Source organism: Pseudonocardia spirodelae (assembly GCF_037727765.1).
Taxonomy (GTDB): Bacteria; Actinomycetota; Actinomycetes; order Mycobacteriales; family Pseudonocardiaceae; genus Pseudonocardia; species Pseudonocardia spirodelae.
In genome coordinates this window covers 111,131-168,801 of record NZ_JBBJUP010000011.1, presented here as the reverse complement: position 1 = coordinate 168,801, position 57,671 = coordinate 111,131, and the positions used below count along the sequence as shown (strand labels likewise).

Here is a 57,671-nt window from a genome sequence, read left to right as displayed (position 1 = left end):
GAGCCCGGCGGCGCGGGCGCGCCGCAGCTCGGCCCAGATCCCCGCCTGCGCGCCGACGTCGACGCCGCGGGTCGGGTGGGCCGCGATGAGCAGCACCGGGTCGCCGGACAGCTCGCGCCCGACGACCAGCTTCTGCTGGTTGCCGCCGGACAGTGCCGAGGCCATGACGTCGATGCCGGGGGTCCGCACGTCGAAGTCGCGCACGATCCGCTCGGTGTCGGTCCGCGCGGCCGCGGTGTCGAGCAGCCCGTGCCGGGCGATCGGGGCCCGGGACTGGAAGCCCAGGATCCGGTTCGCCCACAGCGACCGGTCCCCGAGCAGCGCGTGCCGGGAGCGGTCCTCGGGGACGTAGCCGACACCGGCCTCGCGGCGGGACATCGTCGAGGCGTGCGAGACGTCGGTGCCGTTCAGCACGACCCGGCCGCGGGCGTGCCGGCGCATCCCCATGATCGTCTCGACGAGCTCGGTCTGGCCGTTGCCCTCGACGCCGGCGATGCCCAGCACCTCGCCGGCGTGCACGACGAGGTCGACGCCGTCGAGCAGGTCGCGCCCGCCGCCGGGGGCGGGCAGGCCCAGCCCCTCGACGCGCAGCACCTCCCGGTCGGTGACGGTGGAGTCGCGGGTCTCCGGCGACGGCAGCTCGGAGCCGACCATCATCTCGGCCAGCTCGCGGTTGGTGACGCTGCGCGGGTCGGCGGTGCCCACCGTGCGCCCGCGCCGGATCACGGTGATCCGGTCGGCGATCGCGCGGACCTCGTCGAGCTTGTGGCTGATGAACAGGAACGTGTAGCCCTCGCCCTGCATCGTGCGCACGGTCGCGAACAGCTCGTCGACCTCCTGCGGGACGAGCACCGCGGTCGGCTCGTCGAGGATCACCGTGCGGGCGCCCCGGTAGAGCACCTTGAGGATCTCGATGCGCTGCCGGTCGGCGACGCCGAGGTGCTCGACCAGGGCGTCGGGCGACGCGGCGAGCCCCACGGTCGCCGACAGCTCGACGATCCGCGCGCGGGCGGCCTTCCCGATGCCGTGCCGGCGCTCGGCACCGAGCAGCACGTTCTCGGTGACGGTCAGGTTGTCGGCCAGCATGAAGTGCTGGTGCACCATCCCGATCCCGGCGGCGATCGCGTCGGCGGGGCTGCGGAAGTGCGTCCGCCGCCCGTCGACCTCGATCGTCCCCTCGTCGGGCGCCTGCATCCCGTAGAGGATCTTCATCAGGGTCGACTTGCCGGCCCCGTTCTCGCCGCAGAGGGCGTGGACCTCACCGGTGCGTACGGCGAGGTCCACGCCGTCGTTCGCGACGACGCCGGGGAACCGCTTGGTGATCCCGCGGAGTGCGACCGCGTCCCGCTCGCCGGTCACTTGGTCGACTTGACCTGGATCTGTCCGGCGATGATCGCGGCCTTGTACGCCTCGAGCTGCGGGACGATGTCGTCGACCTGGCCGCCGGAGGTCGAGTAGCCGACGCCGTTGTTCTTCAGGTCGAACCGGTCCGGCAGCTGCGCGACGGTGTTGCCCGCGACCGCGTTGATGTAGTCGTACACCGCCACGTCGACCCGCTTGATCATCGAGGTCATGATCGTGTCGCGGACCTGGGCCAGCTGCGGCGAGTTGTACTGGTCGGAGTCGACGCCGATGGCCTTCTTCTGCGCGGTCTGCGCGGCGGCGAAGACGCCCTGGTTCGACTGGCCGGCCGCGGCGAAGGCGATGTCGGCGCCGCCGTCGTACTGGCCCGAGGCGATCTCGGTGGCGCGGGTGGCGTCGTTGAAGCCGGTGAAGTCGCCCGCCGGGGAGATGTAGGCGGACTCGACGTCGATGCTCGGCGCGACGGCCTCGGCGCCCTGCTTGTAGCCGGCGTCGAACTTCTGGATCAGCGGGTTGTCGACGCCACCGATGAAGCCGACCTTGCAGGTCGTGGTCTTGAGCGCGGCCGCGGCGCCGACCAGGAACGAGCCCTGCTCCTCGGCGAAGACCAGCGGCTTGACGTTCGGGAGCTGCACGGTGTCGTCGTCGACGATCGCGAACTGGACGTTCGGGAACTCGGTGGCGACGGTCTTCACGCCGGTGGCGTAGTTGAAGCCGACCGCGACGACGGGGTTGAACCCGGCCTGGGCGAGCTGGCGCAGGCGGGAGGTGCCCGCGTCCTCGCTCTCGCCGGCCTGGGCCGTGGCCTCGCGGGTGTTGGCCTTCTGCAGACCCAGCTCGGCGACGGCGCGGTCGAGCCCGGCGGCCGCCGCGTCGTTGAACGACGCGTCGCCGCGCCCGCCGATGTCGTAGGCCAGCCCGACCTTCAGCCGGCTCGCGTCGGCCTTGGGGGCCTCGGGCTCGGGCTGGGCCGACGCGGCCGGGACCGACGGCGGCGCGGTGCGCTCGCACTCGCCGCCCTGCGCGGCGCCGCCGCCCCCACCGGTGTCGCGGGCGCAGCCCGAGAGCGTGAGTGCCGCGGCGGCCACGAGCGCGATCGCGGTCGCGTACCGGCCCCTGCCTCCCATGCGCTGGTTGATCCGCACGAGGTGTCCTCCACCTTCCGGCGCCCCCCGGTCGGCGGCGCACGTCCGGACGGGACGGTAACCGCTGGACAACGGTTTCGGCAGAAGTCGAAACACGGCCGTGACGCGGAATCGTCGAGCGGTTGACGGACGGTACGGTCCGCGCACCCGGACGATCTTGTCCCGGGAGTCGTGACAGACGTCGAGGAGGAGCGATGGATCGCGCGGAACGTACGGTGCAGGCCCCGCCGGAGCGGGTGTGGGCGCTGGTCTCCGACATCACCCGGGCCGGCGAGTGGAGCCCCGAGGCCACCGGCGGGCGCTGGCGCGGCGACGCGACCGGGCCGGCTCTCGGCGCGAAGTTCACCGGCGGCAACCGGCACGGCCGGATCCGCTGGTCGACGCACTGCCGGGTCACCGAGTGCGAGCCGCACCACCGGTTCACCTTCGTCGTCAGCGAGTCGAAGACGGCCTGGGGCTGGGTCCTCGAGCCCGCCGGTGACGGCGCGACGACGGTGACCGCCTGGCGGGAGAAGACCGGGACCGCCGCGCTGCCGGTGCGGCTGCTGCAGCGCAGCGGCGTCCTCGGCAAGGACCGCGAGGGCATGATGCGCGAGGGCCTGGAGCGCAGCCTCGACCGGGTGAAGGCGATCGTCGAGGACTGAGGTCCCGCGGCGCGCGGTGCCGGCGGCGGCGCCGACGGCACCGTCCGGGCGCGCGGTGGGCCATGCTGCACCGGTGACGATCAGTGCCCGGCCGGGTCGCCGGCGTCGCGGTGGCGTGCGGTGGCTCGGGATGGTGCTGGCGGTGTCGGCCCTCGCGGTGTCCGGAACGGCCCACGGCGCCGTCCCCGGTGCGGCCGCCCGCGCGGGCGGCTGCCCCGGCCAGGAGGTCCCGCCCGGGCCCCCGGCGCGCGAGGAGACGGTGCCGGTGGCGCCGCTGCCCGTGCCGTCCCCGCCGGTCGGCGGCCTGACCGGCTGCGGCGACACCCACGCCGGCGAGGTGGCGCCGCCGCCGGTGGGGGTCGCGTCCTACGTCGTCGCCGACCTCGGCACGGGTGCGGTGCTCGCCGCCCGCGCGCCGCACTCCCGCCAGCGCCCGGCGTCGACGGTCAAGCTGCTGCTCGCGCTGGTCGTCGACGAGCGGCTGCCGATGGACCGCGTGGTCGTCGGCACCACCGAGGACGCCGACGTCGACGGCAGCCGCGCCGGTATCGGCCCCGGCGGGCGCTACACCGTCGACCAGCTGCTGCACGGGCTGCTGCTGTCCTCGGGCAACGACGCCGCGAACGCGCTGGCCCGCGAGCTGGGCGGCGTCCCGGCCACGCTCGCCGCGATGCGCGAGGAGGCCGCCCGCCTCGGCGCGCTCGACACCCGCCCCGCGACGCCGTCGGGTCTCGACGGCCCGGGCACGGCGTCCTCGGCCTACGACCTGGCGCTGCTGCTGCGTGCCGCGCTCGACCGGCCGCGGATCGCCGCGGCGCTGACCACCCGCTCGATCCCCTTCCCGGGGTTCGCCGACAAGCCCGGCTTCCTGCTCGGCAACGACGACCGCCTGCTCGGCACCCCCGGCTTCCTCGGCGGGAAGAACGGCTTCACCGACGCCGCCCGGCACACCTTCGTCGGGGCCGTGGAGCGCGACGGGCGACGACTGGTGGTCGCGGTCGTGCGCGGTGAGCAGCGCCCGGTGCGGATGGTCGACCAGTCCCGCGCGCTGCTCGACTGGGGCTTCGGCGCGCCGCGCACGGGGGTCGGGACGCTGGCCGGCCCGGGCACCCCGCCGACGGGGGCCACGGCTGCGGACGGCACGACGGCGGACGGGGCGGCGCAGGAGGGGGCGGCGCAGGACGGCACGCCGGCCGCCGCCGCGCCGGGGCCGGCGTCGGGCCCGGCGGGGGTGCCCGCTGCGGTGCTGGTGGGGGCCGCGGCCGCCGCCGTCGGCGTGCTCGCGGCGCTGGCGGCCCTGGCGGCGCGGCGCCGGCGCCGCTGACGGCACCGGCGCCACCGCCACGCGTCAGGGCAGCAGCGCGAGCAGCCCCAGGAACAGCGCGGCGACGAGGACGGACCCGACGAGCGCGCCCAGCACCGCCCAGAGCAGCGCGAGGCGCTCGACGGCGGGGGCGGGGGGCGTGGCGGGCACGGCCGGAGCGGGCGGGGCCGGTGGCGCCGTCACCGCCGGAGCGGGCGCGGGCGGAACGGGCGGTGTCGGCCCGGTGGCGGGCCGGGCGGACGGCGCCGCACCGCCGGCCGGCTCCGGGGACCGGGGGGCCGGGATCAGCCCGGCCGGCGACGGTGCGGTCGTCTCGCGCATACCCGTCGCGTCGCCCGGGTCCGGCGCCCCGTTACCGCGACGGGCCGGGTTGGACCGTCCGGCCGCGCGGCCCGCGGCGTCCGCGCCGGCGGCGGGACCGCACGGTCCTGCGCGGGCTCAGCGCCTGCGGCGTCCGAGGGCGCGCAGGCCGAGCGCACCGCCGAGCAGACCCGCCGTCAGCAGCCCGGCGGACGCGAGCGCACCCGGCCCCTCCCGGACGACGTACTGCGGCCGGATCACCGCGGGTCCCGGCAGGTCGCGCGGGCCGGCGTCGTTCTCCTCGGCACTCGCGGCCCAGGCCGTCACGAACAGCAGGAAGCGGGAGGTGAAGAAGATGAAGATCAGCAGACCCAGGATCGAGCCGAAGGCCGCACCGGCCGGGGACTGCCCGATCGTGGCCAGGTAGACGACCATGACCCGCTGCAGGATCGCGAACCCGATCGCCCCGATCAGTGCGGCCTTGACCGCGCTGCGCAGGGTGACGGGCTCGCGCGGCAGCCGGGCGATGACCCACAGGAAGACCAGCCAGTTGCCGCCGATGCCGACCAGGAACGACACGACGCTCAGCAGGAACTTCGCCCAGCCGACCTCGCCGAGACCGACCAGGCCGAGCAGGGCGCCGCCGACCGACCCGGTCACCGAGGCGATCGCGAACGACAGCACCAGCGCCAGGCCCAGCCCGAGCAGGGCGAGCAGGTCGAACGCCAGCCGCTTGATCATCGGCGGGGCGTCGTCGCGCTGGCCCCACTGCTCGGTGAGCGCCTCGCGCAGGTTGCTCATCCAGCCGATCCCGGAGTAGAGCGCACCGACCAGGCCGACCGCGCCGATCGCGCCCGCCCGGTTGATCGCGGTGTCGACGACGCCGCCCAGGGTGTCGCCGAGGTCGCCCGGAGCGGCGGAGGTGATGCCGTTGCGCAGCTGCAGCACCAGGTCCGGGTTGCCGCGCAGCACGAACCCGGCGACCGCGAAGCCCACCATCAGCAGCGGCACCAGCGCCAGGATCGAGAAGTAGGTGATCGCCGCGGCGTAGTGGTCACCGTGGTTCTCGGTGTAGCGCTCCCCCGCCCGGACCAGGTGGTCCAGCCAGGGGTGCTTCCCGCGCTGGCGGTCGAGGAAGGTCTCGGTCTCCTCCTCGTCGGCCTCCAGCCGGTGCGCGATCGTGGCGGCGCGATTCTCGGCCATGGTGTCCCCCGGGTCGGTGGTGCTCCCCGCCGGCGGGCACGCGGCTCATGCGGGCGGGAGGAGCCCGATCCTCTCGTGAACCGCGGCCAGTGTCGCGCCGGAGACCTCGCGCGCCCGGGTGGCGCCCCGCGCGAGCACCCGATCGAGCTCCGCGGGGTCGGCGAGGTAGCCGTTCACCTTCTCCGCGAACGGCTCGGCGAACGCGGCGACGATCTCACCCAGGTCCTTCTTCAGGTCGCCGTAGCCGCGGCCGACGTACTCGGCCTCCACCTCGGCGACCTTCCGGCCGGTCATCGCGGCGTTGATCGTCAGCAGGTTCGCGATGCCCGGCTTGGCCTCGGGGTCGAAGCGGATCTCGCGCTCGTTGTCGGTGACGGCCGAGCGGATCTTCTTCGCCGAGGTCCGCGGCGGGTCGAGCAGCTCGACGATCCCGTTCGGCGACGACGCCGACTTGCTCATCTTCGCCGTCGGGTCCTGCAGGTCGTAGATCTTGGCCGTGGCCTGCGGGATGTAGGGCTCGGGCACCCGGAAGGTCTCGCCGAAGCGGTGGTTGAACCGCTGCGCGAGGTTGCGGGTCAGCTCCAGGTGCTGGCGCTGGTCCTCGCCCACCGGCACCCGGTCGGCCTGGTAGAGCAGGATGTCCGCGGCCTGCAGGATCGGGTAGGTGAACAGCCCGACCGTCGCGCGGTCGGTGCCCTGCTTGGCCGACTTGTCCTTGAACTGGGTCATCCGGCCGGCCTCGCCGAAGCCGGTGATGCACTCCAGGACCCAGGACAGGCGGGCGTGCTCGGGCACGTGGGACTGCACGAACAGCGTGCACCGGTCCGGGTCCAGGCCCAGGCCCAGCAGCTGCGCGGCGGCGACCCGGGTGCGCCGGGCCAGCTCGGCCGGGTCGTGCTCGACGGTGATCGCGTGCAGGTCGACGACGCAGTAGAACGCCTCGTGGTCGTCCTGCAGGGCCACCCACTGCCGCAGCGCGCCCAGGTAGTTGCCGAGGTGGAACGAGTCCGCGGTGGGCTGGATCCCGGACAGCACGCGGGGGCGGTGGGCGTCGGTCATGGCGCCATCGTTCCTCACCGGGCGGCGGGCCCGTTCAGCGGAGGCGGACGGGTGCGACCGAGCCGCGGTCGAACGCCTGCCCGCAGTGCTCGCAGCACAGCCGCACCCGCAGCGGCTCCCCGCAGGCCCGGTGCCGCACGGTCAGGTCGACCGGGTGGCCGTCGGCCCAGCGGTGCGACCAGTCGACCAGGCAGGCGTGGATGGGGAAGGAGGCGCGGCCCTTGTCGGTGAGCCGGTACTCGCCGTCGCCGCGCCGGGTCAGCACGCCGAGCGCGACGAAGCGCCGCAGCCGGTCCGAGAGCACCTCCGGGGAGATGGACAGCTCCTGGGCGAAGGCGCTGAACGCCCGGATGCCGGTGAGCGAGGCGCCGAGCACGGCCGCCCCCCAGCGGTCGCCGATGATCTCCATCGCGCCCGGCAGGAACGACAGCGGGTCGGCGGGCAGCGTGCCGCGGGTGCGGCGCGGGTGCTGGCGCGAGAGCGTCTCCAGCCCGGGTGCGCACGGGGAGCGCTCGACCAGGGTGTCGCGCGGGCCGACCGCGTCGCCGCACGCCGCGCAGTGCACGAGCACGCGGGTGGCCCGGCCGCAGTCGCGGTGCACGATGTCGGGCAGCGGGACCTCGCGCGGGACCCAGTTCTTCTCCCAGTCCCAGGTGGTGAGCAGCAGCTTCCACAGGTCGCCCCCGCGTTCGGTGAGGGCGTAGCCGCGGCGCTCACGGCCGTTCTCCTGGTACGGGCGCGGCTCCAGCAGACCGGCCCCGACCAGCCCGCGCAGCCGGCTCGACAGGGTCGCGTCGGAGATGTTGAGCGTCTCCCGCCACCCCGCGTACCTGCTGACGCCGAGGAAGGCGCGCTGCAGGATCAGCAGGGTCCAGGTGTCGGCGAGCAGGCCGAGACCACGCCCCACGGCGCCCAGCTCCTGCGGCCGCACGTGCTCGCCTCCCTTGACCTCGACCCGACCATGATCGTACCGTGGGTCTCACTCTGCCGATCGAAGTCGCGCTCCGGTGCGACGACGTGGCGGGGTGGGCCGGATCGGGGGGTCGGCCCACCGGCCGGGGCGGACGTCCCGGGGTCGCGCGGTGAGGGGGCCGCAGCAGCCGCGGGGCGTCGTCCCGGTCAGTCCCCCGCCTGCGACGGCGGTCGCGGCACCTCGTCGTCCTCCTGCGCGGGAGCGGCCTCGACCGTCACCACGCCCGTGTCGAGGTCGATCGGGCCCAGCCGCCACTGCTGCCCGCCCTGCGCGGCGTCCGAGTCCTCGTGGATCCGCTTCCGCGGGAACATCTCTCCGAGCACACCCATGCCGCCACCGTACGGCGATCCGCACCGGTGCCGGTCGCGCTCGGCGGCGCCGGCACCGGTGCGGCGCTCAGGCGGTGGACAGCGGCAGCAGCCGCGGGCCCACCGCCCGCGACGGTGTCAGCCGGCGCGGCTCCCCGCGGTAGGTCGTCGTCCGCTGCCGTACCGGGCGCCCGGCGGCCTTCGCGATGGCGGTCAGCTCCTCCACCGAGCGCTCCGAGCCGTTCTCCGACCCCGCCATCCGCGAGATGGTCTCCTCCATCAGCGTGCCGCCCATGTCGTCGGCGCCGCCGGCCAGGATGTCCGCGGCCAGGTCGTCGCCGAGCTTCACCCACGAGCACTGGACGTGGTCGATCCGGCCGTGCAGCGCGAGCCGGGCGAACGCGTGCACGGCCCGGTTGTCCCGCTCGGTGGGGCCGGGGCGGGCGATGCCCGCCAGGTAGATGGGCGCGTTGTGGTGCACGAACGGCAGCGGGACGAACTCGGTGAACCCGCCGGTACGGTCCTGGATCGAGGCGAGGGTGCGCAGGTGCCCGAGCCAGTGCCGGGGCTCGTCGACGTGGCCGTACATCATCGTCGAGCTGGACGGGATGCCCAGCTCGTGCGCGGTCGAGACGACCTCGATCCACTGCGACGCCGGCAGCTTGCCCTTGGTCAGCACCCAGCGGACCTCGTCGTCGAGGATCTCCGCGGCGGTGCCGGGGATCGAGCCGAGCCCGGCCGCCTTCAGCTCGGTGAGCCACTCCCGGATCGACACCCCGGCCTTGGCCGCCGCGGAGACGATCTCCATCGGGGAGAAGGCGTGCACGTGCATGCCCGGCACGGCCCCGGTGACGGCGCGCACGAGGTCGGCGTAGAACGACACCGGCAGCTGCGGGTCGATGCCGCCCTGCACGCAGACCTCGGTGGCGCCGTCGTTCGCGGCCTCCGCGGCGCGCGTCGCGATCTCGTCGAGCGAGAGCCGGAAGGCGTCGGCGTCGCGCTCGCGCTGGGCGAACGCGCAGAACCGGCAGCCGACGTAGCAGACGTTCGAGAAGTTGATGTTCCGGTTGACCACGTAGGTGACGTCGTCGCCGTTGACCGACCGGCGGACGTCGTCGGCGAGGCGGACGACCTCGCCCAGCGCGGCGCCGTCGGCGGTCAGCACCGCCATCGCGGCGGCCTCGTGGGCCGGGTCGAGCAGCGCCGCCGGGTCCGACGCGGCCAGGTCCAGCCCGGCGCGCACGTCGCCGTCGAGCCGCTGCGGCGCCGCGGCGCGCTGGGACTCCAGCGACGCGGCGACCTCGGACCAGTCGCCGTAGACGTCGCTGAAGTCGCTGCGCCGGTCCTCGGTGCGCCCGGTGGTGTCGATCGTGGCGTGCAGGTCGGTGCGCCCGGACGAGTCGAACCCGCCGTCGGGCTCCTGCCAGGTCCGTCCCGTCACGGGGGCGTCCGGGTCGGCGAGACCGTCCGGACCGGCGAGCGCGCCGACGTGGCCGAGCAGCCGGGTGTCGATCCACGGCGACCCCGCGCGCACGTACTTCGGGTACGCGGTGAGCCGCTCGCGCAGCTCGAAGCCCTCGGCGGCGGTGACCCGGGCCAGCTCGTCGACGGCCGGCCACGGCATCTCCGGGGACACGTGGTCCACGGTCACCGGGGACACCCCGCCCCAGTCGTCGATCCCGGCGCGCAGCATGAGGGAGAACTCGGACCCGACGAGGTTCGGCGGGGCCTGCAGCCGCACCTTCGGCCCGAGCACCAGCCGCGCGACGGCGATCGTGGCGGCCAGGTCGTGCAGGTCGGCGTCGGGGTCGTTCGCCATCGCGGTGTCCGGCTTGGCCCGGAAGTTCTGGACGATGACCTCCTGCACGTGCCCGTGGGCGCGCGCGGCGGAGCGGATCGCGAACAGCGACTCGGCCCGCTCGGTGCGGTTCTCGCCGATCCCGATCAGGATGCCGGTGGTGAACGGGACGCCGACCCGGCCGGCGTCGGTCAGGGTGCGCAGCCGGACCGCGGGCTCCTTGTCGGGGCTGCCGAAGTGCGGTCCGCCGGCCTCGAACAGCCGCTGCGAGGTCGTCTCCAGCATCATCCCCATGCTGGCCGCGACCGGCTTGAGCCGGGTGATCTCCTCCCAGCTCATGACGCCGGGGTTGAGGTGCGGCAGCAGCCCGGTCTCCTCGAGCACCGCGATCGCGCAGGCGCGGACGTAGTCCAGCGTCGAGTCGTAGCCGCGGGCCTCCAGCCACTCCCGGGCCTGCGGCCAGCGGTCCTCGGGCCGGTCGCCGAGGGTGAACAGGGCCTCCTTGCAGCCCTGCGCGGCGCCCTGGCGGGCGATCTCCACGACCTCGTCGCGCTCGAGGTACATGCTCTCGAGCCGGTGCGGGACGGTCGCGAACGTGCAGTAGTGGCAGCGGTCGCGGCACAGCCGGGTCAGCGGGATGAAGACGTTGCGGGAGTAGGTGACGACGCCCGGACGGCCCTCGTCGACGAGTCCGGCGTCGCGGACCCGGGCGGCGTGGCCCAGCAGCTCGTCGAGCTGTTCGCCGCGCGCGGCGAGCAGGACGGCGGCCTCGGTGACGTCGAGGGTGGAGCCGTCGCGGACCCGGCGCAGCGCGCGCCGGACCGCCGAGTCGGCGGGGACGGCCTCGGCCGGGACGGGGGCGGCAGGAGTGTCGGCCATACCACCCACACTAGGTACCGCCGATCACCGCGGCGAGCGTCGAGTTGCCCGCGATGGATCACCGCCGCCGCGGGAATACGGCTCAGGCGACCTCGGCGGGCGTGCCCCCGGTGACGGCGACGAGCTCGTCGAAGGTCGTCGGGAACACCGAGCGGGCGACCCCGCCGGCGGCCCAGACCCGCTCGTGCTCGCGCAGCGCGACGTCGACCAGCGTCCGGATCGGCGCCGGGTGCCCGACGGGCGCGACCCCGCCGATGACCTGCCCGGTCGTGGCGTTCACGAACTCCTTCGACGCCCGGCCGACCTCGCGGGCGCCGACCAGGGCGGCGACCTTGCCGGTGTCCACCCGGTGGGCGCCGGAGGTCAGCACGAGCAGCGGGGCGCCGTCGGCGTCGAAGACCAGCGAGTTCGCGATCTGCCCGACCTCCACGTCCAGCGCGTCGGCGGCCGCGGCCGCGGTGGTGACGGCGTCGGGCAGCAGCACCAGGCCCGCGATGGAGGCGGGGTCGGCGCCGGCGCGGCGCAGCGCCTCCTTCACGGCGGCGACGCGCGGGTGGTCGGCGGGGTGTTCGACGGTCTCGCTCACGCCCCCATCCTGGCCCCGCCCGCGCCGGTGCGCAGCCGGGTTCCCGGGCGGGTGCTCACAGCACGGTCAGCACCAGCAGCACGACGACGGCCACGGCCAGCACCCCGGCCACCAGCAGCAGGATCCACCGGTTGCGCCCGAGGTCCCCGCCGGGGGTGCGGGGCCGCGCGGCCCGCTCCAGCAGGGCCGCGGCCGGCTCCGGCGCGGTCCGCTGCGCGGGGTCGTCGGCGGTCAGCCCGTCGACGACCGTCGCGAGCGCGCCGCCCGGGGGCAGGCCGTCGCCCGCGGCGGCGCGCAGCACGGCGCCCAGGCACCAGAGGTCCGCGGCCGGGGTGTCGGCCCCCTCCGGCGGCGCGACGGGTGCGGTGCCGGGCCGCGGGCCGACCGCGCGGGCCAGGCCGACGTCGGTGAGCAGGGCGCGGCCGTCGCCGGTGACCAGGACGGCGTGGGCGTCGAGCGCGCCGTGGGTCGTGCCGTCCTCGTGCACCGCGCGCAGCGCGGCCAGGACGTCGCGCCCCAGCCGGGCGACCTGCCGCGACGACGGCGCCGCCCCGTCCACGACGGCGGGCAGCGGCCGCGCGTCGGGGTGCTCGGTGACCAGGTACTCGCGCATCTCCCCGGCCGAGGACCGGTCGGTGACCAGGTCCAGCACGCCGACCACGGACGGGTGCCGCAGCCGCCCGGCCGCGCGGACCTCGGTCAGCAGCCGCTCCCGCACCCCGGCGACCGGCGGCAGCGCGATCTCGGTGACGGCGACGGTGCGGCCGGTGATCCGGTCCTCGGCCCGGTGCGTGGGCCCGAACGCGCGCCGTTCCAGCTCGTCGAGCAGCAGGTAGCGCCCGCCGACGATCCGCCCGGCGATCACGCGGCCGCCAGCCGGACGATGACGGGGGCGTGGTCGGAGAAGCGCCGGTCGTGCGCCGGCGCCCGGTCCACGACGGCCTCGCGCGCCGCGTCCGCGACGCCGGGGGTGGCGAGCAGGTGGTCGATCCGCCAGCCGGTGTCGTTGTCGAAGGCCCGCCCGCGGTAGCTCCACCACGAGTACGGCCCGTCGACGCCCGGGTGCCGCTCGCGCACCAGGTCGCGCCAGCCGTGCTCGAGCAGTTTGGCGAACCACTCGCGCTCGTGCGGCAGGAACCCGGAGTTGCGCCGGTTCCCGCGCCAGTTGCGCAGGTCGGCCTCGGTGGGGGCGATGTTCCAGTCCCCGCCGACCACCATCTCCCGCCCGCTCGCGGCGGCGCGGTCGAACGCGGTGCGCAGGTGGTCGCCGAGCGCGGCGCAGAAGGCGTCCTTGGCGTCCTGGCGGTCCGTGCCGGCCTGCCCCTTGGGCAGGTAGAGCGAGGCGAGGGTGAGCCCGCCGGGCAGGTCGACCTCGATCCAGCGGCCGTCGAGGTCGGTCTCGACGTGCCCGAACCCGACGCGGACCGCCTCGGGCTCGTCGCGGCTGAGCACGGCGACGCCGTTGCGGCCCTTCGCGGTCTCGCTGGGGGCGAGCCGCAGGTGCCAGCCGCCCGCGCGCAGCGCGTCGGTGAACGCCGCGGGCAGCTCCTCGGGCCGCGCCCGGACCTCCTGCAGGCACACCGCCCGCGCGTCGGTCGCGGCGAGCCAGCCCAGCAGCCCCTTGGTGCACGCGGCACGCACACCGTTGACGTTCACGGTCGCCAGCGCAGGAGGAACCACGGCCCTACTGTGCCGCACCCGCGATCACACTGCGCGAGCGGTTCAGCACCGGCTGCCCGAGGTGGCGGCGACGGAGTCGACCGGCACCCACCGGTCGCCCTCGGCGAGCCTGCGCCAGCCGGAGTCCACGATCGTCTCGGCCTCGACCTCGGTGCCGCCCGGGATGGTGGCCACCGGCGACGCCGACGAGCTGGGCGCGGAGCGGACCGTCACCTGGTCGCCCTGCACGACGACCCGGCAGCCGGTCGTCTCGATGTTGCCGGTGGCGCCGCCGTAGCCGAGGGCGACCACGGTCAGGCCGACGCCGATGAGCCCGACCAGCGGCCAGCCCTTCAGGATCGACTTCCGGGTGAGCCCGAAGACCTTCGCCACGGCCGTTCCCCTCCCACCGACGTCCCGGACGCACGTACGGTAGCCGCTCGGCCACGCCCGGCCGATCCACCGCCCGGGGGTGTCGGACCGGTTACTCCTGCGGGCGGCCGGGGGCCGCCAGGGGATAGCGTGTGCCGCAGTCAGCGGGTCGCCACGCCGCCGGCGTCGCCGCGACCCGCTCGCTCGCCCCACGAGCAGCAGACACGACGACGAGCCGAGGCAGGCCAGAGGACGCGATGAAGCTCATCTACACGTACACCGACGAGGCGCCCGCGCTGGCGACCCACTCCTTCCTGCCGGTCATCGAGGCCTTCGCCGGCCAGGCCGGCGTCGACGTGGAGACCCGCGACATCTCCCTCGCGGCGCGCATCCTGGCCAAGTTCCCGGACCGGCTGACCGACGCCCAGCGCGTCCCGGACTCGCTGACCGAGCTGGGCGAGCTGGCGAAGACCCCGGACGCCAACATCATCAAGCTGCCGAACATCTCGGCGTCGATCCCGCAGCTGAAGGCCGCGATCGCGGAGCTGCAGGGCGCCGGCTACGACGTGCCGGACTACCCGGAGAACCCGCAGAGCGAGCAGGAGAAGGCCGCCCGCGCCGCCTACGACTCGGTCAAGGGCTCCGCGGTCAACCCGGTGCTGCGCGAGGGCAACTCCGACCGCCGCGCGCCGCTGTCGGTGAAGAACTTCGCCCGCAAGCACCCGCACTCGATGGGCGCCTGGAGCCCGGACTCCACCAGCCACGTGTCCACGATGGAGGACGGCGACTTCCGCCACTCCGAGACCTCGTTCACCGCCGCCGGTGACGGCGCGGTCCGCATCGAGCACGTCGCCGCCGACGGCACCGTCACGGTGCTCAAGGAGAAGGTCGCGCTGCTGGACGGCGAGGTGTTCGACGGCGCCGTCATGCGCCGCGAGGCCCTGCAGGCCTTCCTCGCCGAGCAGGTCGCCGACGCGAAGGCGAACGGCGTGCTGTTCTCCGTGCACCTCAAGGCCACGATGATGAAGGTCTCGGACCCGATCATCTTCGGGCACGCCGTGCGCGCCTACTTCGCCGACGTCTTCGCCTCCTACGGCGACGACCTGGCCTCCGTCGGCGCCGACCCGGACGACGGTCTCGCCTCGGTGCTGACCGCCCTGGAGAAGCTGCCCGCCGACAAGCGCGAGGCCATCGAGAAGGCCATCACCGACGCCTACACCAGCGGCCCGGCCCTGGCCCAGGTCGACTCCTCGCGCGGGATCACCAACCTGCACGTGCCGAGCGACGTCATCATCGACGCCTCGATGCCGGCCGCCATCCGGTCCTCGGGCCAGATGTGGAACGCCGACGACGCCCTGCAGGACACCAAGTTCGTCATCCCGGACTCGTCCTACGCCCCGCTCTACGACGAGACCGTCAAGCACTGCCAGGCCAACGGCGCCTTCGACCCGACGACGATGGGCACCGTCCCGAACGTCGGCCTCATGGCGCAGAAGGCCGAGGAGTACGGCAGCCACGACAAGACCTTCGAGATCCCCGCCGCCGGCACCGTCCGCGTCGTCGACGCCGCCTCGGGCGAGGAGAAGCTGTCGCACGAGGTCGCCGAGGGCGACATCTGGCGCGGCTGCCAGACCAAGGACGCCCCGATCCGCAACTGGGTCGGCCTGGCCGTCGAGCGGGCCCGCGCCACCGGCTCCCCCGCCGTCTTCTGGCTGGACTCCTCCCGCGCCCACGACTCCGAGCTGATCGCGAAGGTCGAGCGCTACCTGGGCGAGCAGGACACCGACGGGCTCACCATCGAGATCCTCCCGGTCGCCGAGGCCACCCGCTACACCCTGGAGCGGGCCCGCAAGGGCGAGGACACCATCTCGGTCACCGGCAACGTGCTGCGCGACTACCTCACCGACCTGTTCCCGATCATGGAGCTGGGCACGTCGGCGAAGATGCTGTCCATCGTCCCGCTGATGAACGGCGGCGGCCTGTTCGAGACCGGCGCCGGCGGGTCGGCGCCCAAGCACGTCCAGCAGCTGCAGAAGGAGAACCACCTGCGGTGGGACTCCCTGGGCGAGTTCCTCGCGCTGGCCGTCTCGCTGGAGATGCTGGCGTCGAAGACCGAGGAGCCGCTGCGGGCCGAGCTGCTGGGCCGGACCCTCGACGCCGCCACCGGCTCGCTGCTGGAGAACGGGAAGTCCCCCTCGCGCAAGGTCGGCGAGCTCGACAACCGCGGCAGCCACTTCTACGTCGCCCTCTACTGGGCGCAGGAGCTGGCCGCCCAGACCGACGACCCCGAGCTGGCCGCGATCTTCGCGCCGCTGGCCGAGAAGCTGGCCGCGGCCGAGGACACGATCGTCGGCGAGCTGAACGCGGTGCAGGGCGAGCCGGTCGACCTGGGCGGCTACTACTACGTCGACCGCGCGCGGACCGACGCGGTCATGCGCCCGAGCGCGACGTTCAACGCCGCGATCGACGGCTTCGCGGGCAAGTAGCGACACCCGCGTCACGACGGCCCGTCCTCCTCCGGGAGGGCGGGCCGTCGTCGCGTCTCACCCGGCGCTGACGCCCGGGATGCGGCCCTCGCGGAAGGCGTCGACGAACAGCGCGTGGTCCGCGCGCACGGTCGCGGCGTAGTCGTGGGCGAACCCGACCACCCACTCGACGAAGGCGTCCTCCTGCCCGGCGGTGCGGGCGGCGACCGCCTCCTCGACCCGGAAGCCGACCAGGGAGTGGTCGGCGTCGGCGTCGGACACGCAGTGGATCTTCGCGGTGGCCCGGCCGAGGTCGGTGACGACCGGGGCGATCTCGTCGGGCTCGGTCAGCTCCGACCAGTCCAGGTCCGCCTCGTAGGGCGACACCTCGGCGACGACGAACCCGACGCCGTCCAGCTCGGTCCAGCCCAGCATCGGGTCGGCGTGGGCCTGCAGCGCCCGCTGCGACACCGCGGTGCGGTGCCCGTGGTGGCGGAACGCGCCGGCCACGCGCTCGTCGGTGACGACCCGCGACGGCGCGGCCACGTTGCCCTGCTTCATCGACACCACGATGTCGTTGTCCAGCGCCTGGTTCAGGCCCTCGACCAGGACCGTGTACGTCGGCAGGCCCGCGCTGCCGATCCCCACGCCGGACCGCCCGGCGACGTCCTTGACGGTGTAGGCGACGCCGCGGTGCCGGCGCGCCTCCGGGATCGTCTCGACGTAGGCCTCGAACGCGGCGGTGACGCGGGCGCGCTCGTCGTCGTCGAGGGCGCGCAGGCCGGGGCCGGGACGCAGGATCCGGTCGAAGCCCTCGGTCTCGGTGATCGCGTCGAGCAGGCCGACCCGGCTGCGTGTGCGCGCGGCCTGCAGGACCTGGTGGACGGGGCCCTCGGTGGTGTCCAGGCGCAGCGCGAAGGTGTCGTCGTCGGTGTCGGCGAAGTGCCGGACCTGGTCCAGGTAGCCGCGGCAGTAGCCCTCGACCAGCTCGGACAGGGTCCGGTCGGGCAGCGCCTTCTGCCAGCCGAGCAGGCAGAGGCTGGCCGCGAACCGGGTGACGTCCCACGTCCAGTGGCCGAGGTAGGCCTCGTCGAAGTCGTTGACGTCGAAGACGAGCACACCGTCGCCGTCCATGTAGGTCCCGAAGTTCTCGGCGTGCAGGTCGCCCTGGATCCAGACCCGGCTGGTGCGCTCGTCCACCCACGGGTCGTCGCGGCCGGCGACGTCGTCGTAGAACAGGCAGGCGCTGCCCCGGTAGAAGGCGAACGGGTCGGCCGCCATCTTGCGGAACTTGGTGCGGAAGGCCGCCGGATCGGCCGTCATCAGGTCGTCGAAGGCGGTCACCAGGATGTCCACGATCCGGCCGCTGCGATCGGTCATGACGGAGGATCATGCTCGCGGTACAGACGGCGGGGCGACCACCATCCGTGGGTCCACCGGCGACGGAGCACCGCCGACCGGGTGGGCGGGCGGTGATCGTTGCGATCATCGGGTGATCACGACCGGACCCGTGGGCGACGTCACGCAACCCGTCCGGAGCAACCCCGGTCACGGATCGCGCGTACCGGCCGGTAGAATAACGTTAGCGATGATCATTACCGTCCTGCCCCGCACCGCACCGACCGGGCCGCGCTCCCCCGCCCCGCCGGGCGTGCCGCTGCGCGCGCCGCGCGCGACGAGTACCGGCCCCGGCCGGCCGGGCAGCAAGCGCCCCGCCGGTCCGCGCCGCCCGCCCACCCGGCGTCCGGCCGGACCGGAGACGACCGGCGGCAGCCGCAGCTGACCGACGCCCCTGCTCCCGCGCCGCCGGTCAGCTGATCGTCAGCGAGCCCTGGGTGATCGTCAGGGCCAGGAGCAGGACGACGACGCCGAACCCGCCGTACACCAGCGCGTCGGCGTAGCGGCCCCGGATCGCCAGCAGGCCCACCCGGTCCGGGGGCAGGACCACGCGCAGCCCGGCCGCGGCGAGCATGGCGACGCCCAGCGCCGCGGAGCCCTCCCGCCAGTGCTCGGTGAGCACGCGCTGCAGCCCGACCAGCGCGATGCCGAGGACGACGAGCAGCGGCCAGTGCGCCCGCAGGCGCGCCCGCAGACGGTGCCCCGACCGCGTCGTCGCCATCGCCACCCCCCGGGTCCCCGGCCGTCCGCTCACTCCGACGAGCTGCGTCCGGTACCGACTCTCACTCCGACACGCTGCGTTCGGCTGCCTCGACCACGTTCGTCAGCAGCATCCCGCGGGTCATCGGGCCCACACCACCGGGCATCGGCGCGAGCAGCCCGGCGACCTCGGCGACCTCGGGCGACACGTCGCCGACCAGGCCGAGGTCGGTACGGGTGACGCCCACGTCCAGCACCGCCGCACCCGGCCGGATCTGGTCCGCGGTGATCAGCCCGGCCCGGCCCGCGGCCGCGACCACGACGTCCGCCTCGCGCAGGTGCGCGGTCAGGTCCCGGGTCCCGGTGTGGCACAGGGTCACCGTCGCGTTCTCCGAGCGACGGGTCAGCAGCAGCCCCAGCGGGCGGCCCACCGTGACGCCACGGCCCACGACGACGACCCGGGCACCGTCCAGCTCGACCCCGAAGCGCCGGCACAGCTCGACGATGCCGCGCGGGGTGCACGGCAGCGGACCGGGCTCGCCCAGCACGAGCCGGCCCAGGTTCGTCGGGTGCAGGCCGTCGGCGTCCTTGGCCGGGTCGACGCGCTCCAGCGCGGCACCGGCGTCCAGACCGGCGGGCAGCGGCAGCTGCACGATGAAGCCGGTGCACGTCGGGTCGGCGTTGAGCTCGTCGATGGTGTCCTCGACCTGCGCCTGGCTCGCGTCGGCGGGCAGCTCGCGCTGCAGCGAGGTGATCCCGACCTTGGCGCAGTCGCGGTGCTTGCCGCGCACGTAGGCGTGCGATCCGGGGTCGTCACCCACCAGGACCGTGCCGAGTCCGGGGGTCACCCCGGCGGCGGCCAGCTTCTCGACACGGGCCCGCAGGTCCTCGAGCAGCTCCGCCAGCGTCGCCTTGCCGTCCATCACGCGTGCGCTCACGACCCCATCCTCTCAGGTACGCGAGCACGGCGGCGAACCTGACCGAACGACGCGGGCGTGCCGCGGAAGTAGGGGACGCCGACCCCACGACCTGCGACGACGTTCCGATCGCGTGCGACCGGAGTACAGGTCGGGGTCTGGCCGTACGGAGGGCGCGAAACGATCTCCACGAGAGCAGAATCACACCGCCGGTGCTCGACCGGTCACGAACTCGACGAGGAGTTTTCCATGAGCGTGGAGAGCGACACCGCGGGGGCGCAGGCCGCTGCTGCCCCGCCCGCCCCGGCCGCCGCACCCCCGGCCGCCAACCCGGCCCTGATGGGCCTCATCTGTTTCCTGCCGTCCGGCATCACGCTGGGCCTGTGGTTCGTCGGCTACCTGGACACCACCGCCCTGCCCGGCGGCATGATCCCCATCGTCACCTTCTCGGCGGGCCTGTTCCTGCTGCTGTCGGCGATGGTCGCGCTGCGCGTCGGGGACAGTGTCACCGCGGCGATCTTCGGTGTGTTCTCCGCGTTCTGGACGAGCTTCGGCGTGCTGCTCATGGCCCTGAACAACGGCTGGATCATCGACGCCGGCACCGGCCAGGCCCTGTCCACCGAGCAGATCGGGTCGATCCAGTCGACCTACCTGCTGTCGTTCACGCTGGTGTTCGTGCTGCTGACGCTGGCGACGCTGCGCCTGCCGCTGATGTTCACCATCGGCTTCGTGCTGGTCGACATCACCTTCGTGCTGGCCTACATCGGCGTCACCGCGGGCAACGCCGGTCTGTTCCCGATCGCCGGGATCACGACCTTCGCGTTCTGCGTCGTGTTCGCCTACATCCTGTTCGACGCGTTCGGCCAGACCCTCGGCGGACGCGCGATGGCGATGGGCGGCCCGATCGTCAAGTCCTGACCCGCGCACCGCAGGCCCCGCCGGCTCCCCCCGGCGGGGCCTGCGGCGTCCCGGGAGGTCCCCGGCCGGGTCAGCGGAAGTCGCGGGAGGAGACCTTCACCGCCAGCGGCATCCGCTGCAGCCGGTCCGCCAGCAGGTTCAGCACCCCCTCCGGGCTGCGCTCCAGACGCCCCCGGACCAGCAGCGCCGCACTGCCCAGCGCCACCGAGCGGTACCGCGCCCAGAGTCCCTCCGAGCAGGTCACGTTCAGCATCCCGGACTCGTCCTCGAGGTTCACGAACGTCACCCCTCCCGCCGTCGCCGGCCGCTGCCGGTGCGTGACCAGGCCGCCGACGAGCACCCGGGGCGGCGCGTCCGGACCGGCGCGGCGCCCCAGCGCGTCGAGCCGGTCGATCCGGACCGCGCCGAGCGCGTCGAGGTCCGCCCGCAGGTGCTGCACCGGGTGGCTGTCCGGGGAGACGCCGGTGGCCCACACGTCGGAGACGGTCAGCTCCGCCTCGGTCATGCCCGGCAGCGCGGGGGCGTCGAAGCCCACGGCGGTGCCCGGCAGGTGCTCCGGGCGCACCCCTGCGACGACGCCGGCCGCCCACAGCGCCTCCCGCCGCTGCACCCCGAAGCAGCCGAACGCCCCCGCCGTCGCCAGCGCCTCGGCCTGCGGGCCGGTCAACCGGACCCGGCGGGCCAGGTCGGGCAGGTCGGCGAACGGCCCCGCCGCCGCGCGCTCGGCGTCGATCGCCGTCGCCAGGTCCTCCCCGACCGTGCGGACGCCCGCCAGCCCGAGCCGGACCGCCCAGCCACCGGCGCTGTCCCCGTCCGGTTCGAGGATCGCGTCGGCGCGCCCGGCGTTGACGTCGGGACGGCGCACCCGGACACCGTGCCGGCGGGCGTCGGCCACCAGCGACTGCGGCGAGTAGAACCCCATCGGCTGGGCGTTCAGCAGGCCCGCGCAGAACGCGGCCGGGTGGTAGAGCTTGAACCAGGCCGAGTAGTAGACCAGCGCCGCGAAGCTGATCGAGTGGCTCTCCGGGAAGCCGAAGTTCGCGAAGGCCAGCATCTTGGCGAAGATCCGCTCGGCGAGCTCGCCGGTGATCCCGTTCGCCGCCATCCCGTCGTAGAACCGCCCGCGCAGCCGCTCCATCCGCTCGGTGGAGCGCTTGGACCCCATCGCCCGGCGCAGCTCGTCGGCCTCCGCCGCGGTGAACCCGGCGACGTCGACGGCGATCTGCATCATCTGCTCCTGGAACAGCGGGATGCCCAGCGTCTTGTGCAGCGCCGGCGCGAGCAGGGGGTGGTCGTGGTCCCACTCCTCCAGCCCGTTGCGGCGCCGGATGTAGGGGTGCACCGAGCCGCCCTGGATGGGGCCGGGCCGGATCAGCGCCACCTCGACGACGAGGTCGTAGAACTCGCGCGGGCGCAGCCGCGGCAGGGTCGCCATCTGGGCGCGCGACTCCACCTGGAACACCCCGACCGAGTCGGCGCGGGCGAGCATCGCGTAGACCGCCGGGTCGGACTCGCCGATCGCGTGCAGCTCGACGCGCTCGCCCGTGCTCGCCGCCACCAGGTCCTGCATCAGGTGCAGCGCGGTCAGCATCCCCAGCCCGAGCAGGTCGAACTTCACCAGCCCGGCGGCGGCGCAGTCCTCCTTGTCCCACTGCACGACGGTCCGGTCGGCCATCCGTGCCCACTCCACCGGGACGACCTCGGACACCGGCCGGTCGCAGATGACCATGCCGCCGGAGTGGATACCCAGGTGGCGGGGCGCCCCGAGCAGCTGCCCGGCCAGGTCCAGCAGCAGCGGCGGCATCTCCTGCGGGAGCTCGCTCGCCTCCAGGGCGTGCCAGCGCTCGACCCGCCTGCTCCACGCGTCCTGCTGGCCGGGTGAGAACCCGAGTGCGCGGGCGGTGTCGCGGATCGCCGAGCGCGGCCGGTAGGTGATGACGTTCGCGACCTGGGCGGCGAACAGCCGGCCGTAGCGGCGGTAGACGTACTGGATCGCCTCCTCGCGGCGGCCGGACTCGATGTCGAGGTCGATGTCGGGGTAGCCGTCGCGGTCCGGGGACAGGAACCGCTCGAACAGCAGCCCGTGCCGGACGGCGTCGACGTGGGTGATGCCCAGTGCGTAGCAGACCGCCGAGTTCGCGGCCGAGCCCCGGCCCTGGCACAGGATGTTCGCGCGGCGGCAGAAGTCCACGATGTCGTGGACGATCAGGAAGTACCCGGGGAAGTTCTTCCCCTCGATGATCGCCAGCTCGCGCTGCACGGTGTGCGCGGCGACCGGGTTCTCGTCATAGCTGCCATAACGCTCCAGCCGGCCGCGCTCGGTCAGCACCCGCAGCCAGGTCGTCTCGGTGTGCCCGGGCGGGACGTCGAACGGCGGCAGGTCCGGCGCCACCAGGTGCAGCTCGAAGGCCAGCTCGCGGCCCAGCTCCGCCGCGCGCTCCACCGCGCCGGGGTGGCGCTCGGCGAACCGCAGCGCCATCTCCTGCCCGGACCGCAGGTGCGCGGTTCCCGCCGCGGGCAGCCAGGGGTCGATCTCGTCGAGGCTGCGCCGGGCCCGCACCGCGGCCACCGTCGCGGCCAGCGGCGCCCGGTCGGGGGTGGCGTAGTGCGCCCCGGTGGTCGCCACGGTCGCGACGCCGGCGCGGGCCGCCAGCGCGGCCAGCGCGTCGTTGCGCTCGGTGTCGCCCGGCTCGCCGTGCACGGTCAGCTCCACCCGCACGTGCTCCCGGCCGAAACGCTCCACCAGCCGGTCCAGCGCCGCCGCGGCCGCCGCCGGGCCCTCCCGGTCCAGGGCGCGGCGCACCGCGCCCTTGCGGCAGCCGGTGAGCACCACGACCCGGCCCGCGGTGTCGGCGACGATCTCGTCCGGGTCGTAGACCGGGCGCCCCTTCTCCCCGCCGCGCATCTGCGCGGTCGAGATCGTGCGGCACAGCGCGCGGTAGCCGTCGGGGCCGCGGGCCAGCAGCAGCAGGTGCTCGCCCTCCGGGTCGGCGACGCCGTTCTGCGGGGCGGACAGCCCGGTGCTCAGCTCGGCGCCGAAGACCGTGCGCACCCCGAGCTCCCGTGCCGCCTCGGCGAAGCGCACGACCCCGTACATCCCGTCGTGGTCGGTCAGGGCGACGGCCTCCAGGCCCAGCTCCGCGGCCCGCTCCACGAGCTCCTCCGGGGCGCTCGCCCCGTCGAGGAAGCTGAAGTGGGAGTGGCAGTGCAGCTCCGCGTAGGGCACCGCGCCGGTCGCCGCCGGACGCAGGTCCGCGGGCGGGACGTAGGGGCCGCGGTGGGCGGACCAGGCCGGTGCGTCCCCGCAGTCGGCCTCCGGGCCGCCCCGCAGGCTCGACCCGTCGCGCACGGCACGGCCCGACAGCGCGCTCTCCAGCTCCGTCCACGGGACGTCCGGGTTCTGCCAGCCCACCCGTCCATCGTACTCGAACATCGGTTCGATCAGATCGGGTCACCGGAGCCGGGGCCCCGGGAAGGGGCGGGCGTCGCCGTGCGGGCCGGCCGGCCGCTCCCCAGCGCCGGTCGGCCCCGCACGGCGGATCCGGGCTCCGGCGCGGGCACCGGCCGCTCCCCAGCGCCGGCTCCGCGGGCCACCCGGACGGACCCCTCGGGTGCCGGTGGGGCGGTGTGCATCCCGTTCCACCGACGTCTCCGAGTTCACCAGCCGAACCTGTGTGCCGACTGAGACACGGGTGTGGATCACCCGAGGATCGTGGGCGCCGTGGCCGGTTCGTCCGCTGCGCCGGATCCGTCCCGCCCCGTACCGTCGTGCTCGCGACGTCGTGTCGTGATCGCCGGTTCACGGCACGACCACGCCCGATGCCGGATGCTGGGCCCACGCCGCGGCTCCGCAGGGGCGCCGCACACGCACGAGCAGCGCCGGAGCACGGCGCGGACGGGGCCCGCCCGGCGGGCCGGACAGCGGGGGTGGGTCCATGGGACGGGCGAGCACGACGCACGGCGGGCGCGGCCGCCGGCTCGGGGGACGGACGGTCCGGGTCGCCGCGGCCGTGGCCGCCACGGTCGCACTGGCGGCCTGCGCGAACGCCCCCGCCGCGCCGGGCACCGCGTCGCTCGGGACGTCCACCGGATCCGGTGGGGGTGCCGCGGCCGCGCAGGCCGACCCCGGCCTGCCGCAGCGGCTCGCCGCGGCGGTCGGCGGCGACGGAGCCCGGGCCGAGCTGGAGGAGCTGCAGCGGCTCGCCGACGCGAACGGCGGCAACCGCGCCGTCGGCACCCCGGGGTACGACGCCGCGGTCGAGCACGTGGCCGGGGTGCTGCGCGAGAGCGGTTTCGAGGTGTCCACGCCGGCCTTCCAGGTGCGGACCTTCTCCGCGGGCGACGCCCGGCTGACCGTCGCCGGTGCCCCGGTGACGACCGAGGTGCTGAGCTTCTCCCCCGCGACCGCGCCGGGCGGGCTGACCGCGCCGCTGTCGCTGCGCCCGCGCACCCCGCAGGACACCACCCCGGGCTGCGACGCCGCGGACTACGCGGGCATGCCCGCGGGGGCGATCGCCGTCGTCGAGCGGGGGGTCTGCCCGTTCGGCCAGAAGTCCCAGCTCGCCGGGGCCGCGGGCGCGGCGGCGGTGCTCGTGGTCAACACCGAGGACGCGGCGCTGCCCGCCACCCTCGACGACACCCCGGGCGTGGTGCCGACGGCGTCGGTGACCCGGACCGCCGGGGCCGCCCTGCGCGACGGCCAGCAGGCCACCCTGCTGCTCGACACCACGATCCAGCAGCAGAGCTCCCGCAACGTGATCGCCGAGACCAGCACCGGCGACCCGGACCGCGTCGTGGTCGCCGGGGCGCACCTCGACAGCGTCGGGGAGGGTGCGGGCATCAACGACAACGGCAGCGGCAGCGCCGCGCTGCTGGAGATCGCCCGCACGCTGGGCGGCGCACCGCCGGTCGGCCAGAAGGTGCGCTTCGCCTGGTGGGGCGCCGAGGAGATCGGCCTGGTCGGCGCGACGAAGTACGTCGAGGGTCTCTCCGAGACCGACCGGGCGCGGATCGCCCTGTACCTGAACTTCGACATGGTCGCCTCGCCGAACGCGGCCTACCTCGTCTACGACGGCGACGACTCCGACGGCCTCGGCGGCACCGCCGGGCCGGCCGGCTCCGACACCGCCGAGCGCGTGCTGACCGAGTCCCTGGTCGCCGCGGGCGTGCCCGGTCCCGAGGGCACCGCGTTCGACGGCCGCTCGGACTACGGGCCGTTCATCGAGGCCGGCATCCCGGCGGGCGGGCTGTTCACCGGCGCCGAGGAGAAGAAGACCCCGGAGCAGGCGCAGAAGTGGGGCGGCACGGCGGGCCAGTCCTACGACCAGTGCTACCACACCCCCTGCGACCGGCTGACCAACATCGACCTGACCGCGCTGGACCGGAACGTGACGGCGATGGCCTCGGCGATCGGCCGGTTCGCGGTGGACCTGACGGGGGTGCCGCGGCGCTGACCGGCGCCCGCCCGGCGCCGGCTCAGTCGTAGACACCGCCCACCTCCCAGCGCCCGCAGCGGTGCACGAGCAGCAGGGCGGTGCCGTCGGCGAGCACGACCTGCAGCCGGACGACGGGCCCGGGGCCGTCGGGGGCCCACCACCGGGTGTGCACCGGCCACGGCCCGGCCCAGCCGGTGACCTCACGGTCGGAGCCGTCGCCCGCCACCCGGCGCGGGACGCCGTCGAGCAGGTCCGGTGCCGCGGGCGCCACCTCCGCCCCGTCCGCGGTGAGCAGCCGGACCGGGACCGGGTCCGGCGGCACCGTCGCCGGTGAGGGGGCAGGGAGCCGGCCGGGCCAGGTGGCCGGCGGGTCGGACGGCGGCCGTCCGCCGGCGGCACGGGCGGCGGGCGCCGTCGCGACCCCACCGGCCCCACCCGCGGCGGTCGCCGTCGTGACCCCGCCGGGGGCACGGCCATCGGCCGGTGCGGCCCCGCCGGGGGCGTCGGGACCGGGTCGCGGCGGGACCGCCGTGGCCTCGACGACGCGCTCGTCGCCCCACGGCACCAGCCGTACCCGGCTGCCCGGGTCCCGCCCACCGGCCGGGACCGCGGTGAGCACCGCGCCGGGGCCCAGCAGGGCCTGCACCCGGACCAGGGCGCGGCCGGCGCGCTCGTCGCCCTCCCCGACGTCGCCCCACAGCCCGCGCTGCAGCGCCCCGGCGACCACCGTGTCCTCCGGCGTGAGCCGTAGCGCGACCAGCGTGCCGGAGCCGCCCCGCCCGAGCCACGAGTCGAGCTGCCAGCGCACCCGGTCGACCGTCCCGGCCGGGGTCAGCGGCTCGGCGCAGCGCCAGACCCGCAGCAGCTCCTCACCGCCCTCGGTCCGCGCGTGCACCCCCAGCCGGGTGCAGGCCAGACCGTGCCCCGCGAGCACCTCGTGCAGGCGCGTCGCGAGCCCCCGCGCGGCGAAGGCCGCGGCGTCGACGCGGTCCACCGGCGGGTCGAGCTCGACCGCCGCGGACAGCTCCTCCGGCGGGACCCGCCGGGCCGGGGGGCGCGGGTCGAGCCCGCGGGCGAGCCGGTGCGCGGCCACCGCGTCGGCCCCGAAGCGCGACGCGACGTCGGACTCGGCGATCGCGGCGAACGCCCCCAGCGAGCGCAGCCCCAGCCGGCGCAGCAGGTCCACCAGCGCCGCGCGGTCGACGTCGGGATCCCGGTCCAGCTCGGCGACCTCCAGCGGGGCGAGGAACTCCGCGGAGCGCCCGGGCGGGACGCCGCGGCCCCGGCGGGCGGCGAGCTCGGCGGCGAACATGCCGTCCGCCACCCCGATCTGGCACTCGGTCCCGGCGTGCAGCGCGACCTGGTCGATCAGCCGCTCCACCGCGGCGCGCTCCCCGCCGAACCAGCCGACCGGGCCGCGGGCGGGCAGCACCAGCAGTCCGGGCCGCACCACCTCGACCCCCGGTGCGAGCATCTCGACCGCGGCCGCGACCGGCTCGAACAGCCGCGCGTCGCGCCCCGTGTCGGGGGCGAGCACGGCGAGCTCCGGGCACCGGGCCTGCGCCTCCCGGCGGCGCAGCCCCCGGCGGACGCCGTACCGACGGGCCGTCGCCGAGCAGGCCAGGACCCGGTTGGCGTGGAACACCGCCGCCGGCCGGTGCGCCGGGACGTGCGCCGCACGCGCGGCGGCGGTGACCGGCCAGTCCGGGGACCAGACCGCCAGCACCCGCGGGTCGGGTGCGGACCGGGCCGCCGCGCCGCTCCCCGTGCTCACCCCGCCGCCCGCGCGACGGGCCGGACGACGACGACGGCGGCGCCGTCCGCGAGACCCGGCGCGGTCGCCGGGGCGGGCACCGCCACCGGAGCCGCGTACGGCCGCACCGGCGCCACCACGGGGGCCGCCGGGGCCGGTCCGACCGCCCCGCCGGGCCCCGGCAGCAGCACCTCGACGCCCCGCCCCGCCGGGGCGAGACCGCGCCCCTCCGCACGGACCTCGACCCGCCGCGACCGCAGCCGTCCGGTGCCCCGCCCGACGCCCTCCCAGCGCGGCCGGGTGCAGTGCAGGCGCAGGTCCGCCCCCGGCCAGCCGCCCAGCGCGAGCAGCACCGCGCCGCGCTGGCGGGCCCGCGCGGCCAGCCGCTGCCGGTCCCCGGCGCGCAGCCCGGCCCGCTCCGGCCCGGCGACGACCACGAGGTCCAGCCCGTCGAGCAGCGCGGCGGTGACCCCCACCAGGTCCGCGCCCGGGTCGGGGACCAGCGCCAGCCTGTCCAGCACGACCCCCGCCTCGGCCGCGGCCGTCGCCCCCAGGCCGGGGCGCCCGACCACACCCGCCCAGGCCCCCTCCGCCGAGGCGGCGGCCAGCAGCGCGAACAGCAGCGACCCGGCCCCGGTACCGGCCCCCACCGCGACGGTGGAGCCCCGCCGCAGCCCGCCCCCGGGCAGCAGCCCCGCCAGCGGGCCGGGCACCGGCAGCAGGTCGGCCTCGGCCGGCGGGCGCGCGTCGACGGTCCCCGTGGTGCGGGCCGGCGCCTCCGGCAGCAGATCGGCCCCGGCCACCGGGCAGGGCGGCGCGGGCGCCGGGCGGGACCGCTCCAGGCCCGTCCGGGTCTCGGTGCGGTGCAGGACCCGCCGGGCCCGGGCCAGCCGCTCGGCGGCCGACCCGACCGGGCCGGCCCCCCCGGCACCGCCGACCCCGCCGGCACCGTCGACCACCCGGCCGACCGCCGCCGCTCCCCCGACGACGACCGGCCCCTCGACCTCGCCCGCACCGACCCGCACCGACGCACCTCCCCGCACACCGCGCCACGACCGCCCGGCCGTGGCCCGCCCGGCGCGCCGCGGGGAAGGCGACGCGTGCTCGAACTGACGTTCGAACGATAGGGCATGTCCCGCCGGTCCGCATCCCCCGGGTGGGGGTGGTGCCGGCGACGGGGAGACCATCGCACGCACCCCCGACAGTTCCGGGAGAACGGTCCGTGACCTGCACGGAGCCGACGGCCCGGCCCCGCGCGCTGCGGGTCCGGGCCGTCGGTGCGGAGCGGGGACGCTCAGTGTGCGAAGTGTCGCGTCCCGGTCAGGTACATCGCCACGCCCGCCTTCGCGCAGGCGGCGACGACCTCCTCGTCGCGGACCGAGCCACCGGGCTGCACGACGGCGGCGACACCGGCGTCGAGCAGCACCTCCAGCCCGTCCGGGAAGGGGAAGAAGGCGTCGGAGGCCGCGACCGCGCCGCGCGCACGGTCCCCGGCACGGGTCACGGCGAGCTTGGCCGCGTCGACCCGGTTGACCTGCCCCATCCCGACGCCGACCGCGGCGCCGTCGTGGGCGAGCAGGATCGCGTTGGACTTCACCGCGCGGCAGGCGCGCCAGGCGAACGCGAGGTCCTCGAGCACCTCGGGGGCCACCGCGTCGCCGGTGACGAGCTTCCAGGCGGCCGGGTCGTCGCCGTCGGCGTCGACCAGGTCGCGCTGCTGGACCAGCAGCCCGCCGGAGATCGGCCGCAGCTCGGCACCGGCGCGGACGACCTCGCCGGGGATGCGGAGCAGGCGCACGTTCTTCTTGCGCGTGAGGACCTCCAGCGCGCCGTCGGCGTAGCCGGGGGCCACGACGACCTCGGTGAAGATCTCCGCGACCTGCTCGGCCATCGCGACCGAGACCTCGCGGTTGACCGCGACGACCCCGCCGAACGCCGACACCGGGTCGGTGGCGTGCGCCTTGCGGTGGGCCTCTGCGACGTCGGCACCGACCGCGATCCCGCACGGGTTGGCGTGCTTGATCACCGCGACCGCCGGGCGGTCGCCGTGGTCGTGCGCGGCCCGCCAGGCGGCGTCGGCGTCGACGTAGTTGTTGTAGGACATCTCCTTGCCGTGCAGCTGCTCGGCGCCGGCGAGGCCGGCCGCGGCGCCGCCGGTGTAGAGCGCGGCCGCCTGGTGCGGGTTCTCGCCGTAGCGCAGGGTCCGCTCGCGGGTCCAGGTGGCGCCGACCCAGCCGGGGAGCGCGCCGTCGTCGGGCTCGGGGGCCAGCACGTCGCCCATCCAGGACGCGACGGCGACGTCGTACGCGGCGGTGTGCCGGAACGCGAGCGCGGCGAGCCGGCGCCGGTCGGCGAGCACGAACCCGCCCGCGGCGACCTGCTCCAGCACCCACGCGTAGCGGGACGGCTCGACGACGACGGCCAGGCTGTCGTGGTTCTTCGCCGAGGCCCGCACCATGGCCGGGCCGCCGATGTCGATCTGCTCGACGATCTCGTCGTCGCCCGCGCCGGACGCGACCGTCTCGCGGAACGGGTACAGGTTGGACACCAGCAGGTCGAACGGCGCGATGTTCAGCTGCTCGAGCTGGGCGACGTGCTCGGGCTTGCGGGTGTCGGCGAGCAGCCCGGCGTGCACCCGCGGGTGCAGGGTCTTGACCCGGCCGTCGAGGCACTCGGGGAAGCCGGTGACCTCCTCGACCGGGGTGACCGGCACGCCCGCGTCGGCGATCCGCTGCGCCGTCGACCCGGTGGAGACGATCTCCACCCCGGCCGCGTGCAGCCCGGTGGCCAGGTCGAGCAGACCGGCCTTGTCGTAGACGCTGATCAGGGCCCGGCGTACCGGCCTGCGCTCACTCACTGTTCACCTCGTGGGTTGTCCCGGCTGCGGCGATCCGTCGCACGGTCGCGACCAGCAGCCGTCGTTCCTCGGTCTTGATGCGCTCGTGCAGGGAGGCCTCGTCGTCGCCCGGGAGCACCGGGACCTCCGCCTGCGCGAGCACCGGTCCGGTGTCGAGCCCGGCGTCGACCTCGTGCACGGTCGCGCCGGTGACGGGCACCCCCGCGGCCAGCGCGTCGGCGACGGCGTGCGCGCCGGGGAACGCCGGCAGCAGCGCGGGGTGCGTGTTCAGCATCGGGCATCCGAGCGCGTCCAGGAAGGCCGGGGAGACCAGCTTCATGAAGCCCGCCCCGACGACGAGCCCGGGCCGGTGCGCGAGGACGCCCGCGGCGAGCGCGGCGTTCCAGGCGTCGCGGCCGGGGTGGTCGGCGAGCCGCTCGACGAACACCGGGAGGCCCGCGGCGCGGGCCCGGTCCAGCCCCGCCGCACCCGGCCGGTCGGCGCCGACGGCGACGACGGCGAACCCGGCGTCCGGCGCGTCGAGCAGGGCCTGCAGCAGGGTGCCCCCGCCGGAGACGAGGACGACGACCCGCAGCGCCCCGTCCTGCTCCTGCGCGCGCACCGCGTCCCTTCCCTCGCCCGGCCGGACCGGTCCACGGTCCCTGGCCAGCGTAGACGCGCCCGGGGCGGGCGGCGGCGCCCGGTGCGGTGGCCCCGGTCACGGGCCGCGGACCGCGGGCCGGTGGACGCGGGCGGTCAGCGGCCGGGGTCGTCCTGCCCGGGCGGCGGGCGGCGGGTGATCCGGTCGGTCCGGCCGCCGGGGTCGCCGCCGGGGTCGCCGCCGGTGTCGCCGCCCCGGTCGTCGTGTCCCCGGTCGTCGCGGTCCCGGTCGCCGCGGTCCCGGTCGCCGCGGTCCGCGGGGGCGCCGTCCCGGTCGTCGCCGTCCCCGGTGTCGCGGTCGTCGCCGACCCCGGTGTCGCGGCCCGCCGCCGCGCGGGACGGGGCGCGGCCGGGTGCCCCGCCGGTGCGGCGGTGCTCGACGAGGTCGGCGACCGTCGACGGACGGCGCCGCTCGCGGGCGGCGCGGGCCCGGTCGGCGGTGGAGCGCGGACGGTCCCGGTCCGGGCCGCCCACCGGGACGTGCCGGGCGAGCTCGGGACCGGCGCAGGTCAGCACGGCCGGGATCCCGACGAGCAGCAGCGCGGCGAACAGGACCGGCCAGGCGTGCAGCGACACCGGGTCGTAGGGCCCGCCGGCGAGGCGTCCCCCGGCCAGCCCGGCCGCGACCGCGGCACCCACCGCGACCACGACGGCGGCGACGGCCGGCGCCGCGACCCGCTCGCCGACGGCGGCGTCGCCGGGCAGCGCGCGCCGGCAGGCGAGCCCGCCGAGCACGCCTGCGGCCACCGGCAGCAGCAGCACCAGCGCGGCGACGGCCGGCACCGAGGTCACGGGCAGCACCGCCGCGAGCGGGAACGGCGGCAGCGGCCCCGGCTCGGCGCCGAGCGGGCCGGACCGGGCGATGCCGACCGACACCCCCGCGCCCAGCGACCACGACAGGGCCCCGACCAGCGCGTTCGGCAGGTAGCCGACGCCCAGCACGAGCACCCCGACGCCCGCCCACGCGCCGGGGGCGAGCCGCCGGGCGATCTCGGCGACCTCGGAGGCCGACGCCAGCAGCGCCACCACCAGCAGCAGCGCGGAGACCAGCACGAGCGCGACGGCCGCGACGCGCGCCCCGGCCAGCGACGCGCCCGGCCACCCCGCCAGCACCCGCTTCCACGCCGCGGGCGCCCCGCAGGCGTGCACGACGCCGACGCCCGCCGCGGCGCCCGCGACCAGCCCGGCCCCGAGCATGGACGCCCACGGCGCGGTGACGGCCATGTCCTTCGGCAGCAGCGCACCGGCCAGCACCGCGACGGCGGCGGCGGCCCCGGCCTGCGAGGCGACGACGGCGCCCGCGTCGTGCCGGACCCGCCCGCCCAGGCGCCGCACCGCCCACCGGGACGCGAACGCCACGAGCGTGACGACGACCAGCGTCGGCAGCAGCGGCAGCACCCCGAGCGGGCGGCCGTCGAGCGCGATCGGGATGCGGTGCGCGGCCAGCCAGAGCGGGACGGCCGTGGCGAGCGCGCCGTCGGCGGTGACCGGGACGCCGCCGGTGCCGGTCAGCAGCGCCGCGACCGGGACCAGCAGCGTGTAGCCGGCGAGGACCGCGCCCATCGTCGCGGCGAGCAGGATCCGCAGCCGGTCGAGCCCGGTGCCGGTGCCGGCGCGCGCCGGGCCGCGTACGGCACGGGCGCGGGGCCGTTCCCGGTCCGCGACGGCGGTCGCGCGCCCGCCGCGGGACCGCTCCGGGGCGGGAGCGGAGGACCGGGCCCGGGACGCCGGGCGACCGCGTGCGGGGCGGGGCGGGGTGGTGCTCACCGGGCCAGCGTCCCAGCGACGGCCGCCCGGCGGCGCCAGGCACGCCGTGGCGTGCCGCGCCCCACCCCGGCTGCGGTCAGGCCGTGCCGCCGCCCGGGCGGAAGGTGCGGGTCGCCTCGTCGTCGTCGGTGGCGCCCGTGCGCGGGGCCTGCTCACCGGACCCCGCGACCGCGGAGGGCCGGGTGGTCCCCGCGTCGTCGCCGGTGGGCGCGGCGGGCGCCTCGTGGGCCCCGGCGGGCGGGGCCTGGTCGCCCCGCGCGTCGGGGGCGCCGGTCACCGCGGCGGCGCGGTCGCCGTAGGACACCCCGGAGAAGGCGCCGCCCGCGCCGCTCGGGGGCGCACCGACCGCGTGCCGGCCGGCGTCGTCGGCGGGGGTGCCGGGCGCCGGGGGCTGGGTCGCGCCGTACTGGCCGGACGCCGGGGGCTGCCCCGCCGGACCCGGCTGGCCGGGCTGCGCGGCGGCCTCGTACGCGGGGGCCCCGGGCTGGGCGGTGCCGGGCTGGGCGGTGCCGGGCTGGGCGGGGTACTGACCGGTGCCGTACGGGGCCGCGCCGTAGGGCGCCGAGCCGTAGGGGGCCTGGGCGTACTGCGCCGGGGGCTGGCCCGCGCCGTACGGGGCCGCACCGGGGTGGCCCGCCTCGTAGCCGGCCGCGGGCCGCGCGGTGCCGTAGGGCGCGGCGCCGTACTGGCCGGAGCCGTGCGCGTCCGCGCCCGGGGTGCCGTAGGGGGCGCCGTAGGGCGCGGCACCGGGCTGCTGGTTCCAGGCCTGCTGGCTCCACGGCGGCGGCTGCTGGCCGGCGGGGGCGCCGGGCGCCCAGCCACCCTGCCCCACGTGCGCCGGCCGGGGCGCGCGCGGCGCGGGCGCCGACACCACCCCGGACAGCAGCAGCTGGGCGTAGCCGAACGTGCCGGCCGCGAGCAGCGCCAGGACGAACACGACCCAGCCGACCGCGCCGCCGCTCGCGCCGGTGCCGGTACCGGTGCCCGCCAGGAGCAGCAGCATCGTCAGCGCACCGGTCGTCGACAGCACGACGCCGGCGACCAGCGTGCGCCCCGTCCCGGGCAGCAGGGTCAGCGCACCCGCGACACCGCCGGCGACGACCGTCGCGACCGGGAACAGCCCCGTCGTGACGACGTCGAAGAAGGCCAGGACCAGTACCAGCAGCGCCAGCACGGCCCCCGCCAGCACCGCGAGGCGCACCGTCGGCGCCGGTCCGGCCTGTTCCGCCGGGCCCGCCCCGGGCTCGTTGCTCGACATGACGACCACTCCCGTGCGACCGAAGGACTCGCTGACGCACGCTAGCCGATGCCCCCGACACGGCCGGGTGAGGCACGACCGCATGCCCTTCCCAGCAGAACGCGCGGGCCCCGGGATGGTTCCCGGGGCCCGCGCGTGGGTGCCTGCGTGATCAGGCGGAGAGGATCTCCTTCATCAGCGCGGCGGTCTCCGACGGCGTCTTGCCGACCTTGACGCCCGCGGCCTCGAGGGCCTCCTTCTTCGCCTGCGCGGTGCCGGCCGAGCCGGACACGATCGCACCGGCGTGGCCCATCGTCTTGCCCTCCGGCGCGGTGAAGCCCGCGACGTAGCCGACGACCGGCTTGGTGACGTTGGCCTTGATGAAGTCCGCGGCGCGCTCCTCGGCGTCGCCACCGATCTCACCGATCATCACGATGGCCTCGGTCTCGGGGTCCGCCTCGAACGCGGAGAGGGCGTCGATGTGGGTGGTGCCGATGACCGGGTCGCCGCCGATGCCGATGGCGGTGGAGAAGCCGAACTCACGCAGCTCGTACATCATCTGGTAGGTCAGGGTGCCGGACTTCGACACCAGACCGATCCTGCCCGGGCCGGCGATGTCGGCCGGGATGATGCCCGCGTTGGACTTGCCGGGCGAGATGATGCCGGGGCAGTTCGGGCCGATGATGCGGGTCTTGTTGCCGGTGGCGACCGCGTGCGCCCAGAAGTACGCCGAGTCGTGCACCGGGATGCCCTCGGTGATGACGACGGCGAGCGGGATCTCGGCGTCGATGGCCTCGATCACGGCGTCCTTGGCGAACTTCGGCGGGACGAAGATGACCGACACGTCGGCGCCGGTCTCCTTGATCGCCTCCTCGACCGTGCCGTACACGGTGACGTCCTTGCCGCCGACCGTGTGCGTGGTGCCGGCCTTGCGGGCGTTGACGCCACCCACGATGTTGGTGCCGGCGGCGAGCATCTTGGTGGCGTGCTTGGTGCCCTCACCACCGGTGATGCCCTGGACGATGACCTTGCTGTTCTCGTTGAGGAAGATCGACATGTCTCAGGCTCCAGCGTTCGCGAGCTCGGCGGCCTTGGCGGCCGCGTCGTCCATCGTGCCCACCACGGTGACGAGCGGGTGGTTCGCGTCGGCGAGGATCTGGCGACCCTCCTCGACGTTGTTGCCGTCCAGGCGGACGACCAGCGGCTTGGTCGCGTCGTCGCCGAGGATCTTCAGCGCCTCGACGATGCCGTTGGCGACCGCGTCGCACGCGGTGATGCCGCCGAAGACGTTGACGAAGACGCTCTTGACCTCGTCGTCGCCCAGGATGACGTCCAGGCCGTCGGCCATGACCTGCGCCGAGGCGCCGCCGCCGATGTCGAGGAAGTTGGCGGGCTTGACCCCGCCGTGCGCCTCGCCGGCGTAGGCGACGACGTCGAGGGTGCTCATGACGAGCCCCGCGCCGTTGCCGATGATGCCGACCTGCCCGCCGTCGAGCTTGACGTAGTTCAGGCCCTTGGCCTTGGCCTTCGCCTCGAGCGGGTTCTCGGTGCGCTCGTCGACCAGGTCCGCGTGCTGCGGGTGCCGGAAGTCGGCGTTCGTGTCGAGGGTGACCTTGCCGTCGAGGGCGATCACCTTGTCCTGCGGGTCACGGACCAGCGGGTTGACCTCGACCAGCGTCGCGTCCTCGGAGACGAAGGTCTCCCAGAGCTTCACGATGACCTCGGCGGCCTCGTCCGCGACCGCGGCCGGGATCTTGCCCGCGGCGACGATCTCGTCGGCCTTGGCCTTGTCCACACCGGCGATCGGGTCGATCGCGATCCGGGCGAGCGCGTCCGGGCGCTCGACGGCCAGCTGCTCGATCTCCATGCCGCCCTCGGCCGAGCACATGGCCAGGAAGGTGCGGTTGGACCGGTCCAGCAGGAACGAGAAGTAGTACTCCTCGGAGATGTCGCTGGCCTCGGTGACCAGGACCTGGTGCACGGTGTGGCCCTTGATGTCGAGGCCCAGGATGGCCTCGGCCTTCTCCTTGGCCTCGTCGGCGTCCTTCGCCAGCTTCACGCCGCCGGCCTTGCCGCGCCCACCGGTCTTGACCTGGGCCTTCACCACGACGGCGGTGCCCAGCTCGGACGCCGCGGCCGCCGCGTCGGCGGCGTTGTCCACGGTCCGGCCCGGCAGCACCGGGACTCCGTGCGCGGCGAAGAGGTCCTTCGCCTGGTACTCGTAGAGGTCCACTCGGCTCTCCCGCTCCACTTCGCTCTCGCCGCGACCGGCACGGCCCGGGTTCCTCCGGGCGCACCCCGCACGGGTGGCGGGCGGCAGCGGTCGCGGACGTCGGTGATGCTGCGTCGGGGAGCCTAGCCACGCCGTCCGCACCGGTCCTGACCTGGGCCGGTGACCGCAGTCACCCCCTCGGCCCAGTCTCGATTCAGATACGCCGTACGAGTGACGGGGGCCACCGATACCGCGGCGACACGGCGAGATCCAGTGACCTGTCTTACCTTGTGGTCATGGCGACGTCGCTACCCGGAGGCGACCGCCTGCGCGCGATCGCCGACGGGGTGCTGACCAGCGTCACGGGCACCGTCTCCGACCTCGGGCAGGCGGCGGGCTACGCCGCGCGCACGTTCACCTCGGCGTCGGGCCTGCGCGGCCTGGCCCTGGAGGGCGCCTGGCTGACCGCGCACCTGGCGCTGTACCCGATCGGGCTGGTCGAGGAGACCGTCCGGCCGCAGGGCCACTGGCGCACCGACAGCCTGCCCCCGGTCAAGCGCAGCCTCGTCGTCGCCGATCCGGCCGCGGCGGGCACCCCGATCCTGCTGATCCACGGGATCATGGACAACCGCTCGGTGTTCACCGTGTTCGCCCACGAGCTGCGCCGCCGCGGCTTCGGCGTGGTGCACGCCATCAACTACAGCCTGCTGACCGGCGACGTCCGCACGGCCGCGCACCAGCTGCGCGGGCACGTCGAGCGCCTGCGCGAGGCCACCGGGTCGGACCGGGTGCACGTCGTCGGGCACTCGCTGGGCGGGGTGATCGCCCGCTACTACGTGCAGCGGATGGGCGGCGACGCCGTCGTGGACACCCTGGTGACGCTCGGCAGCCCGCACGCCGGCAGCAACCTCGCCCGGCTCGCGCCGCTGCCGCTGTGCCGCCAGCTGTGCCCCGGCTCGGAGATCCTGCGCGAGCTCGACGAGCCGGCCCCCGGCTGCCGCACCCGCTTCCTGGTCGTGTGGTCGCGGATGGACGAGGTCATCGTCCCGCAGCGCAACTCCCGGCTGCGCCACCCCGACCTCGACGTCGAGGAGCTGGAGCTCGACGACGTCGGCCACCTCGCCCTGCCGGTCGACCGGCGCACGGTGCACTGGGTCGCGAGCACCCTGGCCCGCGGCGAGCAGGAGCGCCGCGAGCACGACCGGGTCCGCGACCGGCGGCTGCGCGGGTCGCTGCGGCGCACCGGGCGGCACTCCACGCGTCCGGCCAGCTCGGCCTGAGCGCTGCTCCACGGGCACCCGTCCGCTGGGCGGGACGGCCCCACCGCCCGACCGGTCGTCGATGATCCACGACCGTCCGCTTCCGCGCGGTGGCCCGCCGTTGCCGCTCGGCGACGGGCGGGTTACCGTCGCGTCGTCCACGTCACGGACCGGTCACGGTGACCGGGCGTCGCCCCGAACGACGCCGCCCCCCGCGGAGCCCCCACTCCGACGGTCACCGCCGAGCGACCCGCGACGACCTGAACACCAGAAGGGCAGTCTTGTCGCGCCACCGCTCCCCCAGCGGCGCCACGCGACCGGAGGCCCGGCCCGGCACGCTCCCCCCTGTGCCGACCGCCGGTCACCGGGTCCCGGCGCTCCCGGCCCTCCCGGCTCTGCCACGGACGGGCCTGCGTACCCGTGTGACCGTCGCCGCCGCGGCCGGTGGCGCCCTCGTCGCAGCCGGTCAGACGGTCGCGGGGGCCCTCGGCGTGCCCGGCTGGGGCGGTGAGGCCTCGGTCGAGGAGGCCTACGCCCGGCTCGCGGCCTCGGCGATGCTGCCGGTGTCCACCGACACCCGCTCCGCCGACACCACCGCCCCGATGGACGCCTCGGCGATCGGCGGCGAGCAGCTCGGCACGCGGGCCGCGTCGCTGCCCGACCTGGACCGCACCGCGAAGGTCGACGTCGCGAACCTGACCAAGGCCGCCCGGATGGGCGCGGAGGCCGCCCGCGTCGAGCGGGCCGTGTCCTCGGCGATGTCGCACGGCGCCCCCCGCGCCGTCCTGTACGGCGGCGAGGCCTACGTCATGCCCACCGCCGGCCGGTTCACCTCCGGCTTCGGCGCCCGCTGGGGCGTGCAGCACAAGGGCATCGACCTGGCCGCCCCGATCGGCACGCCGATCTTCGCCCTCACCGACGGCGTGGTCGAGAAGTCCGGTCCCGCCAGCGGCTTCGGCATGTGGGTGGTGCTCAAGCACCCCGACGGCACCAGCACCGTCTACGGCCACATCAACCGCTCGTTCGTGACCGAGGGCCAGGAGGTCAGGGCCGGCGACGAGATCGCCGAGGTCGGCAACCGCGGCCAGTCCACCGGGCCCCACCTGCACCTCGAGGTGTGGGAGCCGGACGGCACCAAGGTCGACCCGCTGCCCTGGCTGTCGGCGCGCGGCCTCGACGTCACCGACGCGACCGGGTCCCGCGACGCCTGAGCGCCGCACCGGGCCGCGCACGGGTCAGAATGGGCCGTGTGGCGGACGAGTCGGCGTACCGGGTGGGGGACGGCGAGCGGCGGGCGGTCGACGCCCGGCTGCAGCGCGCGCACGGCGAGGGGCGGCTGTCGCTGCCCGAGTACGAGGAACGCTCGGCCCTCGCCTGGGCCGCCCGGACCCGCGCCGACCTCGACCCGCTGACCCGCGACCTGCCGCCCGACACGGCCGCGGGGGCCACCGTCGCCCTGCCCGCGCCGTCGCCGGCCGCGCGGACGGGTGAGTTCGCCGCGGCCGCGGGACGCCGGGCGGGCGGGGTGCTGGCGGCCGCGGTGGTCGCCGTCGCGGCGCTCTGGGGCGGCGCGCACCTGCTGCCGGTGTCCGACGGCGTGACCGTGTTCAGCTCGCGCACCGTGGGCGTCACCGCCGACGACCGCGAGGTCGGCTCCACCCTGCTGTTCGGCAGCGTGACCGTCGTCGTGCCCGAGGGCGTCCGGGCGAACACCTCGGGGTTCACCGTGTTCGGCTCGACGGAGTGCCCGACCGCGTGCACGGCGGCCGGGCCGGGCACCGTCGACGTCACCACCGTCGGCGCGTTCGGGTCCGTGAAGGTCCTGACCCCCGCCGAGGCCGCGGCACAGGACCGCGACGACCGGGACGACTGAGCGGGCCGGCTACAGCTTCTGCATCGGCACGCCGCCGATCAGCATCAGCCGCACCGTCCCGCCCGACCCGAAGTCGATGGTCACCGTGGCCCGCGGGCCGACGCCGTCGGCGGCGATCACGGTGCCCAGGCCGTACTTGTCGTGGTTGACCCGGTCGCCGACGTCGAGGTGCAGCGACTGGTTGTTCAGCGACCGCTCCGGGACCTTCCAGCTGCCGCGGTCGGAGGCCTGCGGACGGCGGCCGAACCCGAAGCGGCCCACCGGCGCCGACGGGCGCTCCGCGACCAGCTGCTCCTCGGTGCGCCGCCAGTCCACCAGGTCCGGCGGGACCTCGTCGAGGAACCGCGAGGCCGGGTTGGTGCTCGGCTGCCCGAACGCCGACCGCACGATCGCCCGGGACAGGTAGAGCCGCTTCTCCGCGCGGGTGATGCCGACGTAGGCCAGCCGGCGCTCCTCGGCGAGCTCCTTCGGATCACCGAGGGTGCGCAGGTGCGGGAAGATCCCGTCCTCCCAGCCGGTCAGGAACACGACGGGGAACTCGAGCCCCTTCGCCGTGTGCAGGGTCATCATCGTGACCAGGCCCTGGTCGTCGTCCGGGATCGAGTCGGCGTCGGCGACGAGCGCGACCCGCTCCAGGAACGCGGCGAGCGACCCCGGCTCGGGCACGCCGGCGGGGGTGTCGTCGTAGGTCTCCTCGGGCGCGGCCCCCGAGCCGACGGCGGCACCACCGCCCTCGGCGAGGTCGGCGACGGCGGCGTCCCCGGCGAACTCCCGCGCCACCGTGACGAGCTCGGCGAGGTTGTCCATCCGGGTGCCGTCCTGCGGGTCCTCCGAGGCCTGCAGCTCCTCCAGGTACCCGGTGCGCCCGTAGACGGCCTCGAGGATCTCGGCGGTGTCGTCGCCGCGCTCGACCAGCTCGCGCAGCTCGTCGAGCATCCGGACGAAGCCCGCGATGTTCTTCTGCGAGCGGGTCGCCAGCGCGGGCAGCCGCTGCGGCTCCTCCGCCGCGACGCGCAGCGCCCGGGAGAACGAGGTGCGCTCCCGCTCGGCGAACTCCGACACGACGGCCTCGGCCCGGTCGCCGATGCCGCGCTTGGGCACGTTGAGGATGCGGCGCAGGCTGACCGTGTCCTCCGGGTTGGACAGCACCCGCAGGTAGGCCAGCGCGTCGCGGATCTCGCGGCGCTCGTAGAACCGCACCCCGCCGACGACCCGGTACGGCAGCCCCACCCGCAGGAACACGTCCTCGAAGACGCGGGACTGGTTGTTGGTCCGGTAGAACACCGCGATGTCGGAGTTGCGGTACTCGCCGGTGTCGACGAGACGGTCGATCTCGCGGGCGACGAAGCTCGCCTCGTCGTGCTCGTTGTCCGCGACGTAGCCGACGACGCGCTCGCCGTCGCCCGAGTCCGACCAGAGCCGCTTGTCGCGGCGCTCGGGGTTGCGGGCGATCACCGCGTTGGCCGCGGACAGGATCGTCTGGGTGGAGCGGTAGTTCTGCTCCAGCAGGATCGTCCGTGCGTCCGGGAAGTCCTGCTCGAACTCCACGATGTTGCGGATGTTCGCGCCGCGGAAGGCGTAGATGGACTGGTCGGAGTCGCCGACGACGCACAGCTCGCCGGGCCGCCCCTGCGCCGTCGCCGGCTGCACCAGCTGGCGGACCAGCTCGTACTGGGCGTGGTTGGTGTCCTGGTACTCGTCGACCATGACGTGCCGGAACCGGCGCCGGTAGTACTCGGCGACGGCCGGCATCCGGTCCAGCAGCGACACCGTCTCCATGATCAGGTCGTCGAAGTCGAACGCGTTCGCCTGGCGCAGCCGCGACTGGTACACGCCGTAGACCTCGGCGATGCGGCGCTCGTGGTCGGTGGCGGCGCGGTCGGTCGCCTCGTCCGGGGAGACCAGCTCGTTCTTCAGGTTGGAGATCTGCGCGGCCAGCGCGCGCGGCGCGAACTTCTTCGGGTCCAGCTCCAGGTCGCGCCCGACGATGCCGACCAGGCGGCGGGTGTCGTCGGCGTCGTAGACGGAGAAGGCGCTGCGCACGCCCAGGTGCTTGGCCTCGCGGCGCAGGATCCGCACGCACATCGAGTGGAACGTGGACACCCACATCGGGCCGGACCGGCGCCCGATCAGCGCGTCGACGCGCTCCTTCATCTCCGCGGCGGCCTTGTTGGTGAAGGTGATCGCCATGACCTCGCCGGGGTGCACCCCCCGCTCGGCGAGCAGCCAGCCGATCCGGTGGGTCAGCACGCGGGTCTTGCCCGACCCGGCGCCGGCCACGATGAGCAGCGGCGAGCCCGCGTGGGTCACGGCCTCCCGCTGCCGGTCGTTGAGGCCCTCGAGCAGGCGGCGGCCCTGGGCCGTCGTCGGCTCGGCGGCAGCGGCGGAACCCGTCCCGGGGAGTTCGAACAGCGCACTCATCGTGTCGAACACGGTACGCCGGGGGTCCGACGTTCCCGCCCGCGCGTCGGCGGCGCCGTTCCCGGACGGTGGGAATCCGGTTCCGGGAACGGTCGCGTGGTCTATGCTCGCCGCGTGGCTCTCGACGGACGATTTCGCTACGGGTACCGGACCCCGGTTCCCGCTGCGCAGCCCGTCTGAGCCCAGACGCCACCCGCACGCCCCGGAGTCCGACGGACCCGGGGCGTTCGCACGTCCTCGGCCCGCCGGACCCGACCGAGACGAGGAGAGCAGCACCGTGAGCGACCCCCTGACCGAGACCGTCACCCCGGCCGCCGGCTCCGCCGGCGAGGTGCGCACCGGGGCCGACCCGGAGATCGAGCAGCTGCGCCGCGAGATCGACCGTCTCGACGCCGAGATCCTGGACGCGATCCTGCGCCGCACCGAGGTGTCCCGGCGGATCGGCGCCGCCCGGATGGCCGCGGGCGGCCCGCGGATCGTCTACAGCCGCGAGATGGCGGTGCTCGACCGTTTCGCCGACCTCGGCCCGGAGGGCCGGGAGCTCGCGATGATGCTGCTGCGCCTCGGCCGTGGGCGACTCGGCGGACGCTGAGCGTCCGAACGGCGGCGGTCGCGGACCGTGAGCACGCGCCGGGGTACGACCACTCGGCGATTCACACGCAGTGCACGGGTCGGCACCACCGCGGGAACGCGACCTGCGGCTTCTCCGCCGGACAGGTCACGGAACGGTTGCCTCCCAGGCCAACGAGCGGGCCGAGCGGTCGGATACGCCCGATGAACGGGAATCACCCGATCAGGTCACCTGCGACGAGCGGAGGGTGATCGCTTGGGAAAGCACCACCGCTTCCGGTACATCTTCCCGGGTCGAAATGACCCGAAGGAGGACGTGCGGCCGTGACCGACACCCCTGCCGGTGCCCCGCTCCCCGGCGCCCCCGGCGCCACCGGGCACCGTGACGTGGTGAGCGTCGCCGAACTGCTGGCGCGTCACCCGCGTGGATCCCACGCCGCCCGTGACGGTGCGGGCCCGCTCACCGGGCCGGTGCTCTCCGTCGGCGACCTGCTCCGGCGGGAGGGCCGCTCGCCCGTCGCCGCCCCGGACGCCGCGGACGTCGCCGCCGCCGGGGCTCCGGGCGGCTGGCCCGACATCGACCTCCCCCAGCCCCGCACCCCCGACGGCGACTGGCCGGCCAGGCAGGTCACCGGGCGTCGCCGGGCCGGCATGGTCGCGGGCGCCCTGCTCGCGGCGGGCTCCGTGCTGGGCGCCGCGCTCTACAACGGTGTCGGCGCCGAGGGCTCCGACGCCCGCGCCGCCGCCGACGGCCTGTTCCCCGGATTCGGCCTGCCCACCGCGGGCACCCCGGACACGCTGCCCGACCAGTACCTGCCGGCCAACGTCGCGCTCGCCTCCCCGCTGCCGGAGCTGCCCGCGACCGCGCCCGGCGCGACCGACTGGATGGCCGTCGCGTTCGGGCCCACCGGCGGTGCCGCCGCCCCGGCCGCGACCGCGCCGTCCGGCGGCGGGAGCACACCCGCCGTCACCGTCCCCGCGCCGCGCGACCCGTCGGGGTCCTCCGGCGGCGGCACGACCGTCCCCGCGCCGCGTGGCGCCGGCGGCACCGGCTCGGTGCTCGCACCGGTCGTCGCGCCCCTCAACAACCCGGACCGGCCCTCCGCGGGCAACCTGCTCGACCCGGTGACCGCACCGTCGCCGTCGGGTGGCGGGGTCAGCACCGGCCCGGTCCAGGACGTCACCGAGACCGTGCGCCCGGTCGGCGAGACCGTCGGCGGGGTCGTCGCCCCGGTCGCGCAGGCCGCCGCGCCGGTCGGTGAGACCGTCGGCGGGGTCGTCTCGCCCGTGACCGAGGCGGTGCGCCCGGTGACACGGGCGGTGCAGCCGGTGACCCGGCCGCTGACCGACACCCTCGAGCCGGTGACCACGCCCGTGCTCGGCGCGCTCTCGCCGGTCACCGAGCCCGTCCTGAGCGGGACCCGGCCGCTGACCGGTCCGGTGCTGCAGGCCGCGGAGCCGGTCACCGGGCTGCTCGACACCTCGGCGGAGCAGGCCTCGAAGGACTCCGGGGCCTCCTCGTCGTCGGCGACGTCGGCGACACAGCCGCTGCAGGCCGTCACCGCGCCGGTCGCGGAGACCGTGAGCACCGTGGCCGAGCCGGTCGGCGGGACGCTGAGCACCGTCACCGAGCCGGTGGGCGGGGCGCTGGGTGGCGTCACCCGCGGCGCCGGGTCGCTGCTGGGCGGCAACTGACCGCACGACGGTCCCGGTCCCGCGGTCTGCGGCGGAGGCCGGGACCGTCGCTGCGCGACCTGCACGAGCCTCCTGTCCGTGCCGATGCTCCTTCCGGCTCGCTCCGGTCGCTGGGCGACCTACACGAGCCTCCTGTCGGAAGCCCAGCGGGACAGCTCGTGCCGGTTCGACGTCTGCGTCTTGCGCAGCACGCTCGACACGTGGGTCTCCACCGTCTTCACCGAGATGAAGAGCTCCTTCGCGATCTCCTTGTAGGCGTAGCCGCGGGCGAGCAGCCGCAGCACATCGCGCTCGCGCCGGGTCAGCTGGTCGATCTCCGGGTCCACCGGCGGCGCGGCGCCGGGGCGGTCGGAGAACGCGTCGAGCACGAAGCCGGCCAGCCGCGGCGAGAACACCGCGTCGCCGGCACGGACGCGGCGCACCGCGTCCGCCAGGTCCCGGCCCGAGATCGTCTTCGTGACGTAGCCGCGGGCCCCGGACCGGATCACCGAGATGACGTCCTCGGCGGCGTCGGACACCGACAGCGCCAGGAAGACCGAGCCGGTCCCCGCGGCGCGCACGCGGCGCAGGATCTCCGCTCCCCCGCCGCCGGGCATGTGGACGTCGAGCAGCACGACGTCCGGCGCGAGGTGCGCCACCCCGGCGACGGCCTCGTCGACCGAGCCCGCCTCGCCGACGACCTGCAGCACCGGGCTCCGGCCGTCGCCGCGTTCGAGCTCGGCGCGCACCCCGGACCGGAACAGCCCGTGGTCGTCGACCAGGTAGACCCGGATCCCGTCGGTGTCGGTGTCGCCACCGCTGCCGTCCGGCGTGCTCATGGCTGCTCCCCCTCCGTCAGCGGCATCGACAGCCGCACCTCCGTGCCCTCGCCCGGACCGGTGCGGATCCGGACGCTACCGCCGTGGCGGGTCATCCGGGCGTGCACCGAGTCCGCCAGCCCGTGCCGGTCGGCGCCCACGGCGTCCGGGTCGAACCCGGTGCCGCGGTCGCGGACGAACACCTCTGCGACGCCCGGCCCGTCCGCCGAGGCCGGCTCGACCTCGACGTAGACGTCCACCTCCGACGCCCGGGAGTGCTTGGCCGCGTTCACCATCGCCTCGCGCGCGGCCAGGACGAGCGCGCGCAGGTCGGCGTCCAGGTCGGCGTCGCCGACCAGCACCGGGCCGACGGCGACCGCGTAGGTGTCCTCGACCTCCCCCGCGACCCGGGTGATCGCGGCGGCCAGCGTCGACTCCGCCGCGTCCGGCCCGCCGCCGTCGCGGCCGCGCCCGCCCGGCCCGTACAGCCAGGCCCGCAGCTCCCGCTCCTGCCCGCGGGCGAGCCGCTGCACCTCGCGGGCGTCACCGGACTGGCGCTGGATCAGGGCGAGGGTCTGCAGGACCGAGTCGTGCAGGTGGGCGGCGATCTCGGCGCGCTCCGCGGCGACCGCGCGGGCGCGGCGCTCCTCGCCGAGGTCACGCACCAGCCGCACCCACCAGGGCACGGTGAGCACCGCGACGCCGAGCAGCGTCGCCAGCGCGGCCAGGATCCCGAACCGCACCGAGCCGAGGTCGAGGTTCCCGAGCAGGAACACCGCCAGCCCGGTCAGCACGAGGCCGGCACCGAGCAGCGTGCGGGCCAGCGCGGTGCGCCCGCCGACGACGCGGGTCCGCGCGTCGTGCGCCCACCGGCGTCGCTGCGCCTCGTCGGCCTCCCGCCAGACGACTGCGGCACCGACCGTGGCCAGCCCCAGCGGGCCGGCGATCCAGCCCAGCACCGCCGAGCCCGACGTCGCGGCGACCAGGGACAGGCCCAGCCCGAGGGCCAGCAGCCCCGCCGCCTGCAGCCGCTCGGACCGGGTGACGGTCCGCTCGACGCCTGCGCTCTCCTGGCGCAGGAACACCCACAGCAGGCCGTAGGCGAGCACGCCCGCCCAGCCCAGCAGGGTCAGGACCACGAACGCGGCCCGGATCCACCGCACGTCGACGCCGAGGTGGTCGGCCACGCCGCCCGCGACGCCCCCGACCAGCCGGCCGGACCGGCGCCGGGTCAGCGGCGCCCGGCCGGCGGGCCGCGCCGCCGTCGCGGGGGCGGCGGCCGGTGCGGGGCCCGGAGCGGGCGCGGGGTCCGCCGCGACCGGCACCGTCGGCCCGCCGTCCCCGGGTGGAGCAGGCACCGACGGCACGGCGTGCGGCGGGACGGGGGTCGGGGCGGCAGGCTGGGCGGGGGTCGGGGCGGACGGCGGCGCACCGGCCGGGGCGGGCCGCGCCGCCGCGTCGGCCGACGACGGCGCGGGGCCGGTCGGCGCGGGGTCCGGGCTGTTCACGACCCCATCGTCACACGATCCGCGCCCGGTCCCCTCCGGCACGGGACCGGGGTCGTCTCGGGGTTGTCCCCGAGACCGCGGGGTCCCCGGCGACGGCAGGCTCGTCGCCATGAACTCGACGCAGCTGCCCGGGAGCGGCCCCCCGCCGCGGTCACCGGCCCGCGACACCCTGCGCGACATGTGGGACTCCCGCCCGCTGCGTCCGCGCGACGACCGCAAGCTCGCCGGCGTCGCCGCCGCGATCGCCCGCCGCTACGAGATCGACCCCACGCTGGTGCGGGTCGGGTTCGTCGTCGCGACGATCGTGGGCCCCGGCCTGCCGCTCTACCTCGCGGGCTGCGCGGTCCTCCCGGACGCGGGTCGGCCCGGCGGGCCGCCCCCGCAGCGGAGCGGGCCGTCGTCGGCGCTGTCGGTGACGCTGCTGGTGCTGGCCGCGCTGCTCGCCGTCCCGCTGGTCCTGGAGGCCGACCGGCTGATCGCCGCGGTCGTCACCGTCGCGCTGCTGGTCCTGCTGCACCTGGCCCGCGGCAACCGGCCCGGGGCGCGGGAGGCCGCCGCGTCGGCGACGCCCCTGGTGCCGTGGACCACGGGCCCGCACGCCCCGACGGCGCCGGTCGCGACGACCGGCACCCCTCCGGCGTGGGACCCGCTCGGCGTCGCGCCCTTCGCCTGGGACCTGCCCGAACCGGGCCCGGAGCCCGCGCCGCCCCCGGCGCCGCGCTCGGCGCTGACGCCGGTGACGCTGGCGGTCGCGCTGGTCGTCGCGGGGATGGTGGGCGGCGTCGTGCTGGCCGCCCCCGGGGCGCTGCCGCCCTCCGCCGTCCCGGGTGCGGCGCTCGCCGTCGTCGGGATCGGGCTGGTCGTCGGCGCGTTCCGCCGGGCGGGGCGCTGGCTGGCCCCGTTCTCCGTGCTGCTCGCGCTGGTCACGGCCGTGTCCATCCCCTTCAACGACGCCGTCGGGCCCGACGGGTGGGCCGTGCGCGGGGGCATCGGGGAGGCCGTGGCCGCGCCGGCGACCGTCGCCGAACTCGCGCCGGAGTACCGGCGCGGGACCGGCTCGGTCGAGCTGGACCTGACCCGGCTGGACCTGACCGCGACGCCGCAGGCCGCCGGCCCGGTCCGGACCCGCGCCGAGGTGGGGGTGGGCTCGGTACTCGTCCGGGTGCCGCCGGGCGCCGACCTCGACGTCCGTGGCTCGGTCGGTACCGGCGACCTCACCGTCGACGGGCAGACCCGCAGCGGGCAGGACGTCGACCTGACCGTCGCCGACCCCGGGCCGGACGGCCCCGGCGGCCGGGTGCTGGAGCTCGACCTGCGGGCCGAGCTGGGAACCGTGGAGGTGGTCCGTGGTTGAGCGCAGGCCCGATCCGTTCGCCCTCGTCGCCGGGGTGCTGTCGCTGCTGGTCGCGGCGTGCGGCGTGACCGGGACCGCCCCGTGGGAGGTGGTCGACCTGCGCTGGGTGCTCGCCGGTGTCGCCGTTGTGGCGGGGATCGCATTCCTGGTGGCCAGTGTGCGTAACTCCCGGGCAACATCGGACGACTAAGGAGTCATCACGGGCGACGGCGGGCTGGGGAGCACCGCCGGAGCCCGCGCCGCCCGCGTGGCAGCGGCACCGACGGGGGTCGGTCGCCGCAGGCCCGGGCCGGCCGGGGCGGGGCCGGTGTCACCGGCCCCGCCCCAGTTTCGTCACTCCCACTCGATGGTGCCCGGCGGCTTGCTCGTCACGTCGAGCACGACCCGGTTCACCTCGGCGACCTCGTTGGTGATCCGGGTGGAGATGCGCTCCAGCACGTCGAACGGCAGCCGGGTCCAGTCCGCGGTCATCGCGTCCTCGGAGCTGACCGGCCGCAGCACGATCGGGTGGCCGTAGGTCCGGCCGTCGCCCTGGACGCCGACGCTGCGGACGTCGGCGAGCAGCACCACCGGGCACTGCCAGATCTCGCGGTCCAGCCCGGCGGCGGTGAGCTCCTCGCGCGCGATCGCGTCGGCGGCGCGCAGCGTCTCGAGCCGGTCGCGGGTGACCTCGCCGATGATCCGGATGCCCAGCCCCGGACCGGGGAACGGCTGGCGGCCGACGATGACCTCGGGCAGGCCCAGCTCGGCGCCGACGGCCCGCACCTCGTCCTTGAACAGCGCGCGCAGCGGCTCGACCAGCGCGAACTCGATGTCGTCGGGCAGGCCGCCGACGTTGTGGTGGCTCTTGATGACCGCCGTGCCGTCGCCCCCGCCGGACTCGACGACGTCGGGGTAGAGCGTGCCCTGCACGAGGAAGCCGACGTGGTGGTCGGCGACGACCTCCGCCGTGGCGGTCTCGAAGACCCGGATGAACTCCCGGCCGATGATCTTGCGCTTCTGCTCCGGGTCGGTCGCCCCGGCCAGCGCGTCGAGGAACCGGTCGGCGGCCTCGGCGACGTGCAGGGTCGCCCCGGTCGCGGCGACGAAGTCCTTCTCGACCTGCTCGCGCTCGCCGGAGCGCATGAGCCCGTGGTCGACGAACACGCAGGTCAGACGGTCCCCGATCGCGCGCTGCACGAGCGCGGCGGCCACCGCGGAGTCGACGCCGCCGGACAGCCCGCAGATCGCGTGGCCGTCGCCGACCTGCGCCCGGATGGCCTCGACGGTCTCGTCGATGATCGACGCCGTCGTCCAGGACGGGCGGATGCCCGCGACGTCGTGCAGGAAGCGGCGCAGCACCTCCTGCCCGTGCGGGGAGTGCCCGACCTCGGGGTGGTACTGCACGCCGGCCAGGCGCCGGCCGGTGTCCTCGAACGCGGCGACGGCGACCCGGTCGGTCGAGGCGGTGACGGTGAAGCCCGCCGGTGCGGCGACCACGGAGTCGCCGTGGCTCATCCACACCGGGTGCGTGGCGGGCAGGCCGTCGTGCAGCGTGCCGGGGGTGCCGGTCAGCGCGACCTCGGTGCGGCCGTACTCGCGGGTGCCGTCGTGGGCGACCTCGCCGCCGAGGGCGCGCGCCATGGCCTGGAAGCCGTAGCACATGCCGAACACCGGGATGCCCGCCTCGAACAGCGCCGGGTCGACGGCGGGCGCGCCGTCGGCGTAGACGCTCGCGGGGCCACCGGAGAGGATCACGGCCGCCGGCTCGCGGGCCACGATGTCGGCGACGGGCGTGGAGGCGGGCACGATCTCGGAGTAGACGTCCGCCTCGCGCACGCGACGGGCGATGAGCTGCGCGTACTGGGCGCCGTAGTCCACGACGAGGACGGTCGGGGTCTGCACGCGACCAGGGTAATCGGCGCGATCGGGGCGCCCGGCGGCCGTACCGGGTCCGCGCTGCCGGGGCGTCCCTCGTCGATCCTGATGAAACCGCCCGGCGGAACCGGATCGGCGTAACGACGACATCGGGTTGCTCCGATGGTCCGACGACGCTCCCGCACGACCTCCGGAGGCACTCCCGATGGCCACCACCCCCACCGGCCGGGCGACGGACGCCGGCGACACCACCGCCGACCCCGCCGACGGCATCACCGGCCCGGCCGTCACCACGGTCCCGGCCGCGCTGGTGCCCGCCCAGCGTCCGGCCCCGGCCCGGGAGTCACGCCCCGCCGCCGGGTCGCTCGGGACGGACGGGCTCGGCGTCGACGCGCTCGGGCTCGACCGGCTCGGCACCTCCGGGCTGCTCGCCGGCGTCCCGGCGCGCGTCCCGGTCGCCGGGCCGCCCGCCCCCGCCCCGGACCGGGCGGAGCCCGACGCAACGGGTGGCGCCGAGCCGGTGCCGGCCGTCGTCCCGCGGGCGCGTGCGTTCCGGGCCCGGGTCCTGCCGGTCGTCCTGTGCGCCGCCGCCACCGGGACCGCGGCGATCGCCGCGGCCGGGCTGCTCATGACCCCCGCGACGGTGTCCCCGCTGCCCACGCCGCAGACCGTGACCGCGTCCGGTGCGGCGGTCCCGGCCGGCGCGCCGCTCCCGCCGGCCACCGCGTCCGCGCTGGTCGACGCGGCCGCCGGGACCGGGATCTCCGCCGGCGACCCGGTCGTCGCGATGACCGCGTGGCGCGACAACGGCGGGCTCACCCACCTCACCGCGATCGGCGACGGCTTCACCGGGGTCGCCGACGCCGCGGGCCGCCAGGACCCGGTCGCCCTGGCGATCGCGTGTGGCCGGCTGGGGGCCGCCGTCGAGGCGGCGCGCGCCTACGACGCCCTGCCCGACGCCGCCGCCCGGGCGCACTGGACCGCGCTGCTCGACCACGGGGCCGCCGCCGCGACCGCCGGGACGTCCGGCGCGCTGGCGCTGGACCCGTCGCAGCTGGCGGTGTTCACCGAGCAGGCGAACCTGGTGCGCGACGACCTGACCGCCGTCGCCGACCGGGTGCGCGCCGTCCTGGCGGGCTGAGGTCAGTCCTCGTGCCGGCCGCGGGAGCGGTGCGGCGGGGGCTGCACCGTCCCGAGCAGGGCCCGCAGGTCCGCCGCGCTCGCGGCGCGGCGCCCGAGGTCGACGGCGATCGTCGGTGCGATGTCGCGCAGCCGCCCGAGCAGCGCGGGGTCGGCGAGGTCGTGGCGCCGGCCGGTGGCGCCGGTGACGATGGCGTCGGGCCGCAGCGCCCGGACGGCGTCCGGGTCGGGGGCGCGCTCGTCCCCGACCGGGTCGACGCCCTCGAGCGGCCCGGCGCAGCCGACGACGTCGGCCCCGAGCTCGCGCAGCAGCGCGCCGACGCCGGGGTCGGTGGCGACGACCCGCACCACGGGACCGCGCAGCGGCACCGGGGTCCCGGTCGCGTCGACGAAGGCGCGTCCGCCGCCCATGGCGGCTCCGGCGGTGGGGCGGCTCATGACGCGGTCCTCCTCGGCTCCGGCGGCGTCGACGTGGCCGAACGCTACCCCGCCGAAACCGGCTCGACCGCGCTCCGACGGCCGATCTACCGTCCTGCGACGTGAGCAGCCCGACCGAGACCCGGATCCGCCGCGCCCTGACCAACTGCTCGAAGGGCGAGGCGACGCGGATGACCCTGCCCGCGTGGGTGCGCGACCTCGACCCCGACCGGCTCGACGACGTCCACGGCTGGCGCGACCCGAAGTCGCCCGACCGCGGGGTGCTGCTCGTCCCCACCGGCGACGGTCCGGCCGGCGTCGTGCTGCGCGCCGCGACCGGGGCGGCACGTTCCGCCGCGATGTGCGCGCTGTGCCGGACCACGCACTCCGTCGGCGGGGTCGGGCTGTTCGTGGCCCCGCGCCGCGGCGCGAAGGGGCGCCAGGGCGACACCGTCGGCACCTACATCTGTGCCGACCTCGCCTGCGCCGAGCACGTGCGCGTGGAGACGGCGACGGCCGCGCTCAAGCCGGCCCCCGGCACGACCGTCGACGAGCGCCGGGCCGGGCTGCGGGAGCGGGCCGCCGAGTTCGTCGCCGCGGTCACCGCTGCCGGCTGAACACCCGCCGACGACGTCAGGTCCGCAGGTTCAGCCCGACCCGCTGGAACTCCTTGAGGTCGGAGTACCCGGTCTTCGCCATCGCACGGCGCAGCGCGCCGAACAGGTTCGTCGTCCCGTACGGGCTGTCGGTCGGCCCGAACAGCACCTGCTCCAGGGTGCGCCCCGAGCGCGCGAGGCCGGTGACCTCCGAGCGCGGCAGCGACGGGTGCGCCGCCGACGAGGTCCAGTACAGCCCGCCGGCCGGGGACTCCGACGCCTCGGCGAGCTGCTCGCCGAGCATGACCGCGTCGGCACCGCAGGCCACGGCCCGCGCGATGTCGCCGGAGGTGCCGATGCCTCCGTCGGCGATCACGTGCACGTAGCGGCCGCCGGTCTCGTCGAGGTAGTCGCGGCGCGCCGCGGCGGCGTCGACGATCGCGGTCGCCATCGGCACGCCCACCCCGAGGACCTCGTCGGTCGTGGTCGAGGTCGACTGCCCGTACCCGACGATGACGCCCGCGGCGCCGGTGCGCATCAGGTGCAGCGCGGTGCGGTAGTCCCCCACCCCGCCGGCGACGACCGGGACGTCCAGCTCGGCGATGAAGTCCTTGAGGTTCAGCGGCTCGCCGTCGGAGACGTGCTCGGCCGAGACGATCGTGCCCTGCACGACGAGCACCTCGACGCCCGCGGCGAGCAGCGCCGGGGTCAGCTCGCGGGCGCGCTGCGGGCTCACCCGCGCGGCGACCGTGTGCGAGCCGTCGCGCAGCGGGCGCAGCGCCTCGGTGACCAGGTCCTGCTGGATCGGGGCCTGGTGCAACTCCTGCAGCAGCGCGACCGCGGAGTCCGGGTCGTCCCCGGTCGCCGCGGCCACGACCCGCTCCAGCGCGCCCTTCGGGTCGGCGTGGCGGGCCCACAGGCCCTCCGCGTTCAGCACCGCCAGCCCGCCCAGCTCGCTGATGCGGACCGCCGAGTCCGGCGACACGACCGCGTCGGTCGGGTGGGTCATCAGCGGGATGTCGAAGCGGTAGGCGTCGAGCTGCCAGGCCGTCGAGACGGCCTTCGAGCTGCGGGTCCGCCGCGACGGGACGATCTCGATCTGGTCGAGGTCGTAGGCACGACGGGCCTCCCGGCCCATCCCGATCTCCACGAGGTCACGCACGCCGACACCCTATGCGGCTACCGCGCGGCGTAGTTCGGCGCCTCCACCGTCATCGTGATGTCGTGCGGGTGGCTCTCCTTCAGACCGGCCGCGGTGATCCGCACCAGGCGCGCCTGCTGCAGGTCCGGGATGGTCTGGGCGCCGACGTAGCCCATGCCCGACCGCAGCCCGCCGCCGAGCTGGTGCACGACCGAGGACAGCGGCCCGCGGAACGGGATGCGGCCCTCGATGCCCTCCGGGACGAGCTTGTCCTCGCTGAGGACGTCGTCCTGGGCGTAGCGGTCCTTGGAGTAGGAACGCCCGGCCGCCCCGGCGCGGCCCTGCATGGCGCCCAGCGAGCCCATGCCGCGGTAGGTCTTGAACTGCTTGCCGCCGACGAGCACGACCTCGCCCGGGGACTCCGCGGTGCCCGCGAGCAGCGAGCCCAGCATGACCGTCGAGGCGCCGGCCGCGATGGCCTTGGCGACGTCGCCGGAGTACTGGATGCCGCCGTCGCCGATGACCGGGACACCGGCAGGTGCGCACGCGCGGGTGGCCTCGTAGATCGCGGTGATCTGCGGGGCGCCGACCCCGGCGACGACGCGGGTGGTGCAGATGGAGCCCGGCCCGACGCCGACCTTCACCGCGTCCGCCCCGGCCTCGACGAGCGCCTTGGCACCCTCGTAGGTCGCGACGTTGCCGCCGACGACGTCGACCTGGTCGCCGACCTCGGCGCGCAGCTTCGCGACGGTCTCCAGCACGCGTCGCGAGTGGCCGTGCGCGGTGTCCACCATGAGCACGTCCACACCGGCCTCGACGAGCTGCATGGCGCGGGAGTAGGCGTCGTCGCCGACCCCGACCGCCGCGGCGACGACGAGGCGGCCGTCCGGGTCCTTGGTGGCGAGCGGGTACTGCTCGGTCTTGTTGAAGTCCTTGATGGTGATCAGGCCGCGCAGCATGTCGTCGCCGTCGACGATCGGCAGCTTCTCCAGCTTGTGCCGGCGCAGCAGGCCCAGCGCCGCCTCGGCGGTGACGCCGACCTTGGCGGTGACCAGGGGCGCGCGGGTCATGACCTCGGACACGGGCCGGTCGGTGTCGACCTCGTAGCGCATGTCGCGGTTGGTGATGATGCCGACCAGGCGGCCGGTCTCGTCGGTCACCGGCACGCCGGAGATCCGGAACTTGGCGCAGAGCGCGTCGACGTCGGCCAGCGTCGCGTCCGGGCTGCACGTCACCGGGTCGGTGACCATGCCGGCCTCGGACCGCTTCACGACCTCGGCCTGGGCCGCCTGCGCGTCCGGCGACAGGTTGCGGTGCAGCACGCCCAGCCCGCCGGCGCGGGCCATCGCGATGGCCATCCGGGACTCGGTGACCGTGTCCATCGGCGACGACACCAGCGGGACCTGGACGCGCACCCGGCGGGTCACCTGGCTGGAGGTGTCGGCCGAGCTGGGGATCACGTCCGACTCCGCGGGCAGGAGCAGGACGTCGTCGAAGGTCAGGCCCAGCATCGCGAACTTGTCCGGCAGGCCGCCCATCTCGCTCGTCATCTCTCCGGGGCTCCCCTTGCAGTCGCGGCTGTGTCGGCGGGCATCCGCCGCAGGCCGCCATCGTACGTCCACCCCACCGGGGTGGGCCGGGGCCCGACCCTCCTGCCCGGTACCGTGTACGCCGTGTCACCAGAGGCGCTCCCACCGGACCCGTTCGCCGGAGACCCGGATGATCCTGCGCTGTCGATGCACGCCTGGGACGACCGTGGTGACGCCGCGTGGACCGGTTCCGGTGACGCCGACGTCCCTCCGCTGAGCGAGACCGACCGCGGCGAGATCCTGGCCGACCTCGCGGACCTCGCGGTGTACCAGGCGCTGCTGTCCGGCCGGGGCGTGCGCGGCATCGTCGTCGACTGCTCCGACTGCGGCGAGCAGCACTTCCACGAGTGGAACCTGCTCCGCGCGAGCCTGCAGCAGCTGCTGGACGAGGGCCGGATGCGCCCGCACGAGCCGGCCTACGACCCGGACCCCGCGCACTACGTCACATGGGAGTACTGCCGCGGCTACGCCGACGCGACGCTCGCCGACTGAGCCCGCGCGACGCCCGACGACGAGAGAAGGGCCCCGGAGGAATCCTCCGGGGCCCTTCCCGTGTCCGTGAGTCAGTTCGGCGTGCTGCTGACCGCGCCGGTCGAGGACGACGACGGCGGGTTCGTCGTCGAGTCCGCGCCGCCCTCCCCGGCCGCGGTGGGCCGGGTGGTGGGCGTCGGGGTCGGCGTGGTGGGGTCGGCCTGGCCCTCGGTCGTCGGCGACGTCTGGTCCGGCGACGGCGAGGTGGTCGGCGCGGTCTCGCCGCCCGGACCGCCCAGCACCGACGGGTCCGAGGTCGCGCCGCCCTCGGGGGACGTGGTGCCGCCCGGGGGCGTCGTCCCCTCCGGCGGCGGCTGCGGGGCCGGGGTGGAGGAGTCCTCGTCGCCCTCGGAGACCGGGGGCGGCGGGGCCGGGGTGCCGTCACGCAGCGGCGAGCGCGGGTCGGTCGGCGTGCCCGGCGGGGTCTCGGCCGCCTTCTGGCTCAGGAAGCGGTTCTGCTGCTCGAAGCCCTCGCGCACGTCCGGCGAGGTGCGCTCGACCAGCGGCCCGAGTGCGGCGAGCTCCTGCTGCGCGCCGACGGTGTCGCCGGCGGCGAGCCGGGCGTTGACCCGCTCGATGCCCTCCCGCAGCGTGGCCGCGGCCTGCACCTGGTCGGCACGCTCGCTGTAGAGGACCTTGGAGACGCCCCACAGGGCGTCGCCCGGCTGGGCCTCGTGCGCGCTGATCGAGACGACCGCCAGCGCGCAGGCGGCGACGGCCGCGGCGGCGACCAGCGGGCGCAGGAAGGAGACCTTCCGCGACGGCCGCGCCGGCTGCAGCATCTCCACGGCCTGCTCGGTGTCGACGAGCTCCGGGATCGGCTCGCGGTCGACCTCGTCCTTCCAGGACGAGAGCATGGCGGCGAGCCGGTCGTCGACGTCGTAGCCGCGGCGGCCGGGGCCGGACACGCTCAGCCCGGAGGCCAGCGCGTTGATCAGTTCGTCGTCGGCCTGCAGCTCGACGAGGTCGACGGTGCCGTCGTCCTCGAGGGCGTCGAACTCGTCCCAGGCGTCGGAGCGGCCCAGGTGGCGCTGCGCCACCGGCTGCGGCACCGGGCGGCCCTCGTGGGGCACCGGGTGGCCGTTGCGGCCGGTCGGGTGGGAGTGCCCGTTGGTGCGGCCGGTACGGGGCTCGCCGAAGCGGCCACGCGTCACCGGTGCCGGCGGGCGCTCCCAGCCGTCACCGGACGGTGGGGGGAAGCCCGGACCGTGCGGACCCTGGTCACGCATCCCGGACCACCTCCTCACTCATCATCTTCCTCAACCGGGACAGCGCCCGGTGCTGTGCGACCCGGACGGCGCCCGGTGTCGAGCCGACGGCCGCTGCGGTCTCCTCCGCGGACAGGCCCACGACCACGCGCAACACGATGATCTCCCGATGTTTCTCCGGAAGGACCTCCAGCAGCCTGGACATCTCCTCCGACAGTTCCACCTGCAGGGCACGGGTCTCGGGCCCGTCGGACGACTCCATGCGGTCCGGCACGTCGGCCATCGGTTCGGAGCGGTTCCGGGACGCCGCCCGGTGCGCGTCGATGACCTTGTGGGACGCGATGCCGTAGACGAAGGCGAGGAACGGGCGACCCTGCACCCGGTACCCCGGCAACGCCGTGAGCACGGCCACGCAGACCTCCTGGGCGACGTCGTCCGCCGAGACGGACCCTCGGTCGGCCCCCAGCCGGGCGCGGCAGTAGCGCACGACGAGAGGCCGAATCATGGCGAGAACGCGCTCGACCGCGGATCGGTCGCCGGCCATGGCCGCTTCGATCCACTCGTCGGGAACGTCTCTTGATTCACTCATCGTGGGGAACCGTCCAGGCGTTACGAGCTTCCATCAGTGTCATCCGATCGTGGAGGCAACCCCTGTCCGCGCAGGTCGGACGCGGGAGATCGGATCCGATCCACCGTATCCGAGCGGGGGTCGCCCGCGGGAGTCGCTCCATGTGGGGTCAGACGATCGTGCACGCCGGCGGGTTGCGCAGTGCCCCACGGGGACGCGACCACGAGACGACCACGGTCGGCGAGCGGTTCGTCACGGTCCGCTCGACCCGGTCACCGGACGCGGTGAAGATCATCGCAGGTCGGAGGCCGGTCGCGGACCGTCCGGCGCGGGTCTCACCCGGTTCGGCGAGGGGCTGCGGCGCCGACCGGTGACCGCCGCGTGACGGCGGTGACGGACGGGGCGTACGGGACGGACGTGGCGCGGGGGGACGGCTCCCGGTGCGGGGCCGACCGCTCGTCGGCAGCGGCCGGACGGGCGTCACCGCCTACGACGAGCGGCGCAACACCCTCAACACCCGCCGTCGCACACCGGCCGACCCGGCGCCGGGGGGCGGGGGGCGCGGCGAGCGCCCCGGGCGCGCTCCGAGGGGCACCCTCGTAGCGCTCTAAGCCCCGGGAGTGCCCCGCGGAGCACACCGGGGGCCGGGGCCGGGGCCCGGGGGGGGCGGGGCCGTGGACCGCCGGTGACGGCGGCGCGCGGTGCGGCGCGGGCCCCGGGACGGCGGGCCGCCCGGGAGGCGCGCGGTGGACGGTCCGGCCGCGGGGAGCACGACCGGCGCGGTCCCGGCGCGCCGGACCGGTGGGGACCGGTCGGTACGGGGCCGGACCGCGGGGGTTCGGTCCGGCCCGTGGGGTCACCCGCGTCGCGGGTGGGGCGGAGCGGCCGGTTCGGGGTCGGTCGCTCCCGTGCGGTACTGCGTGCGGTACTGCCGGGTGGTGCTGCCGGGTGGTCGCCCGGTCAGGACACCAGGCCGCGCCGGAAGCCGTGGGCCACGGCCTGCGCGCGGTCACGGACGCCGAGCTTGCGGAACAGCCGGCGGGCGTGGGTCTTCACGGTGTCCTCGGAGAGGTAGAGCTCCCGGCCGATCTGGCCGTTGCTCTTGCCCTGGCTCATCCCGCGCAGCACCTGGAGCTCGCGCTCGGTGAGCTGCACGCCCGGGTCGGTGGGCACGCGCGGGGTCGGCACCGAGGTGCTGGCCAGCGTGTGGGCGAGCGCGGCGACCAGCTCCGGACGCG

Annotated in this window: 50 protein-coding genes (2 of these 50 running past the window's edge); 16 read left to right on the top strand and 34 right to left on the bottom strand. The window is 75.9% G+C overall.

Annotated elements, in window-relative coordinates; all coding sequences use genetic code 11:
- Both WJX68_RS15405 and WJX68_RS15400 read right to left on the bottom strand, forming a co-directional pair.
- Positions 1-1,359 carry the 5' portion of an ABC transporter ATP-binding protein gene (locus WJX68_RS15405; protein ID WP_340291347.1) on the bottom strand. 153 nt of this gene lie to the left of the window's left edge, so the window shows 1,359 of its 1,512 coding nt (coding positions 1-1,359); its start codon is at positions 1,357-1,359; its stop codon lies beyond the left edge, outside the window.
- A complete protein-coding gene (locus tag WJX68_RS15400; protein WP_340291345.1) occupies positions 1,356-2,489 on the bottom strand; it encodes a BMP family lipoprotein in 1,134 nt (377 codons plus the stop codon). The genes WJX68_RS15405 and WJX68_RS15400 overlap by 4 nt, the downstream gene beginning before the upstream one ends.
- Before the next feature lie 212 nt (positions 2,490-2,701).
- On the opposite strand from WJX68_RS15400, the gene WJX68_RS15395 reads away from it, so the two are divergent.
- Together WJX68_RS15395 and WJX68_RS15390 are read left to right on the top strand one after the other, a co-directional pair.
- The gene (locus tag WJX68_RS15395) at positions 2,702-3,151 is read left to right on the top strand and encodes an SRPBCC family protein (protein ID WP_340291343.1); all 450 of its coding nucleotides are present in this window, start codon (positions 2,702-2,704) and stop codon (positions 3,149-3,151) included.
- Positions 3,152-3,224: 73 nt separating this feature from the next.
- Complete coding sequence (locus tag WJX68_RS15390; RefSeq protein WP_340291341.1) at positions 3,225-4,475, top strand: D-alanyl-D-alanine carboxypeptidase family protein; 1,251 nt, start codon at positions 3,225-3,227, stop codon at positions 4,473-4,475.
- A 24-nt stretch (positions 4,476-4,499) separates the two neighbouring features.
- Here the strand turns inward: WJX68_RS15390 and WJX68_RS15385 are convergent, their stop codons facing one another.
- From WJX68_RS15385 to WJX68_RS15340, 10 genes are all read right to left on the bottom strand, one after another.
- Complete coding sequence (locus tag WJX68_RS15385; RefSeq protein WP_340291339.1) at positions 4,500-4,625, bottom strand: hypothetical protein; 126 nt, start codon at positions 4,623-4,625, stop codon at positions 4,500-4,502.
- A gap of 288 nt (positions 4,626-4,913) precedes the next feature.
- Positions 4,914-5,978, bottom strand: coding sequence for an inner membrane protein YhjD (yhjD, locus tag WJX68_RS15380; protein WP_340291337.1), 1,065 nt, complete (start codon positions 5,976-5,978; stop codon positions 4,914-4,916).
- Positions 5,979-6,023: 45 nt separating this feature from the next.
- On the bottom strand, positions 6,024-7,037 hold the full coding sequence (trpS, locus tag WJX68_RS15375) for a tryptophan--tRNA ligase (RefSeq protein WP_340291335.1): 1,014 nt from the start codon (positions 7,035-7,037) through the stop codon (positions 6,024-6,026).
- A 34-nt stretch (positions 7,038-7,071) separates the two neighbouring features.
- The gene (locus WJX68_RS15370) at positions 7,072-7,968 is read right to left on the bottom strand and encodes a winged helix-turn-helix transcriptional regulator (protein ID WP_340291333.1); all 897 of its coding nucleotides are present in this window, start codon (positions 7,966-7,968) and stop codon (positions 7,072-7,074) included.
- 188 nt (positions 7,969-8,156) lie between these two features.
- Positions 8,157-8,339: a hypothetical protein gene (locus WJX68_RS15365; RefSeq protein ID WP_340291331.1), complete on the bottom strand. Its 183-nt coding sequence runs from the start codon at positions 8,337-8,339 to the stop codon at positions 8,157-8,159.
- Positions 8,340-8,406: 67 nt separating this feature from the next.
- Entirely contained in the window at positions 8,407-10,995 is a 2,589-nt protein-coding gene (locus WJX68_RS15360; protein ID WP_340291329.1) for a bifunctional FO biosynthesis protein CofGH, read from the bottom strand.
- Between the two features lie 82 nt (positions 10,996-11,077).
- On the bottom strand, positions 11,078-11,581 hold the full coding sequence (locus WJX68_RS15355) for a YbaK/EbsC family protein (RefSeq protein WP_340291327.1): 504 nt from the start codon (positions 11,579-11,581) through the stop codon (positions 11,078-11,080).
- Positions 11,582-11,636: 55 nt separating this feature from the next.
- Positions 11,637-12,446 (bottom strand): protein kinase domain-containing protein, encoded by an 810-nt coding sequence (locus tag WJX68_RS15350; RefSeq protein WP_340291325.1) that lies wholly within the window; start codon positions 12,444-12,446, stop codon positions 11,637-11,639.
- The gene (locus WJX68_RS15345) at positions 12,443-13,261 is read right to left on the bottom strand and encodes an exodeoxyribonuclease III (protein ID WP_340291323.1); all 819 of its coding nucleotides are present in this window, start codon (positions 13,259-13,261) and stop codon (positions 12,443-12,445) included. The genes WJX68_RS15350 and WJX68_RS15345 overlap by 4 nt, the downstream gene beginning before the upstream one ends.
- Before the next feature lie 42 nt (positions 13,262-13,303).
- Positions 13,304-13,633, bottom strand: a complete 330-nt coding sequence (locus WJX68_RS15340; protein WP_340291321.1) for a hypothetical protein — start codon at positions 13,631-13,633, stop codon at positions 13,304-13,306.
- A 236-nt stretch (positions 13,634-13,869) separates the two neighbouring features.
- On the opposite strand from WJX68_RS15340, the gene WJX68_RS15335 reads away from it, so the two are divergent.
- Complete coding sequence (locus tag WJX68_RS15335) at positions 13,870-16,098, top strand: NADP-dependent isocitrate dehydrogenase (RefSeq protein ID WP_340291319.1); 2,229 nt, start codon at positions 13,870-13,872, stop codon at positions 16,096-16,098.
- A gap of 57 nt (positions 16,099-16,155) precedes the next feature.
- Here the strand turns inward: WJX68_RS15335 and WJX68_RS15330 are convergent, their stop codons facing one another.
- Positions 16,156-17,457 carry a DUF2252 domain-containing protein gene (locus WJX68_RS15330; protein ID WP_340291317.1) on the bottom strand — a complete coding sequence of 434 codons (1,302 nt, stop codon included), beginning with the start codon at positions 17,455-17,457 and terminating at the stop codon, positions 16,156-16,158.
- A gap of 208 nt (positions 17,458-17,665) precedes the next feature.
- Between WJX68_RS15330 and WJX68_RS15325 the strand changes: the two genes are divergently transcribed.
- Positions 17,666-17,860, top strand: coding sequence for a hypothetical protein (locus WJX68_RS15325; RefSeq protein WP_340291315.1), 195 nt, complete (start codon positions 17,666-17,668; stop codon positions 17,858-17,860).
- A gap of 27 nt (positions 17,861-17,887) precedes the next feature.
- Here the strand turns inward: WJX68_RS15325 and WJX68_RS15320 are convergent, their stop codons facing one another.
- Together WJX68_RS15320 and WJX68_RS15315 are read right to left on the bottom strand one after the other, a co-directional pair.
- Positions 17,888-18,196 carry a DUF3017 domain-containing protein gene (locus WJX68_RS15320; RefSeq protein WP_340291313.1) on the bottom strand — a complete coding sequence of 103 codons (309 nt, stop codon included), beginning with the start codon at positions 18,194-18,196 and terminating at the stop codon, positions 17,888-17,890.
- A gap of 61 nt (positions 18,197-18,257) precedes the next feature.
- Positions 18,258-19,112 (bottom strand): bifunctional methylenetetrahydrofolate dehydrogenase/methenyltetrahydrofolate cyclohydrolase, encoded by an 855-nt coding sequence (locus WJX68_RS15315; protein ID WP_340291311.1) that lies wholly within the window; start codon positions 19,110-19,112, stop codon positions 18,258-18,260.
- Between the two features lie 228 nt (positions 19,113-19,340).
- On the opposite strand from WJX68_RS15315, the gene WJX68_RS15310 reads away from it, so the two are divergent.
- On the top strand, positions 19,341-20,009 hold the full coding sequence (locus WJX68_RS15310; RefSeq protein WP_340291309.1) for a GPR1/FUN34/YaaH family transporter: 669 nt from the start codon (positions 19,341-19,343) through the stop codon (positions 20,007-20,009).
- 70 nt (positions 20,010-20,079) lie between these two features.
- On the opposite strand, the gene WJX68_RS15305 is transcribed toward WJX68_RS15310, so the two are convergent.
- On the bottom strand, positions 20,080-23,421 hold the full coding sequence (locus WJX68_RS15305) for an error-prone DNA polymerase (RefSeq protein WP_340291373.1): 3,342 nt from the start codon (positions 23,419-23,421) through the stop codon (positions 20,080-20,082).
- A 523-nt stretch (positions 23,422-23,944) separates the two neighbouring features.
- Between WJX68_RS15305 and WJX68_RS15300 the strand changes: the two genes are divergently transcribed.
- Positions 23,945-25,462 (top strand): M28 family peptidase, encoded by a 1,518-nt coding sequence (locus tag WJX68_RS15300; RefSeq protein WP_340291308.1) that lies wholly within the window; start codon positions 23,945-23,947, stop codon positions 25,460-25,462.
- 22 nt (positions 25,463-25,484) lie between these two features.
- Here WJX68_RS15300 and WJX68_RS15295 read toward each other — a convergent pair whose 3' ends face one another.
- From WJX68_RS15295 to sucC, 8 genes are all read right to left on the bottom strand, one after another.
- Entirely contained in the window at positions 25,485-27,218 is a 1,734-nt protein-coding gene (locus WJX68_RS15295; protein WP_340291306.1) for a DNA polymerase Y family protein, read from the bottom strand.
- Positions 27,215-28,222 (bottom strand): hypothetical protein, encoded by a 1,008-nt coding sequence (locus WJX68_RS15290; protein WP_340291304.1) that lies wholly within the window; start codon positions 28,220-28,222, stop codon positions 27,215-27,217. Before WJX68_RS15290 ends, WJX68_RS15295 begins: the two co-directional genes overlap by 4 nt.
- A gap of 269 nt (positions 28,223-28,491) precedes the next feature.
- Positions 28,492-30,054, bottom strand: coding sequence for a bifunctional phosphoribosylaminoimidazolecarboxamide formyltransferase/IMP cyclohydrolase (gene purH, locus WJX68_RS15285; RefSeq protein WP_340291302.1), 1,563 nt, complete (start codon positions 30,052-30,054; stop codon positions 28,492-28,494).
- A complete protein-coding gene (gene purN, locus WJX68_RS15280) occupies positions 30,047-30,655 on the bottom strand; it encodes a phosphoribosylglycinamide formyltransferase (RefSeq protein ID WP_340291300.1) in 609 nt (202 codons plus the stop codon). The genes purH and purN overlap by 8 nt, the downstream gene beginning before the upstream one ends.
- A gap of 134 nt (positions 30,656-30,789) precedes the next feature.
- Entirely contained in the window at positions 30,790-32,460 is a 1,671-nt protein-coding gene (locus tag WJX68_RS15275; protein ID WP_340291298.1) for a cell division protein PerM, read from the bottom strand.
- A gap of 76 nt (positions 32,461-32,536) precedes the next feature.
- A complete protein-coding gene (locus WJX68_RS15270; RefSeq protein WP_340291296.1) occupies positions 32,537-33,718 on the bottom strand; it encodes a DUF5336 domain-containing protein in 1,182 nt (393 codons plus the stop codon).
- 151 nt (positions 33,719-33,869) lie between these two features.
- Positions 33,870-34,754 carry a succinate--CoA ligase subunit alpha gene (gene sucD / locus WJX68_RS15265; RefSeq protein WP_340291294.1) on the bottom strand — a complete coding sequence of 295 codons (885 nt, stop codon included), beginning with the start codon at positions 34,752-34,754 and terminating at the stop codon, positions 33,870-33,872.
- A gap of 3 nt (positions 34,755-34,757) precedes the next feature.
- Entirely contained in the window at positions 34,758-35,948 is a 1,191-nt protein-coding gene (gene sucC, locus WJX68_RS15260) for an ADP-forming succinate--CoA ligase subunit beta (RefSeq protein WP_340291292.1), read from the bottom strand.
- A gap of 257 nt (positions 35,949-36,205) precedes the next feature.
- On the opposite strand from sucC, the gene WJX68_RS15255 reads away from it, so the two are divergent.
- The 3 genes from WJX68_RS15255 to WJX68_RS15245 all read left to right on the top strand — a co-directional run bounded on the left by WJX68_RS15255 (position 36,206) and on the right by WJX68_RS15245 (position 39,041).
- Positions 36,206-37,189: an esterase/lipase family protein gene (locus WJX68_RS15255; RefSeq protein WP_340291290.1), complete on the top strand. Its 984-nt coding sequence runs from the start codon at positions 36,206-36,208 to the stop codon at positions 37,187-37,189.
- Between the two features lie 401 nt (positions 37,190-37,590).
- The gene (locus WJX68_RS15250; protein ID WP_340291288.1) at positions 37,591-38,379 is read left to right on the top strand and encodes a M23 family metallopeptidase; all 789 of its coding nucleotides are present in this window, start codon (positions 37,591-37,593) and stop codon (positions 38,377-38,379) included.
- A 38-nt stretch (positions 38,380-38,417) separates the two neighbouring features.
- Positions 38,418-39,041, top strand: coding sequence for a DUF1707 SHOCT-like domain-containing protein (locus WJX68_RS15245; RefSeq protein WP_340291286.1), 624 nt, complete (start codon positions 38,418-38,420; stop codon positions 39,039-39,041).
- A gap of 9 nt (positions 39,042-39,050) precedes the next feature.
- On the opposite strand, the gene WJX68_RS15240 is transcribed toward WJX68_RS15245, so the two are convergent.
- Complete coding sequence (locus WJX68_RS15240) at positions 39,051-41,462, bottom strand: UvrD-helicase domain-containing protein (RefSeq protein ID WP_340291284.1); 2,412 nt, start codon at positions 41,460-41,462, stop codon at positions 39,051-39,053.
- A gap of 331 nt (positions 41,463-41,793) precedes the next feature.
- Between WJX68_RS15240 and WJX68_RS15235 the strand changes: the two genes are divergently transcribed.
- Both WJX68_RS15235 and WJX68_RS15230 read left to right on the top strand, forming a co-directional pair.
- Complete coding sequence (locus WJX68_RS15235; protein ID WP_340291371.1) at positions 41,794-42,054, top strand: chorismate mutase; 261 nt, start codon at positions 41,794-41,796, stop codon at positions 42,052-42,054.
- Positions 42,055-42,356: 302 nt separating this feature from the next.
- Positions 42,357-43,727 (top strand): hypothetical protein, encoded by a 1,371-nt coding sequence (locus WJX68_RS15230; protein ID WP_340291282.1) that lies wholly within the window; start codon positions 42,357-42,359, stop codon positions 43,725-43,727.
- Between the two features lie 119 nt (positions 43,728-43,846).
- Here WJX68_RS15230 and WJX68_RS15225 read toward each other — a convergent pair whose 3' ends face one another.
- Positions 43,847-44,545 (bottom strand): LuxR C-terminal-related transcriptional regulator, encoded by a 699-nt coding sequence (locus WJX68_RS15225; protein WP_340291280.1) that lies wholly within the window; start codon positions 44,543-44,545, stop codon positions 43,847-43,849.
- A complete protein-coding gene (locus WJX68_RS15220) occupies positions 44,542-45,849 on the bottom strand; it encodes an ATP-binding protein (RefSeq protein ID WP_422785712.1) in 1,308 nt (435 codons plus the stop codon). Before WJX68_RS15220 ends, WJX68_RS15225 begins: the two co-directional genes overlap by 4 nt.
- A gap of 292 nt (positions 45,850-46,141) precedes the next feature.
- Between WJX68_RS15220 and WJX68_RS15215 the strand changes: the two genes are divergently transcribed.
- Positions 46,142-47,386, top strand: coding sequence for a PspC domain-containing protein (locus WJX68_RS15215; RefSeq protein WP_340291276.1), 1,245 nt, complete (start codon positions 46,142-46,144; stop codon positions 47,384-47,386).
- A complete protein-coding gene (locus tag WJX68_RS15210; protein ID WP_340291274.1) occupies positions 47,379-47,576 on the top strand; it encodes a hypothetical protein in 198 nt (65 codons plus the stop codon). Before WJX68_RS15215 ends, WJX68_RS15210 begins: the two co-directional genes overlap by 8 nt.
- 143 nt (positions 47,577-47,719) lie before the next feature.
- Here WJX68_RS15210 and guaA read toward each other — a convergent pair whose 3' ends face one another.
- Entirely contained in the window at positions 47,720-49,270 is a 1,551-nt protein-coding gene (gene guaA, locus WJX68_RS15205; protein WP_340291272.1) for a glutamine-hydrolyzing GMP synthase, read from the bottom strand.
- A gap of 178 nt (positions 49,271-49,448) precedes the next feature.
- Here guaA and WJX68_RS15200 point away from each other — a divergent pair, with 178 nt between their 5' ends.
- Positions 49,449-50,384 carry a hypothetical protein gene (locus WJX68_RS15200; protein ID WP_340291270.1) on the top strand — a complete coding sequence of 312 codons (936 nt, stop codon included), beginning with the start codon at positions 49,449-49,451 and terminating at the stop codon, positions 50,382-50,384.
- A 2-nt stretch (positions 50,385-50,386) separates the two neighbouring features.
- Here WJX68_RS15200 and WJX68_RS15195 read toward each other — a convergent pair whose 3' ends face one another.
- A complete protein-coding gene (locus WJX68_RS15195; protein ID WP_340291268.1) occupies positions 50,387-50,821 on the bottom strand; it encodes a TroA family protein in 435 nt (144 codons plus the stop codon).
- A gap of 101 nt (positions 50,822-50,922) precedes the next feature.
- Here WJX68_RS15195 and WJX68_RS15190 point away from each other — a divergent pair, with 101 nt between their 5' ends.
- Positions 50,923-51,417, top strand: coding sequence for an FBP domain-containing protein (locus tag WJX68_RS15190; protein ID WP_340291266.1), 495 nt, complete (start codon positions 50,923-50,925; stop codon positions 51,415-51,417).
- A gap of 16 nt (positions 51,418-51,433) precedes the next feature.
- Here WJX68_RS15190 and WJX68_RS15185 read toward each other — a convergent pair whose 3' ends face one another.
- Positions 51,434-52,558: a GuaB3 family IMP dehydrogenase-related protein gene (locus WJX68_RS15185; RefSeq protein ID WP_340291264.1), complete on the bottom strand. Its 1,125-nt coding sequence runs from the start codon at positions 52,556-52,558 to the stop codon at positions 51,434-51,436.
- 17 nt (positions 52,559-52,575) lie between these two features.
- The gene (gene guaB, locus WJX68_RS15180; RefSeq protein WP_340291262.1) at positions 52,576-54,087 is read right to left on the bottom strand and encodes an IMP dehydrogenase; all 1,512 of its coding nucleotides are present in this window, start codon (positions 54,085-54,087) and stop codon (positions 52,576-52,578) included.
- Between the two features lie 81 nt (positions 54,088-54,168).
- Here guaB and WJX68_RS15175 point away from each other — a divergent pair, with 81 nt between their 5' ends.
- On the top strand, positions 54,169-54,618 hold the full coding sequence (locus tag WJX68_RS15175; protein ID WP_422785709.1) for a DUF5319 domain-containing protein: 450 nt from the start codon (positions 54,169-54,171) through the stop codon (positions 54,616-54,618).
- 71 nt (positions 54,619-54,689) lie between these two features.
- Here the strand turns inward: WJX68_RS15175 and WJX68_RS15170 are convergent, their stop codons facing one another.
- The 3 genes from WJX68_RS15170 to WJX68_RS15160 form a co-directional block, all read right to left on the bottom strand.
- Positions 54,690-55,886: an anti-sigma-D factor RsdA gene (locus WJX68_RS15170; protein WP_340291258.1), complete on the bottom strand. Its 1,197-nt coding sequence runs from the start codon at positions 55,884-55,886 to the stop codon at positions 54,690-54,692.
- The gene (locus WJX68_RS15165) at positions 55,879-56,454 is read right to left on the bottom strand and encodes a sigma-70 family RNA polymerase sigma factor (protein ID WP_340291256.1); all 576 of its coding nucleotides are present in this window, start codon (positions 56,452-56,454) and stop codon (positions 55,879-55,881) included. Before WJX68_RS15165 ends, WJX68_RS15170 begins: the two co-directional genes overlap by 8 nt.
- Before the next feature lie 939 nt (positions 56,455-57,393).
- A protein-coding gene (locus WJX68_RS15160; RefSeq protein WP_010225624.1) for a response regulator transcription factor crosses the window boundary here: on the bottom strand, positions 57,394-57,671 show its 3' end. It continues 319 nt past the right edge of the window; only the last 278 of its 597 coding nucleotides appear in the window; the start codon falls outside the window, past its right edge; it ends in the stop codon at positions 57,394-57,396.

Bases quoted from the DNA above. Each gene is read 5' to 3' on its own strand.
- WJX68_RS15320 (WP_340291313.1), bottom strand. From the start codon at position 18,196: ATGGCGACGACGCGGTCGGGGCACCGTCTGCGGGCGCGCCTGCGGGCG.
- WJX68_RS15165 (WP_340291256.1), bottom strand. From the start codon at position 56,454: ATGAGTGAATCAAGAGACGTTCCCGACGAGTGGATCGAAGCGGCCATG.
- WJX68_RS15225 (WP_340291280.1), bottom strand. From the start codon at position 44,545: ATGAGCACGCCGGACGGCAGCGGTGGCGACACCGACACCGACGGGATC.
- WJX68_RS15325 (WP_340291315.1), top strand. From the start codon at position 17,666: ATGATCATTACCGTCCTGCCCCGCACCGCACCGACCGGGCCGCGCTCC.
- trpS (WP_340291335.1), bottom strand. From the start codon at position 7,037: ATGACCGACGCCCACCGCCCCCGCGTGCTGTCCGGGATCCAGCCCACC.
- WJX68_RS15310 (WP_340291309.1), top strand. From the start codon at position 19,341: ATGAGCGTGGAGAGCGACACCGCGGGGGCGCAGGCCGCTGCTGCCCCG.
- WJX68_RS15215 (WP_340291276.1), top strand. From the start codon at position 46,142: ATGAACTCGACGCAGCTGCCCGGGAGCGGCCCCCCGCCGCGGTCACCG.
- WJX68_RS15365 (WP_340291331.1), bottom strand. From the start codon at position 8,339: ATGGGTGTGCTCGGAGAGATGTTCCCGCGGAAGCGGATCCACGAGGAC.
- WJX68_RS15270 (WP_340291296.1), bottom strand. From the start codon at position 33,718: ATGTCGAGCAACGAGCCCGGGGCGGGCCCGGCGGAACAGGCCGGACCG.
- sucD (WP_340291294.1), bottom strand. From the start codon at position 34,754: ATGTCGATCTTCCTCAACGAGAACAGCAAGGTCATCGTCCAGGGCATC.
- WJX68_RS15395 (WP_340291343.1), top strand. From the start codon at position 2,702: ATGGATCGCGCGGAACGTACGGTGCAGGCCCCGCCGGAGCGGGTGTGG.
- WJX68_RS15335 (WP_340291319.1), top strand. From the start codon at position 13,870: ATGAAGCTCATCTACACGTACACCGACGAGGCGCCCGCGCTGGCGACC.
- WJX68_RS15330 (WP_340291317.1), bottom strand. From the start codon at position 17,457: ATGACCGATCGCAGCGGCCGGATCGTGGACATCCTGGTGACCGCCTTC.
- WJX68_RS15240 (WP_340291284.1), bottom strand. From the start codon at position 41,462: ATGAGTGCGCTGTTCGAACTCCCCGGGACGGGTTCCGCCGCTGCCGCC.
- WJX68_RS15300 (WP_340291308.1), top strand. From the start codon at position 23,945: ATGGGACGGGCGAGCACGACGCACGGCGGGCGCGGCCGCCGGCTCGGG.
- WJX68_RS15360 (WP_340291329.1), bottom strand. From the start codon at position 10,995: ATGGCCGACACTCCTGCCGCCCCCGTCCCGGCCGAGGCCGTCCCCGCC.
- WJX68_RS15200 (WP_340291270.1), top strand. From the start codon at position 49,449: ATGGCCACCACCCCCACCGGCCGGGCGACGGACGCCGGCGACACCACC.
- WJX68_RS15255 (WP_340291290.1), top strand. From the start codon at position 36,206: ATGGCGACGTCGCTACCCGGAGGCGACCGCCTGCGCGCGATCGCCGAC.
- WJX68_RS15170 (WP_340291258.1), bottom strand. From the start codon at position 55,886: ATGCGTGACCAGGGTCCGCACGGTCCGGGCTTCCCCCCACCGTCCGGT.
- yhjD (WP_340291337.1), bottom strand. From the start codon at position 5,978: ATGGCCGAGAATCGCGCCGCCACGATCGCGCACCGGCTGGAGGCCGAC.
- WJX68_RS15195 (WP_340291268.1), bottom strand. From the start codon at position 50,821: ATGAGCCGCCCCACCGCCGGAGCCGCCATGGGCGGCGGACGCGCCTTC.
- guaB (WP_340291262.1), bottom strand. From the start codon at position 54,087: ATGACGAGCGAGATGGGCGGCCTGCCGGACAAGTTCGCGATGCTGGGC.
- WJX68_RS15400 (WP_340291345.1), bottom strand. From the start codon at position 2,489: ATGGGAGGCAGGGGCCGGTACGCGACCGCGATCGCGCTCGTGGCCGCC.